General features: G+C 63.1%; 48 protein-coding genes and 1 pseudogene (1 of these 49 running past the window's edge). 27 read left to right on the plus strand and 22 right to left on the minus strand.

The window, feature by feature from the left end:
- From J6524_RS17205 to J6524_RS17215, 3 genes and pseudogenes are all read right to left on the minus strand, one after another.
- Positions 1 to 131 (minus strand): annotated as a pseudogene (locus J6524_RS17205) (IS110 family transposase); the annotation flags it as partial.
- A gap of 170 nt (positions 132 to 301) precedes the next feature.
- Positions 302 to 1,636, minus strand: a complete 1,335-nt coding sequence (locus J6524_RS17210) for an amidohydrolase (protein ID WP_225672601.1) — start codon at positions 1,634 to 1,636, stop codon at positions 302 to 304.
- A 208-nt stretch (positions 1,637 to 1,844) separates the two neighbouring features.
- Positions 1,845 to 2,225, minus strand: a complete 381-nt coding sequence (locus tag J6524_RS17215; RefSeq protein ID WP_225672603.1) for a VOC family protein — start codon at positions 2,223 to 2,225, stop codon at positions 1,845 to 1,847.
- A gap of 321 nt (positions 2,226 to 2,546) precedes the next feature.
- Between J6524_RS17215 and htpX the strand changes: the two genes are divergently transcribed.
- A complete protein-coding gene (gene htpX / locus J6524_RS17220) occupies positions 2,547 to 3,485 on the plus strand; it encodes a zinc metalloprotease HtpX (protein WP_225672605.1) in 939 nt (312 codons plus the stop codon).
- An 87-nt stretch (positions 3,486 to 3,572) separates the two neighbouring features.
- Positions 3,573 to 4,466: a LysR family transcriptional regulator gene (locus tag J6524_RS17225; protein WP_225672607.1), complete on the plus strand. Its 894-nt coding sequence runs from the start codon at positions 3,573 to 3,575 to the stop codon at positions 4,464 to 4,466.
- Positions 4,467 to 4,688: 222 nt separating this feature from the next.
- On the opposite strand, the gene J6524_RS17230 is transcribed toward J6524_RS17225, so the two are convergent.
- Positions 4,689 to 6,095, minus strand: a complete 1,407-nt coding sequence (locus tag J6524_RS17230; protein ID WP_225672609.1) for an FAD-binding protein — start codon at positions 6,093 to 6,095, stop codon at positions 4,689 to 4,691.
- 928 nt (positions 6,096 to 7,023) lie between these two features.
- Positions 7,024 to 7,803: an SDR family NAD(P)-dependent oxidoreductase gene (locus J6524_RS17235; RefSeq protein ID WP_225672611.1), complete on the minus strand. Its 780-nt coding sequence runs from the start codon at positions 7,801 to 7,803 to the stop codon at positions 7,024 to 7,026.
- A 161-nt stretch (positions 7,804 to 7,964) separates the two neighbouring features.
- Here J6524_RS17235 and J6524_RS17240 point away from each other — a divergent pair, with 161 nt between their 5' ends.
- Genes J6524_RS17240 through J6524_RS17250 form a run of 3 tightly spaced genes read left to right on the plus strand, consistent with a single transcriptional unit; the run spans position 7,965 to position 10,124 of the window.
- Positions 7,965 to 8,756 carry an enoyl-CoA hydratase/isomerase gene (locus J6524_RS17240; RefSeq protein WP_225672613.1) on the plus strand — a complete coding sequence of 264 codons (792 nt, stop codon included), beginning with the start codon at positions 7,965 to 7,967 and terminating at the stop codon, positions 8,754 to 8,756.
- Entirely contained in the window at positions 8,753 to 9,739 is a 987-nt protein-coding gene (locus J6524_RS17245) for a phosphotransferase family protein (protein ID WP_225672615.1), read from the plus strand. The genes J6524_RS17240 and J6524_RS17245 overlap by 4 nt, the downstream gene beginning before the upstream one ends.
- A gap of 1 nt (position 9,740) precedes the next feature.
- Positions 9,741 to 10,124 carry a DUF6285 domain-containing protein gene (locus J6524_RS17250; RefSeq protein WP_225672617.1) on the plus strand — a complete coding sequence of 128 codons (384 nt, stop codon included), beginning with the start codon at positions 9,741 to 9,743 and terminating at the stop codon, positions 10,122 to 10,124.
- 236 nt (positions 10,125 to 10,360) lie between these two features.
- On the opposite strand, the gene J6524_RS17255 is transcribed toward J6524_RS17250, so the two are convergent.
- Positions 10,361 to 11,140, minus strand: a complete 780-nt coding sequence (locus tag J6524_RS17255; RefSeq protein ID WP_225672619.1) for an enoyl-CoA hydratase-related protein — start codon at positions 11,138 to 11,140, stop codon at positions 10,361 to 10,363.
- Between the two features lie 222 nt (positions 11,141 to 11,362).
- On the opposite strand from J6524_RS17255, the gene J6524_RS17260 reads away from it, so the two are divergent.
- Complete coding sequence (locus tag J6524_RS17260) at positions 11,363 to 12,637, plus strand: acyl-CoA dehydrogenase family protein (RefSeq protein WP_225672621.1); 1,275 nt, start codon at positions 11,363 to 11,365, stop codon at positions 12,635 to 12,637.
- A 9-nt stretch (positions 12,638 to 12,646) separates the two neighbouring features.
- Positions 12,647 to 13,117, plus strand: coding sequence for a GFA family protein (locus J6524_RS17265; protein WP_225672623.1), 471 nt, complete (start codon positions 12,647 to 12,649; stop codon positions 13,115 to 13,117).
- A gap of 172 nt (positions 13,118 to 13,289) precedes the next feature.
- Here the strand turns inward: J6524_RS17265 and J6524_RS17270 are convergent, their stop codons facing one another.
- On the minus strand, positions 13,290 to 14,870 hold the full coding sequence (locus J6524_RS17270; protein ID WP_225672625.1) for a fatty acid--CoA ligase: 1,581 nt from the start codon (positions 14,868 to 14,870) through the stop codon (positions 13,290 to 13,292).
- Between the two features lie 208 nt (positions 14,871 to 15,078).
- Positions 15,079 to 15,951, minus strand: coding sequence for an SDR family oxidoreductase (locus J6524_RS17275; protein ID WP_225672627.1), 873 nt, complete (start codon positions 15,949 to 15,951; stop codon positions 15,079 to 15,081).
- 99 nt (positions 15,952 to 16,050) lie between these two features.
- Between J6524_RS17275 and J6524_RS17280 the strand changes: the two genes are divergently transcribed.
- The 4 genes from J6524_RS17280 (at position 16,051) to J6524_RS17295 (ending at position 20,638) form a co-directional block, all read left to right on the plus strand.
- The gene (locus tag J6524_RS17280) at positions 16,051 to 16,863 is read left to right on the plus strand and encodes a crotonase/enoyl-CoA hydratase family protein (RefSeq protein ID WP_225672629.1); all 813 of its coding nucleotides are present in this window, start codon (positions 16,051 to 16,053) and stop codon (positions 16,861 to 16,863) included.
- A gap of 134 nt (positions 16,864 to 16,997) precedes the next feature.
- On the plus strand, positions 16,998 to 18,542 hold the full coding sequence (locus J6524_RS17285) for an acyl-CoA synthetase (RefSeq protein ID WP_225672631.1): 1,545 nt from the start codon (positions 16,998 to 17,000) through the stop codon (positions 18,540 to 18,542).
- 191 nt (positions 18,543 to 18,733) lie between these two features.
- Complete coding sequence (locus J6524_RS17290; protein ID WP_225672633.1) at positions 18,734 to 19,546, plus strand: UDP-2,3-diacylglucosamine diphosphatase; 813 nt, start codon at positions 18,734 to 18,736, stop codon at positions 19,544 to 19,546.
- Positions 19,547 to 19,648: 102 nt separating this feature from the next.
- The gene (locus tag J6524_RS17295) at positions 19,649 to 20,638 is read left to right on the plus strand and encodes a threonine ammonia-lyase (RefSeq protein WP_225672635.1); all 990 of its coding nucleotides are present in this window, start codon (positions 19,649 to 19,651) and stop codon (positions 20,636 to 20,638) included.
- Between the two features lie 66 nt (positions 20,639 to 20,704).
- Here the strand turns inward: J6524_RS17295 and J6524_RS17300 are convergent, their stop codons facing one another.
- Entirely contained in the window at positions 20,705 to 22,405 is a 1,701-nt protein-coding gene (locus tag J6524_RS17300; RefSeq protein WP_225672637.1) for a caspase family protein, read from the minus strand.
- A gap of 187 nt (positions 22,406 to 22,592) precedes the next feature.
- Here J6524_RS17300 and J6524_RS17305 point away from each other — a divergent pair, with 187 nt between their 5' ends.
- Complete coding sequence (locus J6524_RS17305; protein WP_225673206.1) at positions 22,593 to 23,603, plus strand: AI-2E family transporter; 1,011 nt, start codon at positions 22,593 to 22,595, stop codon at positions 23,601 to 23,603.
- Here J6524_RS17305 and J6524_RS17310 read toward each other — a convergent pair.
- Both J6524_RS17310 and J6524_RS17315 read right to left on the minus strand, forming a co-directional pair.
- Positions 23,600 to 25,330: a metallophosphoesterase family protein gene (locus J6524_RS17310; protein ID WP_225672639.1), complete on the minus strand. Its 1,731-nt coding sequence runs from the start codon at positions 25,328 to 25,330 to the stop codon at positions 23,600 to 23,602. The two genes, J6524_RS17305 and J6524_RS17310, sit on opposite strands and share 4 nt — an antisense overlap.
- 35 nt (positions 25,331 to 25,365) lie before the next feature.
- The gene (locus tag J6524_RS17315) at positions 25,366 to 25,887 is read right to left on the minus strand and encodes a DUF1269 domain-containing protein (RefSeq protein ID WP_225672641.1); all 522 of its coding nucleotides are present in this window, start codon (positions 25,885 to 25,887) and stop codon (positions 25,366 to 25,368) included.
- A gap of 532 nt (positions 25,888 to 26,419) precedes the next feature.
- Between J6524_RS17315 and glsA the strand changes: the two genes are divergently transcribed.
- A complete protein-coding gene (gene glsA, locus J6524_RS17320; protein WP_225672643.1) occupies positions 26,420 to 27,418 on the plus strand; it encodes a glutaminase A in 999 nt (332 codons plus the stop codon).
- 73 nt (positions 27,419 to 27,491) lie between these two features.
- The gene (locus J6524_RS17325; protein ID WP_225672645.1) at positions 27,492 to 29,141 is read left to right on the plus strand and encodes an MFS transporter; all 1,650 of its coding nucleotides are present in this window, start codon (positions 27,492 to 27,494) and stop codon (positions 29,139 to 29,141) included.
- A gap of 194 nt (positions 29,142 to 29,335) precedes the next feature.
- On the opposite strand, the gene J6524_RS17330 is transcribed toward J6524_RS17325, so the two are convergent.
- Positions 29,336 to 29,710: a hypothetical protein gene (locus J6524_RS17330; RefSeq protein ID WP_225673261.1), complete on the minus strand. Its 375-nt coding sequence runs from the start codon at positions 29,708 to 29,710 to the stop codon at positions 29,336 to 29,338.
- Between J6524_RS17330 and J6524_RS17335 the strand changes: the two genes are divergently transcribed.
- Complete coding sequence (locus tag J6524_RS17335) at positions 29,679 to 30,125, plus strand: HdeD family acid-resistance protein (RefSeq protein WP_376712036.1); 447 nt, start codon at positions 29,679 to 29,681, stop codon at positions 30,123 to 30,125. The genes J6524_RS17330 and J6524_RS17335 overlap by 32 nt on opposite strands.
- A 159-nt stretch (positions 30,126 to 30,284) precedes the next feature.
- A complete protein-coding gene (locus J6524_RS17340) occupies positions 30,285 to 31,598 on the plus strand; it encodes a metal-dependent hydrolase family protein (protein WP_225672647.1) in 1,314 nt (437 codons plus the stop codon).
- 124 nt (positions 31,599 to 31,722) lie between these two features.
- Here J6524_RS17340 and J6524_RS17345 read toward each other — a convergent pair whose 3' ends face one another.
- The 3 genes from J6524_RS17345 to J6524_RS17355 all read right to left on the minus strand — a co-directional run bounded on the left by J6524_RS17345 (position 31,723) and on the right by J6524_RS17355 (position 35,232).
- Positions 31,723 to 32,484 carry a hypothetical protein gene (locus J6524_RS17345; RefSeq protein ID WP_225672649.1) on the minus strand — a complete coding sequence of 254 codons (762 nt, stop codon included), beginning with the start codon at positions 32,482 to 32,484 and terminating at the stop codon, positions 31,723 to 31,725.
- A 323-nt stretch (positions 32,485 to 32,807) separates the two neighbouring features.
- On the minus strand, positions 32,808 to 33,749 hold the full coding sequence (locus J6524_RS17350) for a diacylglycerol/lipid kinase family protein (RefSeq protein ID WP_225672651.1): 942 nt from the start codon (positions 33,747 to 33,749) through the stop codon (positions 32,808 to 32,810).
- Between the two features lie 130 nt (positions 33,750 to 33,879).
- Positions 33,880 to 35,232, minus strand: coding sequence for a hypothetical protein (locus J6524_RS17355; protein ID WP_225672653.1), 1,353 nt, complete (start codon positions 35,230 to 35,232; stop codon positions 33,880 to 33,882).
- On the opposite strand from J6524_RS17355, the gene J6524_RS37710 reads away from it, so the two are divergent.
- Positions 35,186 to 36,046 (plus strand): MFS transporter, encoded by an 861-nt coding sequence (locus J6524_RS37710; RefSeq protein WP_312002407.1) that lies wholly within the window; start codon positions 35,186 to 35,188, stop codon positions 36,044 to 36,046. The two genes, J6524_RS17355 and J6524_RS37710, sit on opposite strands and share 47 nt — an antisense overlap.
- Entirely contained in the window at positions 35,967 to 36,509 is a 543-nt protein-coding gene (locus J6524_RS37715) for an MFS transporter (RefSeq protein ID WP_312002408.1), read from the plus strand. The genes J6524_RS37710 and J6524_RS37715 overlap by 80 nt, the downstream gene beginning before the upstream one ends.
- Here the strand turns inward: J6524_RS37715 and dgcA are convergent.
- On the minus strand, positions 36,479 to 37,474 hold the full coding sequence (dgcA, locus tag J6524_RS17365; protein ID WP_225672655.1) for an N-acetyl-D-Glu racemase DgcA: 996 nt from the start codon (positions 37,472 to 37,474) through the stop codon (positions 36,479 to 36,481). The two genes, J6524_RS37715 and dgcA, sit on opposite strands and share 31 nt — an antisense overlap.
- A gap of 135 nt (positions 37,475 to 37,609) precedes the next feature.
- Between dgcA and J6524_RS17370 the strand changes: the two genes are divergently transcribed.
- From J6524_RS17370 to J6524_RS17380, 3 genes are all read left to right on the plus strand, one after another.
- Complete coding sequence (locus tag J6524_RS17370) at positions 37,610 to 38,743, plus strand: MlaE family ABC transporter permease (RefSeq protein WP_225672657.1); 1,134 nt, start codon at positions 37,610 to 37,612, stop codon at positions 38,741 to 38,743.
- Between the two features lie 2 nt (positions 38,744 to 38,745).
- Positions 38,746 to 39,516, plus strand: a complete 771-nt coding sequence (locus J6524_RS17375) for an ABC transporter ATP-binding protein (RefSeq protein WP_225672659.1) — start codon at positions 38,746 to 38,748, stop codon at positions 39,514 to 39,516.
- Between the two features lie 116 nt (positions 39,517 to 39,632).
- Entirely contained in the window at positions 39,633 to 40,535 is a 903-nt protein-coding gene (locus J6524_RS17380; RefSeq protein ID WP_225672661.1) for an MlaD family protein, read from the plus strand.
- Between the two features lie 178 nt (positions 40,536 to 40,713).
- Here J6524_RS17380 and J6524_RS17390 read toward each other — a convergent pair whose 3' ends face one another.
- Both J6524_RS17390 and J6524_RS17395 read right to left on the minus strand, forming a co-directional pair.
- The gene (locus J6524_RS17390) at positions 40,714 to 40,953 is read right to left on the minus strand and encodes a hypothetical protein (RefSeq protein WP_225672663.1); all 240 of its coding nucleotides are present in this window, start codon (positions 40,951 to 40,953) and stop codon (positions 40,714 to 40,716) included.
- 271 nt (positions 40,954 to 41,224) lie between these two features.
- Positions 41,225 to 46,585: an apolipoprotein A-IV repeat region-like domain-containing protein gene (locus J6524_RS17395; protein ID WP_225672665.1), complete on the minus strand. Its 5,361-nt coding sequence runs from the start codon at positions 46,583 to 46,585 to the stop codon at positions 41,225 to 41,227.
- 386 nt (positions 46,586 to 46,971) lie between these two features.
- Here J6524_RS17395 and J6524_RS17400 point away from each other — a divergent pair, with 386 nt between their 5' ends.
- A complete protein-coding gene (locus J6524_RS17400) occupies positions 46,972 to 47,349 on the plus strand; it encodes an Hpt domain-containing protein (RefSeq protein ID WP_225672667.1) in 378 nt (125 codons plus the stop codon).
- A 134-nt stretch (positions 47,350 to 47,483) separates the two neighbouring features.
- Complete coding sequence (locus tag J6524_RS17405; protein WP_225672669.1) at positions 47,484 to 47,804, plus strand: 2Fe-2S iron-sulfur cluster-binding protein; 321 nt, start codon at positions 47,484 to 47,486, stop codon at positions 47,802 to 47,804.
- A gap of 543 nt (positions 47,805 to 48,347) precedes the next feature.
- On the opposite strand, the gene J6524_RS17410 is transcribed toward J6524_RS17405, so the two are convergent.
- On the minus strand, positions 48,348 to 48,803 hold the full coding sequence (locus J6524_RS17410) for an acyl-CoA thioesterase (RefSeq protein ID WP_225672671.1): 456 nt from the start codon (positions 48,801 to 48,803) through the stop codon (positions 48,348 to 48,350).
- A gap of 157 nt (positions 48,804 to 48,960) precedes the next feature.
- On the opposite strand from J6524_RS17410, the gene J6524_RS17415 reads away from it, so the two are divergent.
- A complete protein-coding gene (locus J6524_RS17415; protein ID WP_225672673.1) occupies positions 48,961 to 49,989 on the plus strand; it encodes an NAD(P)/FAD-dependent oxidoreductase in 1,029 nt (342 codons plus the stop codon).
- Between the two features lie 124 nt (positions 49,990 to 50,113).
- Entirely contained in the window at positions 50,114 to 50,740 is a 627-nt protein-coding gene (locus J6524_RS17420) for a DUF2147 domain-containing protein (RefSeq protein ID WP_225672675.1), read from the plus strand.
- On the opposite strand, the gene J6524_RS17425 is transcribed toward J6524_RS17420, so the two are convergent.
- Together J6524_RS17425 and J6524_RS17430 are read right to left on the minus strand one after the other, a co-directional pair.
- Positions 50,737 to 52,731 carry an SGNH/GDSL hydrolase family protein gene (locus J6524_RS17425; protein WP_225672677.1) on the minus strand — a complete coding sequence of 665 codons (1,995 nt, stop codon included), beginning with the start codon at positions 52,729 to 52,731 and terminating at the stop codon, positions 50,737 to 50,739. The two genes, J6524_RS17420 and J6524_RS17425, sit on opposite strands and share 4 nt — an antisense overlap.
- A gap of 97 nt (positions 52,732 to 52,828) precedes the next feature.
- The gene (locus J6524_RS17430; protein WP_225672679.1) at positions 52,829 to 53,884 is read right to left on the minus strand and encodes a lysylphosphatidylglycerol synthase transmembrane domain-containing protein; all 1,056 of its coding nucleotides are present in this window, start codon (positions 53,882 to 53,884) and stop codon (positions 52,829 to 52,831) included.
- Between the two features lie 384 nt (positions 53,885 to 54,268).
- On the opposite strand from J6524_RS17430, the gene J6524_RS17435 reads away from it, so the two are divergent.
- Together J6524_RS17435 and J6524_RS17440 are read left to right on the plus strand one after the other, a co-directional pair.
- Entirely contained in the window at positions 54,269 to 54,775 is a 507-nt protein-coding gene (locus tag J6524_RS17435; protein ID WP_225673211.1) for a YciE/YciF ferroxidase family protein, read from the plus strand.
- 222 nt (positions 54,776 to 54,997) lie between these two features.
- Complete coding sequence (locus J6524_RS17440) at positions 54,998 to 57,400, plus strand: EAL domain-containing protein (protein WP_225672681.1); 2,403 nt, start codon at positions 54,998 to 55,000, stop codon at positions 57,398 to 57,400.
- 10 nt (positions 57,401 to 57,410) lie between these two features.
- On the opposite strand, the gene J6524_RS17445 is transcribed toward J6524_RS17440, so the two are convergent.
- Positions 57,411 to 57,671, minus strand: the 3' portion of a protein-coding gene (locus J6524_RS17445; RefSeq protein WP_225672683.1) for a hypothetical protein. The gene runs 174 nt beyond the window's last position; 261 of the gene's 435 nt are visible here — the last part of the coding sequence; its start codon lies beyond the right edge, outside the window — the gene reads right to left on this strand; the stop codon is at positions 57,411 to 57,413.

Here is a 57,671-nt window from a genome sequence, read left to right on the forward strand (position 1 = left end):
CCGCGGAACCAGGCGATCAGCGCCTCCGGCTCGCTCGCCACCTTGGCCTCGCGCAAAATCTTGCCGTTGGCATCAACAACACACACGCTCGAGCATTCCAATGACACGTCGATTCCGGCATAGTGGTTCATGGTCGTCTCTCCTCGATGCTTGGAGCGAGGTCCGTCCTCGACTCCGTTTACACCATCAGTGTGAGGGACGACCGCCTCCCAAGCCAGCCGCGCGACGCGCGCTACCACATTGCGCCGTAGCTAGCGCGGCTGGCTTGGGAGGCCTCGGGGCCCGTTACCCCATCTACAATTCACTTCCGCCGGGCCTTGTGGAACGCGCTGAGCACCGCGAGCGTCATCGCGGTGACGCCGGTCTCGATGGTCGGCTTCGGCACCGGCGCGAACAGCGGTGAATGATTTGACGGTACTGGCGGGCCGGCGCCGTTGCGTGCTGCGTCGATACGTTCCTGGTCATAGACGCCGATGTTGAACATCATCGACGGCACGCCTGCGCCGGCGAATTCGGAGAAATCCTCGCTGGCGGTCCCTGGCGGCGAAACTCTGAACTTGTCGCCAAATGCCACCTTCAACACTTCGGCCGCGGCGGCGACCACATCGGGATCGTTCATGACGGACTTGGTGCCCTCGACGATCCTGATATCCGGCGCAGGTGCGCCTGACATGGCGGCAGCGGCTTTTGCCGTCCGTTCGATCCCGGCATGCAGTTTGGTGCGAACTTCGGGTTTGAAGGAGCGAATGGTGCCGGATAGCTGCACGGAGTCGGGGATGATGTTTGGAGCGGTGCCGCCGTGAATGGCTCCGATGCTCACGACGCCGAATTCGTTCGGGTCTTTTTCACGGCTGATCACGCTTTGCACTTCGACAATGAAGCGTGCCGCAATGACCACGGGATCGACGGTCGTGTGCGGCGCCGAGCCGTGACCGCCGCGGCCGTGGAATGTCACGTCGAGACTATCGGCGGCGGACGAGCCGACCCCGGTACGATAGAAGCCCGTGCCATGAGAGAACGGACCGGCGTGCAGGGCAAACGCGATGTCGGGCTTGGGAAAGCGCGTGAACAGGCCATCCCGAATCATGGCACGCGCCCCAGCCACAATCTCTTCCGCCGGCTGGGCGATGAACATCAGCGTGCCGCGCCACTGGTCCTTCAGGCCAAGCAGCGTCTTCGCCGTTCCGACCCAGCTCGCCATGTGAATGTCGTGGCCGCAGCTATGGGCGACGAACACCTCCCGCCCATTCCAGTTAGCCTTGTCGCGGCTCGCATACTCGAGGCCGGTCTTCTCCTCCATCGGCAAGCCATCGAGCTCCGTGCGCACCATGATGGTGGGCCCGTCGCCGTTTCTGTAGATCGCGACCAGCCCGGTCTTGCCGACATTCTCGGTGACCTCGAACCCAAGCGCGCGCATCTCGGCGGCAAGCTTCGCGGCGGTTTTCACTTCCTGAAACGCTAGCTCGGGATGGGCGTGGATTTCCTTGTAGAGCACGTCGAGCTTTGGATAATCGCTTGCGAGCGAAGTCTCGATTGCCTTCTTCAGGCCGGGGACATCGAGCTCGGCGCGGGCAGGCAGCGAGGTCGTCGCGAATAGCGCGGCGGCTGCGGCTAACCAACTGACAAATCGCTTCATGGCTTGGCGTTCCTTCCGATTGGGTCGCAACGTGTTTAACAACCCGCTCAGCATGTCTGGCCTTGCCGCCTCAGCCAGCGCTTCGGCGTACCAGGACGGACAAGCCACGGGGAAGCTTTGGCGTAGCCGGGTGCCGGGCATCCACGTCCTTCTTCCAACCAAGACGTGGATGACCGGGACAAGCCCGGTCATCGCGGAGGTAGGGAAGCTACGACGGCATCCGGTGCATCGCGCAGATCTTGTTGCCGTCGAGATCGCGCAAATATGCGAGATAGAGTTTGCCGCCGACCCCCTCGCGAATGCCCGGCGGGTTTTCGCAAGTGGTGCCGCCATTGGCGATGCCGGCCGCATGCCATGCGTCAGCCTGCTCGGGTGAATCAGCCGCAAAGCCGATGGTGCCGCCGTTTGCCGGCGTTGCCGGCTGGCCGTTGATCGGCTTGGTCACCGAGAACACGCCGGTCTTGGTAAAATAGAAGATCCGGTGGCCGTCGACCTTGGCCGGCCGGACGCCAAGTGTGCCGAGCAGGGCATCATAAAACGCCTTGGCCTTTTCGAGGTCGTTGGTGCCGATCATCACATGCGAAAACATTGGTTCAATTCCTCCCAGTTTTGACGAGCAACCGCGATTACCTGGCTATCGCGAGGTGCGCGGAACAACCCCACGCGATGCTCGTTGCGGCAATGTAGACGGCGCTATTGGCGTTGTACAAGCAGGCGGGCGACAATCGGCGGGGTACGAGGTAGCCTGAGCCGCCAGATTACGTTTCGGTAACCCGGTCCCGGAAATTGGTTTCCACGGTAAAACGCGGCGCCTCGACGCACCATCGGCATCTTGCGGCGCCGCAGGGGCAGTTCCTACCTTTGGGATGCCAGCCGCGGCGTATCTGTCGCAGGCGGCAAGGAGACGACAATGAGCTACTTCAAGACTGCCATTCTGCTGGCCGGTCTTACCGGCCTCTTCATGGGCGTCGGCTATCTGATCGGCGGCGCCAGCGGCGCCGTGATCGCGCTCGTGATCGCCGCCGCGACCAACATCTTCGCCTACTGGAATTCGGACCGCATGGTGCTGTCGATGTACGGCGCCCATGAGGTCGACCAGCGCACCGCGCCCGATCTCTTCAATCTGGTAGCCGAGCTGGCCGGCCGCGCCGGCCTGCCGATGCCGCGCGTGTTCGTGATGGACGAGGCGCAGCCCAATGCGTTCGCCACCGGCCGCAATCCGCAGAACGCGGCGGTCGCCGTGACCACGGGCCTAGTGCAATCGCTCAGCCGCGAGGAGCTCGCCGGCGTGATCGCGCACGAGCTCGCGCATATCAGGAACCATGACACGCTGCTGATGACCATCACCGCGACCATCGCCGGCGCGATTTCGATGCTGGCGCAGTTCGGCATGTTCTTCGGCGGCAACCGCGACAACCACGGGCCCGGCATCATCGGCTCGATTGCCATGATGATCCTGGCGCCGCTCGGCGCCATGCTGGTGCAGATGGCGATCAGCCGTACCCGCGAATATGCCGCCGACGATATGGGCGCGCGCATCTGCGGCCAGCCGATGTGGCTTGCATCCGCCTTGAGCAAAATCGCGAGTGCCGCGCATGTGGTGCCCAACCCGGAAGCCGAGCGCAATCCGGCCACGGCGCACATGTTCATCATCAACCCGCTGTCGGGCCAGGGCATGGACAATCTGTTCACGACGCACCCGTCGACGGAGAACCGCATCGCCGCTCTTCAGCAGCTCGCGGCGGAGATGGGCGCGCATGGCGGAACGCTTTCCATGGGTACCCGCGGCAACTATCCGCGCCGCGGCCCGTGGGGCCGCCCCTCGGCCTCGCGCGGACCGTGGGGATAAGCTAAATAGAAGCGGAAATCGAGAAAGGCCCGTCACTGCGACGGGCCTTTCTTCAATGATACAGTATCCCGCAAAAGGGATCTTGGCGTGGAACGGTTGGACGACCTCGAAGCCTTCGTGGCGGTTGTCGAGAAGGGCAGCCAGGCGGCCGCCTCGCGCCACCTGCGGCGTCCGTTGCAATCGCTGAACCGGTCGCTGATCGCGCTGGAGCGTGCCGTCGGCGTGGAATTGGTGAAGCGGACGACACGGCGGTCGGAACCTACCGAAGCAGGAAAACTGTTCTACGAACGCATCAAGCCGGCGGTTGCCGAAATCATCGAGGCGCGGAACGAAGCCGCCAGCATTCGCGCCGAAGTGTCGGGGCCGCTGAAGATCGGCGCACCGGTGCTGTTCGCGTCAACCTATGTCGCCCCGATTATCGGCCGCTTTCTAAAACTCTATCCGAAGGTCGAGATCGAGCTGAAAGCGTCCGACGACCAGGTGGACCTCATTGCCGAAGGGCTCGACATGGCCGTTCGGATCGGCGAGTCCGTCGATGAACAGCTGACGGCGCGCCGGCTGCAGGCGCTACGTGTCGTGACATGCGGCGCGCCATCGTACTTCGCCCAGCATGGCATCCCGAAACATCCCAGCGAGCTCGAACATCATCAGTGCGTGTTGCGATCGGGGACGGGTCCGTCAGATAAATGGCCGTTTCGCATCGGCGGCAAGCTACAGAAGGTCAAGGTGTCAGGCCGCTTTCACTCGAACACCGCCGCGGCGATCCGTGCGGTCGCCGGGGAAGGCATCGGCCTTGCGCAACTGCCGCTCTGGCAGATCAGAGAGCTCGTCGAGCAGGGTGCACTGGCCATCGTCCTGCCGGAGTTCGAAACCGAGGGCATGCCGATCCAGCTGGTTTGGCCGCCGACCAAAGCGCCGCTGGAGCGCATGCGGCGCTTCACCGACTTCCTGGCGAACGGCCTCAAGGCCGAGCTGCTCTAAAGCGTGATGAAATTGGGATTGATTGCGCCCACGAAGAGGGTGAGCTCCCTCTCCCGCTTGCGGGGGAGGGCTGGGGTGGGGGTGTCTCCGCGGGCAACACTGCCCGGGTGGAGAGAGCCTCCACCCGGCGCTTCGCGCCGACCTCCCCCGCAAGCGGGAGAGGTGAAGTGCGTCTGCGGCCAAATCGATCTAATCAAAAATCACCATGCTCTAGTGCGCAGATCAGAATATCGCGTAGCCGGGGGTGAGCAGATCGGCCGGATCAAGGCGCCGCTTGATTTCGGCAAATCGCGCCCAGCTTGATCCAAAATGATCTTTCCAGTCGTCTTGCGACATCGGAAAGGCGCTGACCGGATAGTGCATTGCGCCGGCGCGCCGGAGCCGATCGTAGAGTGCGCGGTTCTGTGCGACCATGCGCTCGATCGCGGCGCGATCGTCGGAAGGTGGCACGCGGATGACGTTGAACGGAAAGACGACGCTCTCAGCGGGCAGGCGAACCAGCGGCGTGCGGCACGCGTTTGTCATCATGGGATAGCAGGTGATCCGCCCGAACGGTCCGATATCCGCTGGCGTCAATTCGTCAAGGATTTCGCGCGCGAGCTGCTCTGCATTGCTGCCGGGCAGGAACGCCAGCAGCCAGGGTTTTGGGGTAGTCCACTGGCCCTTCGATCGAAGCAGGGCTTCGAATTTTGCGAAGGCCGCGGCGTCTTCGCCGTAGGTAAGGTCGGTAATCACGGCGGCGCTGCGCGTATCTGACAATGCCTTGAGCAGGGCGCTGTCATCGGGAAGCCGGTTACCATTGTAAAAGACGGCTCCCTCGAGCTGATAGCGCCAGCCGCCGGCACCGTCGGGGAGGATCGCGCCCTGCAACTGGTCGAAGCGTTCTTCCGCCAGGGCGCGCCGCTGGTCGGCGATCAGTTCACTCAAGCCAGGATAAAACAGTTGAAAGCGGCGGACGCGCTCCGGCGCGCGCACCAGGCGCAAGGTCGCGCGCGTGATGATGCCGCATTGGCCGAGCCCGGCCCGGACTGCGTCAAAAGCGTTCGGATTCGATCCCACCGAACAGGTCAGTTCATGTCCATCGCCGGTCACGACATCCAGTTCGAGAACGTTGTCGGTCTGCATGCCGTATCGGGATGACGAGCCGCCAATGCCGCCGACAGCGATCGTGCCGCCTACCGACAGGCCGAGATAATTGGTCAGCACCGGCGGCGTCAGGCCTTGCGGCAGAGTGGCATCGAGCACGCTCTTCCACGTCGCGCCGGCATCGACCACGACGCGGTCCGGCCGGAGATCGCGGATCGAATTGAGCCTGCCCATATCGATCACGATGCCGTTTTCGCTCAGCGAGCGGCCATAGATCGAATGGCCCTGGCCGCGCGCTGCAACTTTCAGTCTCTCGGCTCTCGCAAGGCGCAATAGGCTGGCGACCTCCGCGCTTGATATCGGCTGCGCTACCGCGCGCGGCTCCCTATGAATCAGCCGCCCGAAATCCGTGCTTGCTTCGGCGCGATTGCCCTCGCGCGATGGCATTTCGGCCGCGCCGGCTGTGAAGTCCCAACTCTGCGATGTCGCGGCCGCGGCGACGCCAAGGCCAGCGCCCAGAAAGGTGCGTCTGTCGGATGTCATGAACGATCCTCCATCGCGGTGAGACGTTCCCAGCCGGATTACTTGGACGAAGCTGGCGCCGATGATTTCACGAAACAATCATCGCCTGGCGCGATGGACATTCCCGCAAACCGGGACAATCGAACGCAAATTGTAGGGTGGGTTAGCGAAGCGTAACCCACCATTCATCCGCGTAACGGCGGCGGATTACGCTTCGCTAATCCGCCCTACGGACTGCCGACTGATTTGCTCTCTCTCGCAAGGACATTTTCATGCGTCCGTCCGCGACAAACTGGCACGAGACCAAATCACTTCTGATTTTCAGAAATCATCAAGTCCCGGAATCAAAAATATTCCGCTTCCGTTTTTGCCCAAATCAGTCGCATAACTCCGCCCGTCTCACCGCAAGATGAGGGGCGGCGGCCACGTCACGAACGCGCGGTGAGATGCGATGGATGCAGATGGCGCGAGAGACGTTGCGCGCCGGATGCGTACGGCGAAGTCGTGTGGTTCGGGCGCCGCGGTGCTGGCGTTAAGTTCCCAAGAGCAGCGAAAGCCTCTCGGGGGCGATGGTGGCAATAAAGCCGTTCACCAGGAAGAGCACGAAGTAAGCCGTAAAGCCATTGCGCAGGGAAGGCCGGAGTGTTTCCGCTGTACCTGTATGCTCGTGTGCGTTTTCTTTATGCGCAACGGCACACGAGACCGCGGGTGCAGCCAGCACCCGGTCTTCCCTGCGCCCTCTGATCTTGATGAGGGGCAAAGACGATGCAAACCTCGGGCAGTTCATGTCGCGAGATCGCGAACGCATATTCAGTCGTCGTCACCCGCGAAGGCGGGTGATCCAGTATTCCAGAGGCAGCAGTGATAGAACCGATAAGCCGCGGCGTACTGGATGCCCCGCTTTCGCGGGGCATGACACGTGTTGGTGTGGCCGCGATGCCGCCACAAACTAAAACGCCGTATACCCGCCATCGATCACAAAACAGTCCGCCGTATGATACGACGACGCCTTGCTCATGATGTACACAGCGATGCCGCCGAAATCCTCGGGCTCGCCGAAGCGGCGGACCGGAATGCGCGGCATCACGTTGGCGACGAACTTGTCGTTCGCCATGATGCCGGCGGTCATGTCGCTCTTGATCCAGCCGGGGAGGATCGCGTTCGCAGTGACGCCGTGGCGCGCGAGCTCGACCGCGAGCGCGCGGCACAGCGCGTTCAGCGCCGCCTTCGTGCCGGCATAATGCTCGTTGCGCGCGGTGCCGAACAGCGATGCGAGGCTCGAGGTCGCAACCAGCCGGCCGAACTTGTCGCCAGCTTCGGCGCGTTCGGTCATGTGGCGGGCCGCGACCTGAAAGACATGGAAGACGCCGTCGAGATTGGTCGCGAACATGCGCCGCCATTCCTCCTCGGTGCGGTCGATGAAAGCGCGCCGCCCGCCGCCGCCGATACCGGCATTGGCAAAGCAGCCGTCGACGCGGCCGAAGGTATCGAGGGTCGCCTTCATCGCGGTTTTCACCGAAGCCGAATCCGAGACGTCGCAGACTTGGGTATGCACCTTGCCCGGCCCGGCCGACATGGTCGCTGCCGCCACCTTGTTCTTCTCCGCATTGCGCCCCCAGATCGAAACGTTGCAACCTTGCGCGTTCAGCGCCTGCGCGATGCCGAGGCCGATGCCGCCATTGCCGCCGGTGATCACGGCCGTGCGGCCGGTGAGGTCAAAGATGCTCATGAGACGTTTCCATTTGTTGGGTAAGCAGACCTGCGCCCGATGGCGGGCAGATGTTCTGGCGCAAGCATGGACAACGCCGTCAGGAAAATCAAATATGGGCGCGACATCATCAGGTCTTCCGCGCAGCGAAATAGCGCGTAAACACAAGTCATGAGGAAGCAATGCAGTTCAAGCACGTCACGCTCGATTTCGACGGCCCGGTCGCCGTTCTCAAGCTCGACCACCAGGAGGTCATGAACGCGGTCTCGATGGACATGCTGGGCGGTCTCGGCGACGCGCTCGACGCGATCGACGACAAGCGCGACGAGGTCCGCTGCCTGGTGCTGACGGGAGCGGGGCGGGCGTTCTGCACCGGCGCCAATCTGCAGGGCCGCAACAACCAGACATCAGGCAAGAGCAATGCCGGGCAATCGCTGGAAATCGGCTTCCATCCGTTCCTGCGGCGGCTGCGCCGCCTGCACTGCCCGATCGTCACGGCGGTCAACGGTCCGGCCGCCGGCGCCGGGATGAGCTTTGCATTGATGGGCGACATGATCCTGTGCGCGCGCTCGTCCTATTTCCTGCAGGCGTTCCGCCGCATCGGCCTGGTGCCGGATTGCGGCTCGACCTGGCTGTTGCCGCGGCTAGTCGGCAAGGCACGCTCGGTTGAATTGTCCCTGATGGGCGAGCGGCTACCGGCGGAGAAGGCGCTGGAATGGGGCCTCGTCAATCGCGTCTATGACGATAGCGTGCTGATGGAGGAGGCGATGAAGCTTGCGCATGAGCTCGCCAATGGTCCGACGGTCGCGCTGTCGCTGATCCGAAAACTCTATTGGGACACTTCGGAAAACTCGTTCGAGGAGCAGCTCAACCTCGAATATGAATCGCAACGCATCGCGGGCTCGACGGAAGATTTCAGGGAAGGCGTCACCGCGTTCCTTGAAAAGCGCCCCGCCAAGTTCAGGGGCAAATGATCGAGGACCAACTCGGACGCTGCGTCGCCTCCTGGTATCCGGGGGCGACTGGCGTCACCGGCGCCGCAAAGCTTTCCGGCGGCGCCAGCCAGGAAACCTGGACGTTCGACATCGTTCACCCGGACGGCAATGTCGGCGCAATCCTGCGCCGCGCGCCTCCGGGCTATGGCGCTTCGCCCGGGAGAGCGGCAGGTCTCGATGCCGAAGCTATCCTGATGCAGCTGGCGCACGACGCCGGCCTGCCGTCGCCGCGCGTGATGCATGTGCTGACGCCCGAGGATGAGCTCGGTCGTGGCTTCATCATGCAGCGGATCGAGGGCGAGACCATCGCGCGCAAGATTCTGCGTGACGAGCAGTTTGCCAAGGCGCGGCCGATTCTGGCGCGGCAGCTTGGCCGCGTCATCGCCGGTATTCACGGCCTGCCGAAGGCAAAACTGCCGAAGATGCGCGAGATGAGCGCGACCAAGGAGATCGCCGACCTCGAGCGGGAATACCGCAGCTTCAACTGGCCGCGTCCGGTGTTCGAGCTGGCGCTGCGCTGGCTGCGCGAGCGCGATCCCGGGCCATCGAAGGAGGTGACGCTGGTGCATGGCGATTTCCGCCACGGCAACCTCATCATCGGCCCCGACGGCGTCCGCGCGGTGCTGGACTGGGAGCTCGCGCATTTCGGCGATCCAATGGAAGATCTCGGCTGGATCTGCGTCAACTCCTGGCGCTTCGGCGAGATCGACAAGCCAGTCGGCGGCTTCGGCACGCGCGAAGAGCTGTTCGCGGGCTATGAGGAAACCGGGCGCAAGGTAGACCCCGCGCGCGTGATGTTCTGGGAAGTGATGGGCACGCTGCGCTGGGGCATCATGTGCTGCGGCATGATGCAGCGCTTCCGGCAAGGGCCCGATCATTCGATGGAGCGCGCCATGATCGGCCGCCGCTCGTCGGAGACGGAGATCGATCTATTGAGATTGCTTGCTCCGAGAGGAGGGTGAGATGCAGGACGAACCGACACCCACCGAACTGATCAAGGCCGTCGCGGATTTTCTCCGCAACGAGATCGCGCCAGAGATCAAGGGCCACAACGCCTTCAAGCTCCGCGTCGGTATCAACGCGCTGGACTTGGTCACGCGGCAATTGGCGCTGGAGCAGGGGAGTGATGCGGCCGAGTTGGCTCGGCTGAAGCGGTTGCTCGGCCTGGATGGGTCGCTGATCGAGCTCAACCGCGCGCTTTGCGAGAAGATCGCCAGCGGCGAGGTCGATCTGAACACGCCGGGCCTCGCCGAGCACCTCTGGCAGACCACGATGGACAAGCTCGCCGTCGATCAGCCGAATTATGCGTCGTACAAGAGGGAGTTGGGGAAATTGTTGGATGGGTAGAGCGAAGCGAAACCCATCAAGAGCATCGATGACGCGCCCAATGATGGGTTTCGCTGCGCTCCACCCATCCTACAGGAGTAGCGCTAACTCTCCGCCGTCATTGCGAGGAGCAAAGCGACGAAGCAATCCATCTCACCGCAAGCGGAAAAATGGATTGCTTCGCGGAGCCTGTCATCCGGCGGCGCTTTCGCGCCGACCGGGTGGCTCGCAATGACGTCGATAGAACGTCGCGATCCCTACCGCCCCAACCACTTCGGCGGCCGCTTCTCGGCAAACGCCTTCGGCCCCTCGATGTAGTCCTGCGACGCCGCCATCGCCTTCACCGCCGGATATTCCCGCTGCTCGGCGATCGCCTGCTCCAGCGATACCTCGAGGCCGCGCTGGATCGCCTGCTTGGAGGCGCGGATCGACATCGGCGAGTTCTTGCAGATCGTCTCTGCCCAGCGCTCCGCCGCGGCAAGCGCTTCGCCCTGCGGGACCACCTCATTGACGAAGCCGAGCTCGAGTCCCTCCTTGGCGGAGACGTGGCGCGCGGTGAGGATCATGCCCATGGCGCGCTTCAGTCCGATCTGGCGCGGCAGGCGATGCACGCCGCCGGCGAGCGCGGCGAGGCCGACGCGCGGCTCGGGGAGGGCAAACGTCGCGTTCTCCGCGGCGATGATGAGGTCGCAGGCCAGTGCGATCTCGAAACCGCCGCCCATCGCGACGCCGTTGACGGCGGCAATGATCGGCTTGTCGCAGTCGAAGCGCGAGGTGAGGCCGCCAAAGCCGCCCTTGTCCCAGCCGCGCTTGCCGCCCGCGGCCTGCCATTTTAAATCGTTGCCGGCGCAGAACGCCTTGTCGCCCGCGCCGGTGACGATCGCGACCCATTGCTCAGGATCGGCGGAAAAATCGTCGAACACCTTGTTGAGTTCGAAATGCGCATCGATATGCAACGCATTGTACACTTCGGGCCGGGACAGCGTGACGATGGTGATCGGCCCCTTGCGCGTCACCTTAGAGAATTTCAGGTCCATGTTGGCTCCCGTATTGATTTTCTGCCGAGAAGAATATTGGCCGCGATCATAGCGCGAGGCGAGCATCTGAAACCATCCAATTACGCAAGGCGCCCGCGCGTGCCAGGGACTGATCCGTTGCTTGACTTGGGCTTGGTCTTCTCAGCTAAATCAATCAGAGCAGGAGCGCTCCGTAGCGCCTAAACGCAAAAGCAATAAACGACATTTCCGGGAGAGACCGCCTTGGATTTCAACCTGCCTGCCGACCTCGTTGCTTATCTCGAGGAACTCGATCGCTTCATCGCGCGCGAAATCAAGCCGCTGGAAGAGGCCGACGACAACATCCGCTTCTTCGATCACCGCCGCGAATGGGCGCGCACCGATTTCGAGAAGGGTGGGTTGCCGCGGCAGGAATGGGAAGCGCTCTTGCGCAAGGCGAAGAATCTTGCCGACGCTGCCGGTCATCTGCGCTTCGCCATCCCGAAGCGTTACGGCGGCAAGGATGGTTCCAACCTTTGGATGGCTGTCATCCGCGAGCATTTTGCCTCGAAGGGACTTGGCCTGCACAATGATCTGCAGAACGAACATTCGATCGTCGGCAACCTGCCGATTGTCACCATGCTCGACCGCTACGGCTCAGATGCACAGAAGGCAATGATCGACGGCTCGATCACGGGCAAGTATCGCATCACCTTCGGCCTGACGGAGCCCAATCATGGTTCGGACGCGACCCATATGGAGACGAAGGCCGTTGAGGCGACCCGCGACAACGTCAAGGGCTGGATCATCAACGGCGAGAAGATGTGGACGACAGGCATGCATGTCGCCACCCATTGCGCGCTGTTTGCCCGTACCTCGGGCAATGACGGCGACGCGCGCGGCATCACCTGCTTCCTGGTGCCGGCGAAAAGCGAAGGCGTGAAGGTCGAGGAATATATGTGGACCTTCAACATGCCGACCGACCATCCGCGCGTCAGCTTCACCGACGTGTTCGTGCCTGAGGATGCGCTGTTCGGCGAAGTCGGCCGCGGCCTGTCGCTGGCGCAGTGCTTTGTGCACGAGAACCGGATCCGGCAGGCGGCGAGCTCGCTTGGGGCGGCGGTCTACTGCATCAACGAAAGCGTCAAATATGCGCGCGAGCGAAAGCCGTTCGGCAAGGCGCTGGCGGAGAACCAGGCGATCCAGTGGCCGCTGGTGGAACTGGCTACGCAGGCGGAGATGCTCAGGCTATTGATCCGCAAGACCGCGTGGGAGATGGACCAACTCACCCAGGCCCAGGTTGAGCATACGCTGTCCGATCGGGTCTCGATGTGCAACTACTGGGCAAACCGGCTGTGCTGCGAGGCTGCCGATCGCGCCATGCAGGTGCATGGCGGCATGGGTTATTCCAGGCACAAGCCGTTCGAACACATCTACCGCCACCACCGCCGCTACCGCATCACCGAAGGCAGCGAGGAAATCCAGAAGCGGAAGGTCGCGGGATTCCTGTTCGGCTACATGGGAGCGGGGAAACACTAGGAGGCGTCGATGGAAGGTGGATGCACATGCGGAAATATCCGCTACCGCCTGAGCGGCAAGCCAATTATCGTCCATGCCTGCCATTGCACCTGGTGCCAGCGGGAGACCGGCACCGTGCACGCGCTCAATGCGCTCTATGAGGCGGACAGGGTCGAGCACCTGAAGGCCGAGCCTGAGATCATCGATACACCGTCAGCCAGCGGTAAGGGCCAGAAGATCGCACGCTGCCCGGTCTGCAAGGTTTCGGTCTGGAGCAATTATCCGGGCTCCGGGCCCGCGGTGCGCTTCGTCCGCGTCGGCACCATGGATGATCCGACCCAGTGCCCGCCGGATGTTCACATCTTCACTTCCACCAAGCAGCCCTGGGTAACGCTGCCGCCGGGCGCCAAGGCGTTTGCCGAATTCTACAATCCGGCAGAGGTCTGGTCGGATGAAGCCAAAGCGCGCCACCGCGCGGCGCGCGAGCGGGCGAAGAAGTAAGCGTTGCTGTTCCCACCGTCATTGCGAGCCAACGGGTCGCGCGAATGCGCGCCCGATGACAGGCTCCGCGAAGCAATCCATCTCTCCGCGCGCGCAGAGGCATGGATTGCTTCGTCGCTTACGCTCCCTTGCGCAAACGCTACGCGTTTGTCGCAGGCATGACGGTGGCAACCTAATTCACCTGCCGGTCCTTGCCCGCCCAATACGGCTCGCGCAGATTCCGCCGCAAGATCTTCCCCGACGGATTGCGCGGCAACGCTTCCATGAAGTCGACCGACTTCGGCGTCTTGTAGCCGGCGATGCGTTCGCGGGTGAAATTGATGATGTCGGTGGCGCTCGCCTGCTTGCCGGGCTTCATCACCACGATCGCCTTGACAGCTTCGCCCCATTTGTCGTCGGGGATGCCGATCACCGCGGCCTCGGCAACGTCAGGATGATCGCAGATCGCGCTTTCAACCTCGGCCGGATAAATGTTCTCGCCGCCGGAGATGATCATGTCCTTGATGCGGTCGTGGATGTAGAGATAGCCATCCTCGTCCATGTAGCCGGCATCACCGGTACGCAGCCAGCCGTCGCTGCCGAGTGTCCTGGCGGTCGCCTCCGGCAGATTCCAGTAGCCCACCATGTTGGAGCCGGAGCGGGTGGCGATCTCGCCGACCTGGCGCGGCGGCAGGCGGTTGCCGTCGGGATCGAGGATCGCAAGCTCGATGCCCGGCAGCGCCTTGCCGGCGGAGCGCATGCGCTCCAGTCCCTCGACATGATCTTCGGGCGGCAGGGCAACGATGGTGCCGGTCGTCTCGGTCATCCCGTAGAGCTGCACGAAGCCGCACTTGAACACCTCGATGCACTCCTTCAGGAGGGCCGCCGGAATAGGCGAGGCGCCGTAGAGCATGTATTTCAAGCGGGAGAAATCGACCTGCCGCGCCCGCGGCTGACGCACCACGAATTGCATCGCCGCCGGCACCATGAAAAGTTTGGTAATTCCGGACTGCTCGAAGAAATCCAAAACCTTGGTCGGATCGAACTCGCGCGCGATCACGCCCTTGGCGCCATGATAGAGGCCCATCACGCCCCAGCCGGAGCCGCCGATGTGGAAGATCGGCATCGCGACCAGCGAGACGTCGTCCGCCGTCCACTTGTTCCATTCTGGCTTCTCGGCCTCGCTGCCCGCGTGCACCAGATTGAGGAAGTTGGCGTGCGACAGCATCGCGCCCTTGGGCTTGCCCGTGGTGCCCGACGTATAGAGCTGGATGGCGACATCCTTCGGACTGATCGGCACCTCCGGGTCGCCGGCGCTGGCCGCATCGCGCCAGGCCGTGAAATCCCGCCATTCCGGCGCGCCGCCTTCGGTCGTGATAACCGTGCGCACATCAGGCAGTTGCGACTTGATGTTGCGGGCCTGCGTAACGAATTCGGGTCCCACGAACAGCACCGGCGCCCTGCAGTCGCCGACGATGAAGGCGATCTCGGGACCGGCGAGGCGCCAGTTGACGGGAGCCATCACCACCTTGGCCTTCATCGCGCCCATCAACAGCTCGAAATAGATGTCGCTGTTCTTGCCGAGATAAGCGATCCGCTCGCCCGGCTTGACACCCATTGCAATCAGCGCGTTCGCAACGCGGTTGGTGTTGCTGTCGAACTCGGCGAACGTGGTTTGGCGTCCCTCGAATTCATAAGCGATCGCGTCGCCGCGGGTCTTGGCGCGTTCGCGTACCATGTCGGCAAGGTTCGTCAGTTGCTCAGGAGCGGACATGTCTCTCCCGTATCGTATTGTTGTCGTTGCGCGGAGTTTGGCGATATAGCGCGCGAAAAACAATACGGCAGGAGCTGGCGTTCCCCGGACGCAGCGCAACGCCTCGGCCGTGCGCTGCAGAGCCGGGGGTCTATCTTGCTTGTGGCTGGCAATGGGTCCCGGCTCAGCGGCGCAGCGTTACACGCTGCACCGCGTCCGGGACACGAGATCACCCGCGCGCGGCGCGGTCCTTCTCATTCTGCGCCTTGATCGACTCGCGCGCCTTGTTCCAGTCGTCATCGCTCCAGTCGCGCAACTGGTAGAAATTGCCGCCCATCGCGAGTGCCTGGCCGCCGTCCATGGCGATGGTCTCTCCGTTGATCCAGTCACAGCCGCCGGAGATCAGGAACACGGCGAGGTTCTGCAATTCCTCCATGGTGCCGACCCGGCCCATCGGGTTCTGCGCCCTGGTGCGCGCGCCGGCCTCATCGCCGGGCTTGATGCGCTTGCTCATGCCCTCGGTCGGGATTTCGCCCGGCGCAATGGTGTTGAGGCGGATGCCGTGTTTGCCCCATTCGACCGCAAGCGACATCGTCATGGCATGGATCGCCGATTTGCTCATCGCGGACGGCACCACGTAAGGCGAGCCGTTGCGCACCCAGGTTACGGTGATGGATACCACGTTGCCGCGCTGCTTGGCCGCGATCCAGCGCCGCCCCACTGCATGGGTCACGTAGAAGGTGCCGTGCATGACGATGTTGGCGACGGCATCAAAACCGCGCGGGGAGAGATCTTCCGAACGCGAAATGAAATTGCCGGCCGCGTTATTGATGAGATCGGTGAGGGGACCCGAGGCCCATATCTGTTCGATCATTTCGTCGACCGCCATCGCATTGCGGATGTCGATGCCGTGGCTGACGACACGCCCGCCATGCAGGTCCATCAGTTCGGTCGCGGTCTCGTCGCACACAATTTTGCGGCGGCCGCAGATGTGGACTTCGGCTCCCAGTTGCAGAAACCGCGCCGCCATGGACTTGCCGAGGCCGGTGCCGCCTCCGGTTACGAGGATGCGTCGCCCGGCGAGAAGCTGATCGTTGAACATCGTTTCCACCCACGGGATTGTCTGTTAATTGGTCGATTGACTAAAACCGGACAACGGCCTTTCTGTAAAGCGCCAAGAAGGAAGTGTGGAGGATTTATCATGGAGCAACGCGTCTCGATCTCGATTTCGGACGGCATTGCCGATGTCCGGCTGGTGCGGGCCGACAAGATGAATGCGCTTGATGCGGCGATGTTTGAGGCGCTGGTGGCCGCGACCGAGCGGCTGGCGAACGAAAAGGGTGTGCGGGCGGTAGTATTGTCCGGGGAAGGGCGGGCGTTCTGCGCCGGTCTCGACATGGGACGCTTCCAGGCCATGAAAGAACATGGCGGAAATGGGATCGCCGGTGGCGAGAAGCGCGATCTCACTGCACGCACGCATGGCATTGCGAACTTCCCGCAGCAGGCCGTGTGGGGCTGGCGTCAGCTTCCGGTGCCTGTGATTGCCGCAATCCAGGGCGTCGCGTTCGGCGGCGGCTTCCAGCTCGCGCTCGGGGCCGACATGCGCTTCCTTACACCCGACGCGCGGATGTCGATCATGGAGATCAAATGGGGGTTGGTGCCCGACATGGCCGGCACCCCGATCCTCGCAAGCCTTGTGCGCGACGATATCCTGCGGGAGCTGACCTATACGGGCCGCATCTTCTCGGCGCAGGAAGCCATGAGCTACGGTCTCGCGACACGGATCTGCGATGATCCGCGCGCGGCGGCGCTCGAGGTTGCGCGCGAAATCGCCGGCAAGAGTCCCGATGCAATCCGTGCGGCCAAGCGCATGCTGAACAAGCTGTCAGTGGATCCGGCGCCGGCGCTGCTGGCCGAATCCGTCGAGCAGCAGAAGCTGCTCGGCAGTCCCAACCAGACCGAGGCGGTGCGCGCCAATATGGAAAAGCGCGCGCCGCGGTTTGTGGATGCCTAACTTCGACCTCATCCCGAGGAGCCGCGCAAGCGGCGTCTCGAGGGATGGCCACGGGCCCCATGGTTCGAGACGCGCGAAGACGCGCTCCTCACCATGAGGGTCACTTGAACCCGACAACAGATCGGAAAGCGACAATGACAGCCTCCCAACTCTTCCTCGGCATCATCAGTGGTGCGCGCCGACGCAGCCACGAGGAAGTCGCCGAACGCGCCGACCGGATCGCCAGCGGCCTGCAGCAGCTTGGCGTCAAGCAGGGCGACAGCGTCGCCATGCTGATGCGCAACGACATCACCTTCATCGAGGCGGCCTATGCGGCGATGCGGCTTGGCGCTTATGGCGTGCCAGTGAACTGGCACTTCAAGCCGGAAGAGATCAACTATGTGCTGAAGGATTGCGGGACCTCGGTGCTGATCGCGCATGCCGACATGCTGCATCAATTGCGCGAAGCGATCCCGGAAGGGATCACGGCGCTCAGCGTGCCGACGCCGCCGGAAATTCTCGCCAACTACAAGATCAATCCGGATCATCTCGTGACGCCGGAGTTCGCGATCGACTTCGAATCCTGGCTGAAGCAGCACCCGCGCTATGACGGCCCGGCGGTGCCGCAGCCGCAGAACATGATCTACACCTCGGGCACCACGGGCCATCCCAAGGGCGTGCGCCGCTTTGCGCCGACGCCGGAGCAGAGCGCCAATGCCGAGCGCATGCGCGCGCTGATATACGGCCTTAAGCCGGGCGCCCGGGCGCTGCTGCCGGGGCCGCTCTATCATTCCGCCCCGAACGCGTTCGGCCTGCGCGCCGGCCGCCTCGGCGGTGCGCTGGTGATCATGCCGCGCTTCGATGCCGAAGAATTCCTGCGCGTGATCGAAGCCGAGAAGATCGATACCATCTTCATGGTGCCGACCATGTTCATCCGCCTGATGAAGCTGCCGGAGGAGGTGCGCAAGAAGTACGACATGTCGTCGCTTCGCCACATCATCCACGCGGCCGCGCCATGTCCCGCCGACGTCAAACGCGCGATGATCGAATGGTGGGGGCCGGTCATCTACGAATTCTACGGTTCGACAGAATCGGGCGCGGTTACCTTTGCAACCTCTGAGGACGCGCTGAAGAAGCCCGGCACGGTCGGCAAGATTTCACCCGGTGCGGAGCTGCGCTTCATTGGCGATAACGGCAGGGAACTGCCGCAGGGCGAGATCGGCGAAATCTATTCGCGCATCGCAGGCAATCCGGATTTCACCTACCACAACCAGTCGGAAAAGCGCGCCGAGATCGATCGCGAGGGATTCATCACCTCGGGCGACGTCGGTTACATCGACGCGGACGGCTATGTCTTCATCTGCGACCGCAAGCGCGACATGGTGATCTCAGGCGGCGTCAACATCTATCCCGCCGAGATCGAGTCTGCGCTGCATGCAATCCCCGGCGTGCACGACTGCGCGGTGTTCGGCATTCCCGATGCCGAATTCGGCGAGGCGCTGATGGCCGTTGTGGAGCCGCAGCCTGCGGCAACGCTCGATATCGGCTCCATCCGCGCGCAGCTCAAGGTCTCACTGGCAGACTACAAGGTTCCAAAACACATCGAGATCCAGTCCAACCTGCCACGGGAAGATTCCGGCAAGATCTTCAAGCGCCGCCTGCGCGATCCCTATTGGGAGCGGGCAGGGCGGAGGATCTAGTCTCATGGCCACCCTGCGAGAGCGGGGCAGCCGTTAACCACGCCCAGCCTTCGCAAGAACACCACCATGTCGCTTCCCTGTCGTATCGCGCTGCTATCCGCTGACGCAGGGGTGCGGCATTGATTCTCGTGGGGCTATGGGCCGCGTGAATCAGTCATCGCCCTGTCACAGAAATCTGTCAGGGGACGGGTATGGGTAGTGACTCCTTGAGCGACGAAAGCCCGGAACGGCGCTTTCGGACCTTGTTTATCTCCGACGTCCATCTCGGAGCCCGCGGCTCGCAAGCCGACCGTTTGCTGGACTTCCTCAAGAGCCATGATGCCGACACCATCTATCTCGTCGGCGATATCGTTGATGGCTGGGCGCTGAAGTCGAGCTGGTACTGGCCGCAATCACACAACGACTTCGTGCAGAAGATGCTGCGCAAGGCGCGCAAGGGCGCCAAGGTCATTTATGTGCCAGGCAATCACGACGAGTTCCTGCGCAACTATTACGGCACGCATTTCGGCGGCATCGATGTGGTGGAAAACATCATCCACGAGGGTGTCGACGGCAAGCGTTACCTGATCATCCATGGCGACATTTTCGACCTCGTGGTGCAGAACGCGCGCTGGCTCGCCCATCTCGGCGACAAGGCGTATGACTTCGCCATTCAGATGAATCGCCTGGTCAATTTTTTCCGACGGATGTTCGGCGTGCCGTACTGGTCGCTGTCGCAATGGGCGAAGCTGAAGGTCAAGAACGCCGTCAATTATATCGGCGCGTTCGAGAAAACGCTCGCCGGCGAGGCGCGGCGACACGGCGCCGACGGTGTGATCTGCGGGCACATCCACTATGCCACCATCCGCGACGAACACGGCATCCGCTACATGAACTGCGGCGACTGGGTGGAAAGCTGCACTGCGCTCGTCGAGCACGACGATGGCCGGTTCGAGATCATCACCTGGGCTGATCCGGTGCGGCGGCCGGCGCCGGTTCCCCGCGTCGCGGCGCGTGCGGCATGATGGGGGCGAGCGGGCCGAATTCATAGCGAAATGCCCGCATTTCGCCTGAGATCACGCCAAATCGTCTTGCCCGCCTGTCGGTAGCCGCGATACAAATTGCGGATGCCAGAACCTGTCCAGACCCCTCCCATTGGCGCGGCCGAGATCGAGGCCGCCGCCAGGGTCGTTGCGCCGTTTGCAGTGCGCACGCCGCTATTGTCATTCCCTGTGCTCAACGAGCGCGTCGGGACCAAGGTCTTCCTGAAGCCCGAAATGCTGCAGCGGACCGGATCATTCAAGTTCCGCGGCGCCTTCAACAAGCTGGCCTCAATCCCGCAGGGCAAGCGCGGCGGCGGCGTCGTGGCGTTCTCCTCCGGCAACCACGCCCAGGGCGTGGCGGCGGCGGCGCAGATCCTCAACATGCAGGCGACCATCGTGATGCCTGCGGACTCCCCCATTACCAAGCGCGAGCGCACCAAGGGCTACGGCGCCGAGGTCGTGCTCTACGATCGCGACAAGGAAGACCGTGAAGCCATCGCCAACGGCATTGCGGCCAAGCGCGGCGCGACGCTGGTGCGCCCCTATGACGATCCGTTCGTGATCGCAGGGCAGGGCACTGCAGGCCGCGAGATCGCTGAGGACATGACGGCGCTCGGGCTCAGCCCCGATATCGTGGTGGCGCCGGCCTCGGGCGGCGGGCTGATCGCGGGTGTTGCAACGGCGGTGAAGTCGAAATTCCCGGAGGCGCAGGTAATCGTCGCCGAGCCCAAGGACTATGACGATCACGGCCTGTCGCTGCGCGCGGGCCATCGCGAGGCCCATCACGCTGCCGGCCGCACCATCTGCGATGCGCTGATGGCGGCGATGCCCGGCGAACTCACCTTCTCGATCAACAGCAAGCTGCTGGCAAATGGCGTAACCGCCTCCGACGAGGAAGTCGGCGCTGCGGTCGCCTATGCCTATCGCGAATTGAAGCTGGTGGTGGAGCCGGGCGGCGCCGTCGGCCTCGCTGCGCTACTGGCCGGCAGGATCGACGCCAAGGGCAAGAATGTCGTCATCGTGCTCTCCGGCGGCAATGTCGACGCCGACCTGTTCGCCAAGCTGGTCGCCTGATCATCTCATCTCAAATGGAAGCGGGCAGAGCGTGTGCTCTGCCCGCTTTTGCGTTGTGCGAAACTCTCAGCGCCTGAAACCGCCGCCGAACGATCCGCCGCCGAATGAGCCGCGGGACGGGCTTGAGGCGAAGCGCTGGCCAAAACCTCCGCCGCCCATGCCGCCGCTGAAATGACGCGGCGCGGTGCTCATCATGGGCCTGGTCATCACGGGTCTAGTCATCACGGGTCTAGTCATCACGGGCTTGGTCGTGATGGGTTTGGGGACCCGTATCGGATTGTTCTGAATCCTGGGAGGCAACGTCGTGACTTTGCCGACTTTGCCGATGTTGTTGCCGGCGTTGACAGGGATCGGATTGATCTTGCCGGGCAGATTCGTGACCTTCCCATTGCCATTGGGGTTGAGCTTGCCAGGCAGGGTGGTGACTTTGCCGTTGTTAATGCCGCCATTGATCGGGTTATTGGTCATCATGCCCTTGGCGGGCAGCGTGACGATCTTGGATGGCGTCGGCATGTGAGCCTGAGCGCCAAGATTGTGCTTGGAGATGCCGAGGATGGGTGAATTGCCGCCGTTCATCGGCTTGAAATTCGGCGACTGTTTCGCCAGATGCGTGAACTGCATCAGCGGAACGGCCTTCGGAGCGGCCTGCAGCTTCAAGGCTGATTTGGCGTAGGGGCTGTTGGAGAAGGTGTCGGAGAACGTCTTGTACGCAAACGGCGAGTTCGCGAGCACCGCCTTGTGCCAGGCCTTTGCCAGCTGGATGTTGCCGAGCAGCATGCGAACGTGGTCACACAGCGGGTCATGCGGGTATAGGCGGATGAACTCTTCATAGTATTCCGGTGAGCCTTCCGACAGCACGTAATCGTAGGCCTGCCGCACCGAGCGCGAGGGCAGGTTGGACGCCATCTGCATGATCGGCCGGCGATCCGGCGCACGGCCCGCGGCCATCACTGTATCGCCGAAGAAATAGAAGTCGGAGGTGAGCGACGAGCTTTCCCAGGGTGTCTGGCGGCCGTTAGTCGCGCTGTTCACCTCAAGCCGGACGCGCTTGAACAGTTGCTCGATCGGCAGGTTCGGCTCGCGCGCGATATTAAGGAATGCGGAGGTGTACGGGCTGTGATTGCCGTCGCCGTCCTGCGCTTCCATTCCTGGCGCGGTCGAGTAGCCGACAATAGAGCCGCTCGGCGCATCGACGATGGCAAGTCCGCGTCCGGCGTCGTTGATCTCGGGGAACGGATTGTTGCGGCAGGCGTCGAGCACGACGATGCGCATCCTGCTCGGGATGGATTCCAACGTGCCCATCACATCGACCAGCCGCAGCGAATTGCCGTCGAGATCCGACGGCGAGGAGATCTTCGCATCGACAGGCAGCAGGTAATTTTCGCCCGCCACCTGCACGCCATGGCCGGCATAATAGATCATCGCGACAGTGCGGGGACCGCGTTCGGCCACCCTGGCGGAGAAATCCTGCACGACCTTGACCATGTCGCCGCGCGTCAGGTCGGTCGCCTGGGTCACCTCGAAGCCCGCCGAGTTCAGAAGCTGCGCGATCGATTGCGCGTCATTGCCGGGATTGGCGAGCCTTGGCGCGGCCTGGTAATTCGAATTCCCAATCACCAGCGCGACGCGCTGTTCCGGCGGTAGCGTCTGCATGCCGGCGCGGATGTCGGCATTCGGGGCTTCGGCGAAAGCCGCGCCGGCGGTAGCGAAGCCCAATAGGCCTGCCAGCAGGCCAGCGCGTAACAGCGATGACTTAAAATAGGACATGACAGCCTCCTGAGGCGGATCGCGTGAGCAGCGAGTTGCTGCGGAACGCTAGGCCGACTCAGCGCTGTGGTACGTGACGCCGATCACGTTGCACCGCTCTTGCAGCAGTTCGGTGCAGCTGACAATCTCGGGTTGCCCTACGGTTGAAGGAGCCCATCATGGGGTAAGCTTCGGGCTAAAGGCTGCCATCGGAATCATCGCGGCGGTGCTGGCTGCCGCGGCGCTGGCTCAGGCGAGCCAGGTATTCGCGCCGCTGGCGGCCGCCATTTTCATCATTGCCGTGGTGTGGCCAATTCAAGAGCGGCTGCAGTGGTGGATGCCGAAGCTTGCCGCACTCGCCATCACCATCATCGTTACCGTGGCGATCTGCTTCGCGCTCGCCTCGCTTGCGGTGTGGGGATTTGGCCGCGTGGGCCATTCGCTGATCACTGACCTCGCGCGGTATCAGGCGCTCTACGATGCAACCGTCGCGTGGCTGGACGGCCATGGAGTCTCGGTTGCGGCATTGTGGGCCGAGCATTTCAACGTCACCTGGGTGTTGCGCGCGACGCAGTATGTCACCGGGCGCGTCAATACCACGTTGAGCTTCTGGGTGATTGCGCTGGTCTATGTTATGCTCGGGCTTCTCGAGGTCGAAAACGTCAAGCGCAGGATCGAGCGGCTGGAAAACCGTACCGCCGCAGCCGTGCTGCTCGAAGGCGGCGCCGCAACGGCGGCGAAGCTTCGAAGGTTCCTCGTGGTGCGAACGCTGATGAGTGCCGTCACCGGCCTATTGGTCGGCGCTTTCGCCTGGATCGCGGGACTGCCGTTCGCGCTGGAGTGGGGCGTGATCGCCTTCGTACTTAACTATATCCCGTTCATCGGTCCGTTCATCGCGACGCTGTTTCCGACCTTGCTGGCGATGACTCAGTTCGAGAGCTGGCCTGCGGTATTCGGTATCTTCATCTGCCTGAACATCATCCAGTTCGTGGTCGGCAGCTACATCGAGCCGCGGGTTGCCGGCAACATGCTGTCGATCTCGCCGGTGCTCGTGCTGTTTGCAATCTTCTTCTGGACCTATCTGTGGGGCCTGTTCGGAACCTTCATCGGCGTGCCGATCACGCTTGCCATGCTCACCTTCTGCGCCGCGCATCCGTCAAGCCGCTGGATCGCCGATCTGCTCGGTGGCCCGGATCAGGTCAAGCCGGGCAAGCTCTAGGACATTTTCTCGCCGGCAATCTCCACGCGCTCCGGCGGCAGCAGCACCAACTGCCCGTCCGGCCCAGCCGCCAGCGTGTGAATATAGAAATGCGTGGCCGCATCGTCGGTCGCATTCATCACCGGCGAAGGCGCAGAGATGATCTTCAACGAACCGCAAGCGCCGATCCAGTCGATATGACGGTGGCCGTGCATCACCACGGCGCGACCGGCCAACGCTTTCAGCCGGCGCACGAACCAACTGCCGTTGATCAATGCCGTCCCGATGCGTTCCGAGAATGCTTTCACCTGCATGGGATATTCCACCACATGGTGGTGCAATGCGACAATCCAGCGCGCTTCCGGATAATGGCGGATCGCCGCCTCGAGGCGATGCGTTTGTTCGACGGATACCAGCCCGAGCGCGTTGGTAAAGGAAAAATGAGTCTCCGCATTGGAGTTGAGGATCGCTATTCCGAGGCCGCCTGCGGCCTCCGGCGGGACGATCATCGGAAACTGGCTGTCGAACAGGTCGCGCAACGCTGCCGCACGGCGCAGGCCGCCATGCTCGGCAAGGGCCACAATTGCATCGCGGTGCGGTGCGAGCGCTTCCTGCAGTGTAGCGGCTGGTTTTCCCTTGGCATCGACCACGTGCACGCGATCGCCTTGCACGGCCGCCATCGCGGACAAGGTACGAATTTGCCGTAACCGCATGTTCGGGCTGAACGGCAGGTCGAGCCGGGCCGGGTTGGCGCGGTCGACGATGTTGATGTCGTGATTGCCCGGCAGCATGACCGTGCGAGCTGCAAGTTCCGGATGACGCGCCATCGCGTCGAGGAATGCGGCCCATTCGCTGGCGCGGCCGGCATCTGTCATATCGCCGCTGATGAGAATGTGGTCGAGCGGATCGGTCGCATGGATGGTGGCGAGATGCGCCAGGATGCGCTCGAGCCGGCCATTGCCGCGCGGGCCCGCCCGTCCGCTTTCGATGCGGAAGCCATATTGTTCGGCAATCACGTGAAGGTCCGATAGATGCGCAACGCGCCAGCGTCGTCCTCGGGGCAAGACGGTATCGAACACGGCGAGGTCGACGGGTTGGGGCATGCTGGCGTCTGCAAATCCCCACACCAACGATGCGGCCGCCAGATATCCCGACACCAGCAGAACGGCATTTGCCAGCGTCGGCACGGCTAGGTGATGCAGCAACATTAGGTCGTTCCAGCCGCCCGTCCAACGCGAGGCGGGCCAGGCCAGTATTGCAATCAGCACCGCGCAGGCGGACAGCACGATGCCGGCGGCAACCGAATTGGCGCTGCGTAACCTCGCTCGGCCGTCGGCGGTCAGCTTCCTGCTCCACATCCGTTCCGTCAGGTGACGCAGCGCTTCGCGGGTGAACGCGTAGCCGGGCTGCACGGCGAGCGCGTTAAGCGACCAGAAATTGTTCTCAGCGATCCGCAACAGCGGTCGCCATCCGATCCATCCCACCGCGGCAATCGCGAGCAAGGCGAGGGCCGTGCCGATCCCGGTCAGTGTGGCAAGCTTTTCCGACAGGGTTGAGAACCAGGCGGAGACCAGCAACGGAGCCAGACCCAGAAGCACTGCCGGCAACAGCAGCAGCACCGTCCAGGCAAACAGCAGCTTGGGTAAACTGATTTCGACCAACAGGCTGCCGGCGATGGCGAGCAGGGACCGCTGCCCGGGACTGGCGGCATCGTCCTCGATATCGCCGTGGCGCGGATCGATCAGCATGCTGTCCCGGGTGCTGGCGGCTTCAGTTGTCCCGTTCAGGCGGCGTTTGTTTTGGGCGCGGCCGGTTCGGTGCCCGCCTTTGCCAGTGCGTCGCGAAGTTTCTGCTCCTTGCTGTCGTCCAGCGATGTCTTGAGCACGGTGCCGCCGGCGTCCTGAATCTCCCGCAGCACCTTGTCCGGGGTCATGTTCTTAATGAGGACGAACAGCGCGGCGTTGCCCGGTTGAAGCGTGTCCGAAAGTTTCTTCATGAAAGCATCGTCGATGCCGTAGTCCGATAGCGCACCTCCGAGGGCGCCGGATGCCGCACCCAGGGCAACGCCGAGCAGGGGATTGAGAAAGATCACACCGATCAGAAGTCCCCAGAAGCTGCCCGATACGGCACCGATCGCCGTCGTGTTCACGAGCTGGTTCAGCTTGACGGGACCGGCTTCCGTCTTCACGGCGATCACTGCATCGCTGAGCGAAATCAGATATTCCTTCTGCAGCTTGAACAGACGCTGCCGCACCTCTTCGGCCTTCGCTTCGGACGGATAGATGATCGCGATGAGATCTGACATCTCTGTATCCTCCTGCTCGACATAATGGGCTTGATGTCGGCCGCAACGGGCGCCTTTGACGGGTCAACACTCCTTTCGCCGCGCAATTGGCGGCTTGCTGAGGCGAGTCCGTCGGTGACAAGAAAAGCGATCCGGCAGAGCCGTCGATGTGTCGGCGGAGAGCGGCCGGGTCGCATGATGGCCGTGCGGCTCGACGCCTACGGTATCACAACCTGCGGGCGATCAGATCACGCTTCGCTGATCGCGCTCATCAAACCGTGACGGCGCTCGGTCGAATTGGCTTCTAATTCGCCACGCTTTGCATCCTCATCGCGACGGCAATTTGTCACGAAGTTTTGTAGGGGGACTCACTTGGCGCAAACCAACTTTTAGGTTGTGTGATTGACACCATACACTTTGCGGGGTTACGTTCTTTAGCAAGCAGAACAAAGCTGAGCGATCGACGGAGATCGTTTCTCAGCGCGTGACTAGTGTTGCCCGAGCGGCTCGATCCTTCTCGAACGGGATTGTTGAAGCCGGATGGAGGAGTCCAATGGACTTTCCTTCGATCGCGGAACAAGCAGAGCGGCCTTACATCTCGACCGGGCATCTGCCTGAGCCGGAAATGGTTCAGAAGCTGGTGTCTGACGCCCATAGGCGTTTCCAGTCGAACGGCGACGGACACAATTCGCAAGTCTATCCCGCTCTTGCCAGGGTCCCGCGAGAACTGTTCGGCGTTTGCGTCGTTGGCACCAGCGGGCGCGTCTACGAGGCTGGAGATACCGAATACAAATTCTCGATCATGAGCGTGTCGAAACCGTTCGTGTTCGCGCTGGTCTGCGAAACGATCGGTCCGGAGGAGGCGCGCGCAAGGCTGGGGGCGAACGCCACAGGCTTGCCATTCAACTCGCTTGCCGCCATCGAGCAGGGCGCCGGCCGCACCAATCCAATGGTGAACGCAGGCGCGATCGCGACGACGAGCCTCGTGCCGGGGCTTACGATGGAAGGTCAATGGCAATTCATTCACGACGGACTGTCGCGCTTTGCGGGCCGCAAGCTTGCGCTCAACGAGGAGGTCTACGCTTCGGCGTCGCAGACGAACTATCGCAACCGGAGTATCGCGCGGCTGCTGCAAAGCTACGATCGCATCTATTGTGACCCCAAGCAGGCCACCGACCTCTACACCAGGCAATGCTCGCTGAACGTCAGCGCCAGGGATCTGGCGGTGATGGGCGCGACGCTGGCGGATGGCGGCGTGAATCCGGTAACCAAGCAACGCGTCGTCGATGCGGCCGTTTGCCATTATGTGCTGACGGTGATGATTACCGCGGGACTCTATGAGACGTCGGGCGACTGGCTCTACGACATTGGCCTGCCGGGCAAAAGCGGAATCGGCGGCGGCATCGTCGCGGTATCACCGGGCAAGGGCGGCTTCGGGACTTTCGCGCCACCGCTTGATGCGGCGGGCAACAGTGTGAAGGGGCAACTGGCGGCGAAATTCCTGTCGCAGCGGCTCGGAATGGACCTGTTCGTCTCGCAACCGGAAGATTGAAGCAGATGCGGAGTGGATTGCTTAGGGCCATTGCGGCCGAGCAATCCGAAACCGAGTAGATCGGGAGGACACCATGGCAACGCACTCGATACCGATCGGAGCGATCCGGGAACGAGCGCGCGAGTCATGGGTGCCGATGATCGCGATAGCGCTCGGCCAGATGATCATGTCCTTCAACGTCGCCTCGCTTCCGGTCGCGCTCGGCGGCATGGTCAAAAGTTTTGGTGTCCCGCCGACCACGGTCGCCACCGGCATCGTGGCCTATTCGATGCTGGTGGCCGGTTTCGTGATGCTCGGCGCCAAGCTCGCACAACGGTTCGGTGCCTTGCAGGTGTTCCGCTTCGCCGTCGTCCTGTTCTGCGCATCGCAGATCCTGATGACGTTCAGCCCGACGGCGGCGCTGATGATCACGGCGCAGGCGCTTTGCGGCGCGGCGGGGGCGGTCATCGTGCCGTCTCTGGTGGCGCTGATCGCCGAGAACTATACGGGGCGGCAGCAGGCGACGGCGGTCGGCGCGCTCGGCTCGGCGCGAGCGGCTGCCGGCGTTCTTGCATTCGTTATCGGTGGCGTGCTCGGCACCTATATCGGCTGGCGCCCGGCGTTCGGAATCCTGATCGCCGTTTCCGCCATTGTCTTTCTGCTGAGCTTCCGCCTCAAGCGCGACTACGGGCGGCCCGAGGTGCAGATCGACCTGACGGGCGTCGTGCTGGCAGCGGCGGCGATCGTTCTGATCAGTTTCGGCTTCAACAATCTGAACGGATGGGGCCTCGTGCTGGCGACCGCCAATGCGCCGTTCAATCTGCTCGGCCTTTCGCCGGCGCCTGTCATGATCGTTCTCGGCGTCATGCTTGGGCAGGCCTTCCTGATGTGGACGCACCGCCGCCAGGCGGCCGGACGGACGCCGCTATTGGCGCTTGAGGTGATCGATTCTCCGGAGGAGCGCTGCGCGGTATACGCGCTGTTTGCGGTGGTCGCGCTGGAAGCCGCGCTGAATTTCTCGGTGCCGCTCTACATCCAGATCGTCCAGGGCCGCACGCCGATGGCGACTGCGATTGCGATGATGCCGTTCAACCTGACGGTGCTCTTCACCGCAATGCTGGTCGTCAATCTCTATGACCGGCTGACGCCGCGGCAGATCGGCCGTTATGGTTTCATGCTCTGTACCGTCGGTCTGGTGTGGCTTGCCTTCGTCGTGCGCAACGACTGGAGCGAGGTTCCCGTGCTGGTCGGGCTCATTCTGTTCGGCATCGGTCAGGGGGCGCTGGTGACCCTGCTGTTCAACGTGCTGGTCACGGCTTCGCCCAAGGAATTGGCAGGTGACGTCGGTTCACTCAGGGGCACTACGCAAAATCTGGCCAGCGCAGTCGGAACGGCGGTGGCCGGCGCGCTGCTGGTCGGTCTGTTGAGCACGATCGTGCTGGGCCAGATTGCGGCGAATCCCGTACTGCCAAAGGAGATTCAGAGCCAGGTCGATCTCGACAACATCAACTTCGTCGGCAACGACCGGCTGCGTAGCGTGATGGAGGGCACGACCGCCACGCCGCAGCAGGTCGAGGAAGCCGTGCGTGTGAATACCGAGGCGCGGCTGCGCGCCTTGAGGATCGGACTTCTGATCATGGCCGGGCTTGCGCTGCTGGCGATCATCCCGGCGGGCCGGCTGCCCAACTACTTGCCTGGCGAGATCCCGAGTGATGCGCCCGGCAGCCGATTGAGATCGGGCTGATCAGTACGAGCATGCGAGGGGGAGGGGCGCCCCGAGAAGGAGAACAACAATGGATGCAATCGACCGTCGCATGGCGCTCCGGACTCTGGTGTGCGGTGCCGTTGCTGCCGGCTTGGGCGCAAGCCTGCTAGCTGATGTGGCCGAGGCGATGCCGCTCGCGATGCAGAAGGATCCCGGAAGGGATGCTGGAGAATTCAAGCTGGAAGCTCAAGGCCCTGGCACGCGGCCGCCTGGATCACCGCCTGGACGGCCGCCTGGACGGCCGCCCGCGCGGCCGTCGCGTCCTCCCCCTCACTGGAATCGCCGTCGGCGTCGCCGTTGGGTCTGCTGGTGGCACCGCGGCCGTCGCCGCTGCGGCTGGCGATGGAGATAACGGAGCTCAAGGTCGGTGCGACCTGAAGCGAGGACAATGACATGACGACATATGACAGCAGTTCGCGAACGGGCGTCGGCAGTCTGCCGACGCCGCCGCTATGGATCTGTATTCTGCTGGGGCTGGTCTTGGTCGCGTCGGGAATCCTGGTTCTCGGCGACATCATGCTGGTCACGCTGATCAGCACCGTCTTCATCGGCTGGGTAGCGATCATCGCAGGCGCGTTTGAGATCGTCCACGCCTTTTGGACCAAGGGATGGGGAGGGTTTGTCTGGCAGGTGCTGCTCGGCATACTGTACATCGCTTTTGGCATTGTGCTGGTGGGCCAGCCGATCGCCAGCGCGCTGATTCTCACCTATGTCCTCGGCTTGGTGCTCGCCATCTCCGGCTTCGTTCGCATCCTGCTCGGTGTCACCCATTGGCGGGAAGCTGGCTGGATCATGCTGCTGTCAGGCATATTCGGACTGCTGGCCGGCTTCGTCATCCTGACGGGATTTCCAATGACGGGCTTGTGGGTCATTGGATTTCTGCTCGGCGTCGACCTGATATCCCATGGGCTTGGGTGGCTGGCGTATGCGTGGAAGCCCGCCGTGGCAGTTAGCAGCACATAGTGGTATTGTGCCGACCCGGGTCCGACGCGGTCAACCGCGGAGGCGGTGGCTGTTGTTATTCCTCGCGGGCCGGCGCGCTACGCGGAGGGCAGCTCTATGTGCCAAAGACATTGGCGTCGGGCCGTCAAAATCCTGGCGATGGCCATCGCCTTGAGCCTCATGACGGCTCTACTCCCTGCGCAAGCGCAGCAAGGTGCGGCTGTACTGTTTCAGAACGTCCGCATCTTCGATGGAAGGAGCGATGCGCTTTCGGGCGCGTCTAATGTCCTGGTCAGGGGCAACAAGATCGAGAAGATCTCCCCTGTAGCGACGCCAATCGATGCTGGGCAAACAGTCGCGATAGACGGGACAGGACGCGTGCTGATGCCCGGCCTGATCGACGTGCATTGGCACGCGATGTTGATCCGCCCCACGCCCGCGGACGCCATAGCGGGCGATGTCGGCTACAACAATCTTCTTGCGGCTGCGGAAGCGACGGACACGCTGATGCGGGGCTTCACCACCGTTCGCGACGTGGGCGGGCCGGCCTTTGGACTCAAGCAAGCCATAGATGAGGGCGTCGTCCCCGGTCCTCGCATCTACCCGTCCGGTGCCATGATCACGGTCACCAGCGGCCATGGCGACTTCCGGCAGCATTCCGACCTACCGCGAACGATCGGCGGCATGCTCACCCGCATGGAGCAGATCGGCGGCAGTATGGTCGCCGATAGTCCCGATGAGGTGCGGGTGCGCGTGCGCGAGCAACTCATGCAGGGGGCGTCACAGATCAAGTTGACGGCGGGCGGCGGGGTATCATCGCCTTTCAGTCCGATCGACGCCGTCACCTTCACCGAACCCGAATTGCGAGCGGCGGTCGAAGCGGCCGAGAATTGGGGCACATACGTCGTCGCGCATGCCTTTACGCCGGCTGCGATCCAACGGTCTATTGCCGCTGGCGTGAAGTGTATCGAGCACGGGTTTCTGATGGACGATGCAACCGCCAAGCTGATCGCCGAGAAGGGCGTTTGGCTGAGCTTGCAGCCGCTCCCCGAGGAGATGAGGCAAGGCCTTCCCGAGGGTTCAGTTCAGCGAGCCAAGGCGGATGAGGTCTGGCCGGGCATAAGCAGGGCATACGAGTTTGCGAAGAAGTACAAGCTCAAGACGGCGTGGGGTACCGATGTTCTGTTCTCCCGCGCGCTGGCCCAGCGCCAGGGGGCAATTCTGGCCTCGCTTGTCCGTTGGTACACGCCCGCCGAGGCACTCGCAATGGCGACAGGGACGAACGGCGAATTGCTGACGCTATCCGGTAAGCGCAACCCCTATCCGGGCAAGCTCGGCGTAGTCGAGGAGGGCGCGCTGGCCGACCTGCTGCTGGTGGACGGCAATCCGATCGAGAACATCAAGCTGATAGAGGATCCGTCCAAGAATTTCCTGGTGATCATGAAGGACGGGAAGGTTCACAAGAATCTCATTGCCAGCGGCAAGCGAAACTAGGGCACGCACTCATTCACCGACATTCGTGAGCGCGGCTTGATCGATGTCCGCTATCCGGCGCTTTGCGGACTCAAACCAGACGTCGCCTGAAATCTGCAATGGGTTATGAGTGGCCCACTGATAGTCACCTCTGATGCTGGGCAATGATCCGGCCGGATAGCCAGAATGAACCGGATATCACGCCACCTACCGCAGGCACGCCGGGGAGTAGATTTGAGTCAATCACCACGTCATAAGCGCCGCCGAGTGTTTCGACCAGAGCCCAATAAAACGCGCGGCCCGTCAGCACATTGATCTTCTCGTCCGCAGCAAGCACGTGACCAGCGAAAATCGCCCGCGCCTGCGGCCGAACGGTGGAATCACCAGCCGGTGTGAACAGGCCAGAGGGGATGAACGACTGCGACGCATACTTGAGATCGCCCGTCTGGCCTGTCTCGTAGGCGGCTACTGTTTCGAACGCGGCGATCTCGTGAGCGAACGCCGCAATCTGAACCTCCTTTCGCGCTGGCAGCGACAGCCCTTCGTGCAGTCGGTAGTCCGGCGCATCGAAAACGAACGGGTAACACCCGCTGTCGGACGCGTCGCCCGCGGGGTCGGCCCAGCCGTGGAAGGAGCCGTCCAGTTCGCTTGGCCCGGTCGAAGGGAGCCGAGCAGTCAGCCCGACCAGGACGGCTGATCGGCCAGCGTAGTGGGGGTTTATGCCGATGAGTTCGTTGTCCGCGTTTACCTGAAGCCAAATTTCCGCTCCGCTCGGGTCCGACCAACGATAGTACACGCCACTCGGAGCGGCCGACCGTTCCGCAAGGGGGCCGACGCGATCCACCAACGCATTCATGTCCTCCGCGGACGCGACAGGCAGGCCTATCGTCGAAAAATTGGACGCCATGGAATCCCCTTACTCAATCCTAGCTGCGACTGACGACCGTCAATGAGCTTCGCGAGCGGCCGTTCCCGGAGGCATATCACGGTCGGAGCGACATGCGAGTCTAAGCTTTGCCAAATGGGGCAATCTCGATTGATGATCTCATCGAAATGGATGGATTGCCGCGCCGAATAACTGCTCCGGGTTCATTGGCGTCGGTCTAGTCTTCGAAGGTATGCCTGCTATCCGGCGACCTCTCACCGGTTCGACTTAGCCACCTTCCTGGCTGACGTTCCAGAACGGCGTCGCGGTGGTGCAGCGAAGCCAGGTGCGACAGGAACGGCATCCTACGACCGATTGACCGCCGCCACCTTCAGATGAAACGGCAGCATCGTGACAGACATCGGCAATTGGCCGATGCTTTCGCCATCGACGTCGGCGCGGACCATGGTGTCGCTGTCGATGCTGATCCGGCTCGCGTGGCGGCGCGTGACCTTCGGATGCGCCAGATAGCTGCCATCGCCAAGGTTGGGGACGATCTTGGTCAGGGTCTCCCAATGTCCGATGTCGCCGACCATGATCAGGTCGAGCTTGCGGTCGCCGGGGTCGGCGCCTGGCGCGAGCATCAGGCCTTCGCCCGCACCATCGAAGCTGCACAGCATCAAGGACCACATCGCCAGCCTCTGCTCGGCCTCGTCGTCGATCCGGACGCGATAGAAGCGCGGGCTGTAAGTCAGTGACGTGAACGCTGTCATCAGGACGTAGCTGAGCGGGCCGAGCCGCTTTAAGAGCGGCACCCGTTGCGCGCGCCAGGAAATCGTGGCGGCCGCGCCGACGATCGCGAGCACGAAGCCGTAGCGCGTCACTTGATCGCCTGCGTAGCCCCTGACATCGGCGCGAAACACATCGACGTCTCGCGTGTGCCCCATGGCGATCGCCTTGCAGGCCTCGCCGAGCGAGAGCTGGCCGAACGAGCGGCACAGTTCGTTCGATGTGCCGCCGGGCAGCTGCGCCAGCACGATGTCGGGGGCGATCGGCCGGTCGTCCGAGATCACACCGTTCATCATCTCGCTGAACGTGCCGTCACCGCCGACGGAGATCAGGCGCTGGTAACCGCCAACGACGGCTTCCTGCGCCAGCGCTGTCGCATGATTGGGCGCGCGGGTCACGGCAACGTCAGCACTTTTGAGCGGGCCAAGATGCTTTTCGAGTTCGGCCAGCATCTGCGGCCAGCGTTTGCCGCAATTGCCCTTGTTCGCCATCGGATTGACGATGATCTTGGTTTTCACGGTTATCTCCGCTTGCGAAGACAATCGTGCCAGCTTGATCTTGGCGCGGCCGCGAATCAACCGCAAAGCGAAGGTTCGCAAGTGCAACAAATGCTGCGGCGCGTTCTATCGAATCGCAGCGCGGCGTCCCTTACGAGAAGAACGCGATCTTCTCGGCCTGGCTCATGCGCCGGATGGGCGCCAGCGGGTCGTTCGCCGCCGTGACCGGCTTGCGCAACACGCCGCTCGCGATGAGGCTCGAGCCGAGCGACACTTCCATCGCCGGCGCAGGTGCGGCCGGCGGGGGCGGCTGAATCACCTGTTGAACTGGCGCCGGCGCCGTTGGCGCGGCCGGTTCGGCCGCAACTGCAACGATCTTCGGGACGGTCGGCGCAGGCTCCGATGAACGGGCCTGTTCGGCTGCCGCTTCGGCGATCTCCTCGTCGTTGATCGGATCCGGCGCGCCCATTTCCATCGCGATCATATCGAGGACCGCTTCGTCCTGCGCGTCGGCGTTCTGGGCAACGTTGTCCTGGACGGTGTCTTGGACCGAAGTGTCTTGGACCGAAGCGTCTTGAGCCGCAGTGTCTTGAGCCACGACGTCCTGAACTGAGGTGTTTTGGGCGGCTTGCTGGGCAGCGGCTTCTTGAGGCGCAGCTTCCTGGGCAGCGGCGGTTTCAGTAGAAAGTTCGGGAGCGGGCGGCGCTTCCGATTCCGTCAGCACGGCTTCCGCCGCGGCAAACGCGGCTTCGGCGGGCGCAGCAATCGGGGCGGACGGCGCCTCGGCAGCTTCCGGCATCCAGGCTGTTTCGGTGGTCTCCGCCTCCAGTTCTTCCATAGCCGGGAAGGGCGCCGCGTCAGGGTCGAGTACCGGCGCCAGCGCAGTGTCATCGCCGAATTCCACAAGCCGGCCCTGGAGGGCGGCAAAGGCCGCGCGGAGGGCCAGGCGCGCTTCTTCGGAGGAAAACTGCTCGGTGCCTCTTTCGATCACGGTGACCTGCGAATCGATCAGGTCACAGATCCGCCCGTCATTGCCGATTTCCCGCAACCGCCAGGCGATTTCCCGCAGCACGCGCGCGCCCTTGCGGACCGGCGCCAGCCGCTGCTCCAACGCGAGGCTGTCGATCGCTTCGACCGCCGATTCTTCGGCCGCGTCGACCGCGCCGCGGATGGCGGCAAGCGCCTCGGTCAGCCGCTCCTGCGCTGCCGCGGCCTTGGCGACGGCCTCCGCAGCCTGTTGCGCCGAAAGGCCTTCCTCCCGCTGGAGCGCGGCTTCCCGCTGCAGGGTCTCTTCGCGCTGGGCGGAAAGGCTTTCCTCGATCCGCGCCACCGCATCCAGCACCATCCTTGTGTCGGCATTGCGGTTGCGCTTGGCGTATTCGGTCAGGAACCAACGGCCCCGCGAAGTCTCCATGAAGGCTTCGGCGATTGCAGCATAGTCTTCCTCGCTCGGCAGCGTGGCACGTGCTGAGATCGGCGAAAGGGCGAATGCTTCGTCGGCCATGTCAAACTCTTCGCGCAAATCAGCGCGCCTTGCGATAACGAAACAACACGATATTGCCCGAATCGCAATTGAATTGATGCCGAGCGAATCACAAATCCCCACAGCTTCTCAAGACGCATCCCGTCGTTTCGCGACCGGTGTGGCGCTGTTTTACGCCACGCTGTTCGGCATGACCGGCACCCATTTGCCGTTCTTCACGGTATGGTTGAAAGCGGTCGGGATCGATGCGTTCTGGATAGGGCTGATCACGGCCGTTCCGCCGGTGACCCGGTTCACGGCGCTGCCGCTGGTAACGGGCCTTGCGGAACGGCGTCAGGCGTTACGCCGGGCAATCATCGTGACCTCCTTCGCCACTGCCGTCGGCTTTTGCGTGCTGGGCACCCAGCATCTGCCGGTGCTGGTGTTCCTGATCTATGCCCTGACCTGCTGCCTGTGGACGCCAATGGTGCCGCTCACCGACGCCTACGCCCTGCGGGGAGTGAAACGCTATGGCCTCAATTACGATCCCCTGCGGCTATGGGGCTCGGCCGCCTTCATCCTCGGCGCGCTGGTCTGCGGGATGCTGCTCGACTTCATCGCCGCCCAAAATCTGATCTGGATCATTGCCGGCTCGGCTGCGATCGGGGCGGTCGCCAGTCTTGCTTTGCAGCCGCTGGACGATGCCGGGACCGCCCGCCCGGTCACCGGGGGGCGCCAATGCGTTGCTGCGCGATGGCGGCTTCATCGCAATTATCGTGGGATCTGCGCTGATCCAAGGAAGCCACGCTGCCTATTACATTTTTGCGTCGATTGCCTGGCAGCAAGCGGGATTTGACGGGCTGACGATCGCGGTCCTGTGGGCGCTGGGCGTGATTGCCGAGATCGTGCTGTTCGCCCTGTCGCCCCGGTTCAGCTTGCAGCCATCTACGCTGGTGGTGATCGCGGCCCTGAGCGCAGCCGCGCGCTGGGTGATGATGGCTCAGGACTTGCCGCTGGCCATCCTCGCGATTGTTCAGCTCGCGCATGCGCTGAGCTTCGGGCTGACCCAGGTCGGCGTCATGGGCTTGATGCTGCATCACGTGCCCGGCCATGTGATGGCGCGCGGGCAGGGCTATCTGACCGCCTGCGGTGGCATCGTCGCCGGTCTCGCGTCGATTGCCTCAGGCTTGATCTATGAAAGCTGGGGAGCGGGCATCTATTACGTGATGGCTGTGATGGCCGCGTTCGGCGGGCTGATCATCTGGCTGGCGCGGGAGCGGCTCTCGCATCAGCCCCACAAGGCGGCTTCCGGCGGATAGACCAGGCTGCCGTCGTAGCGCAGGCCGCCGTCGCGGTCGCGGGCCAGCAATAGGGGACCGTCGAGATCGACGAATCTGGCCTGTTGCGCGAGCAGCATGGCCGGCGCCATCGCGAGCGAGGTGGCGACCATGCAGCCGATCATGATTTCGAAGCCGAGCGCTTGCGCGGCGTCCGTCATGGCGAGCGCCTCTGTCAGCCCGCCGGTCTTGTCGAGCTTGATGTTGACGGCATCGTAGCGCGCGCGCAGGCCTTCGAGAGAGGCGCAATCATGCACGCTTTCGTCGGCGCAAACCGCGATCGGCCGTTTGATGCGCGCCAGCGCCTCATCCCGGCCGGCCGGCAGCGGTTGCTCGACTAATGTAACTCCGGCGTTGGCGCAGGCTGCGAGGTTGTATTCGAGATTGTCAGGTGTCCAGGCCTCGTTGGCATCCACGATCAGTTCGGATTCCGGGGCGGACTTTCGTACTGCCGCGATCCGCTCGTCATCACCGTCGCCGCCGAGCTTGACCTTCAGGAGCGGCCGGTGCGCGGCCTTGGCGGTTGCGGCCGCCATTGCCTCGGGCGTGCCCAGTGAAATGGTGAAGGCTGTCGTGCAGGGGCGAGGCGCCGGCCGGCCGAGCAGGCTCCAGATCCGTCGGCCGGAGCTCTTGGCCTCGAGATCAAGGAGTGCGCAGTCCAGCGCATTGCGGGCGGCGCCTGCGGGCATCGCGGCCTGCAGCGCCGCACGGTCCAGCCCATGGGCGATCGGTTCCTGCATTGTCTTTAGAGCGTCGAACGTCGCTTCCGGGGTTTCGCCGTAACGCGGGTAGGGCACGCACTCGCCGTGCCCTGTATGGTCGCCCTGGCTGATGGTGGCCACAACGGTGACCGCCTCGGTTTTCGCGCCGCGGCTGATGGTGAAAGCACCCGCAATGGGCCAGCGTTCGATGCTGACGGCTAACTTTCGAGATAGCGTGGAAGTCATTTTAAAATCTGGCGAATTTTCTGAACCTAAGCTTGCCCGCTGCTACCAACTATGGCTGGTTAGGGGCAGATTCGACAAGGCGGTAGGGCCGCGGAACCTAAGCGAACGCGGGCATACCGGCCCGGGGGTGGGATTGTGAACGGCGACCCGACATTGGAGCGGATAGCCAGGGGCAACGCGCTGGCGCTGTGCGCCGCCGGCCCGTGGACGGCCCGCTTTGCGCCAATGCTGGAACGAATGGTGGCCGATGCCGAGAGGCTCAGCGGCACCAGGCCCAACATCTTCATCGACGTCTCGCAGGTGTCGAAGCTCGACACGTTTGGCGCCTGGCTGATCGAGCGACTGCGCCGCAGCCTGACCACGGGCGGTGTCGAAACCCAAATCGCCGGGCTCTCGGACAACTATTCGAGCCTGGTCGACGAGGTGCGCCGGGTGAAGGCCGAGCCGATCGCCCAAACCGATCGGGTAACGATCACGGGGATGCTGGAGCAGATCGGTCGCGCCGTCGCCGGTATCGGCGGCACTTTGATCGGGCTGATCGACATGCTGGGCGCGGTGCTTGCCGCGACTGCCCACATACTCATCCGCCCGCGCCGCTTCCGATTGACCTCGACCATTCACCACCTGGAGCAGGTGTGCTGGCGCGCGGTGCCCATCGTGGTGCTGATCACCTTCCTGATCGGCTGCATCATCTCGCAACAGGGCATCTTCCATTTCCGAAAATTCGGCGCCGACATTTTCGTGGTCGACATGCTGGGCGTGCTGGTGCTGCGCGAGATCGGCGTGCTCTTGGTCGCGATCATGGTGGCGGGACGTTCGGGCTCGGCCTATACGGCCGAACTCGGCTCGATGAAGATGCGCGAGGAGATCGACGCGTTGCGTACCATGGGCTTCGATCCGATCGAGGTTTTGATTCTGCCGCGGATGCTGGCGCTGGTGCTGGCGTTGCCGATCCTAGCGTTCCTCGGTGCGATGGCCGCGCTATACGGCGGCGGGCTGGTGGCCTGGCTGTATGGCGGCGTCGAGCCCGAAGCCTTCCTGCTCCGGCTGCGCGACGCCATCTCGATCGATCATTTCGTGGTCGGCCTGATCAAGGCACCTGTGATGGCCGCGGTGATCGGCATCGTCGCCTGCGTCGAGGGGCTGGCGGTGCAGGGTAGTGCGGAGTCGCTCGGGCAACACACCACGTCCTCGGTGGTGAAGGGAATCTTCTTCGTGATCGTGATGGACGGCGTGTTCGCGATCTTCTTTGCATCGATCGGAATGTGAGCATGGCGACCGAGATTTCCGACGCCATCATCCGTGTCCGCGACATCACCGTGCAGTTCGGCAAGACGCGGGTGCTCGACGGGCTCAACCTCGACGTCAAGCGCGGCGAGATTCTCGGCTTTGTCGGCCCGTCCGGCGCCGGAAAGTCGGTACTGACGCGCACCATCATCGGTCTCGTGCCCAAGCTCAGCGGACGCATCGAGGTATTCGGTGTCGATCTCGATGCGGCAAGTGCCTCAGAGCGCCGCGGCGTCGAACGCCGCTGGGGCATCCTGTTTCAGCAGGGCGCGCTGTTCTCCTCGCTCACGGTGCGGCAGAACATCCAGTTTCCGGTGCGCGAATATCTCAACGTCTCGCAGCGGCTGCTCGACGAAATCATGGTGGCCAAGCTTGGCATGGTGGGCCTGCGGCCCGAAGTCGCGGACCGTTATCCGTCCGAACTCTCGGGTGGCATGATCAAGCGCGTCGCGCTGGCACGCGCACTCGCCCTTGATCCCGAACTGGTATTTCTGGACGAGCCGACGTCGGGGCTGGATCCGATCGGCGCGGGGGATTTCGACGAGCTGGTGCGCACCCTGCAGCGCACTTTGGGCCTGACGGTTTTCATGGTAACCCACGATCTCGACAGCCTTTACACGGCCTGCGACCGCATCGCGGTTTTAGGGAACGGTAAGATCATTGCAGCAGGATCGATTGCCGACATGCAGGCCTCGCAGCATCCCTGGCTGAGAGAATATTTTCACGGCAAGCGCGCCCGCGCTGTGATGGGCTAGAGCATGACCCCCCAAAAGTGTGATCGGTTTTCGGATCGGATCGTGCTCAAACATGAGATAAATAACCGGTCTAGCGGCGACGCCGGCTAGACCCTGGTTTCGGAGCACTTTGAGTTATGGAAACGCGGGCGAATTACGTCCTGATCGGGGCCTTCACGCTGGCGGTGATTGCGGCGGCGTTCGGCTTTGTGCTGTGGTTTCAGAGCTTGCATACCACCAAGCTGCGCAGCCCGATTCGCATCGTATTCGAAGGGCCGGCATCCGGGCTTCGCAACGGCGGCAGCGTCAACTTTAACGGTATCAGGATAGGTGAAGTTGTATCAGTGAAGCTCGACAACCCGCGGCGTGTGGTCGCATTGGCGATGGTCGAGAATAACGCCCCGATCCGTAAGGACACGCTTGTCGGCCTCGAATTCCAGGGGCTGACCGGCGTCGCGGCGATCTCGCTGAAGGGTGGCGAGGAATCCGCGCCCCCCGTGCCGCTCGACGAGGATGGCGTGCCGATGCTGACCGCCGACCCGAGCGCGCTGCAGGATGTGACGGAGTCGATCCGCGCCACGCTGCAGAACGTCAACCGGTTGGTCGCCGACAATCAGGAATCGGTGAAGAATTCGCTGCGAAACCTTGAGACCTTCACCGCCGCGCTCGCGCGCAATTCCGAGAAAATCGACAACGTCATGCTCAGGGTCGATGGCGTGATGAGTAAGGCTGACAATCTCATGCTCGGACTGAACACGATCGCAGGCGGCACTGCCGGCGGCGAGTTGAACCTGATGGTGAAGGCGATCCGCGAGCTGGCCGAGGATTTCGACAAGCGCTCGGGTGCGCTGATGGCCGACGGCCGTCGCACGCTTTCCGATATCAGCCGCGCCGTGAACAACTTTGACCGCAACCCGACCCGGGTGATTTTCGGCGGCGGCAGCAGCAGCAACAGTCAGGCGGCAGCACCGCCACCGCCACCGCCGCCGGCGCCGGCAGCTGCAGCTCCGAGAGCGCCGAACGGGCAGAAGCGGCAGTAGGCTTCAGAAAGCGCTGCCCAAGTTCAACCTCGTCTTCTTGTGCGGCGGCCGTCGTTATCGCGCCCTGTGGGCTCGAAGCGGATTGAAGAACTTCAACCCGGCAAAATCCCTCTCATTGTCGGTCGCAACGACGCACCCGTTCGCCTCGGCTGTCGCGGCGACGATCATGTCGAGCGCGCTACATGGCCGGCCTTTGGCCGGTTTCGCGCGAACGTGCGAGATTGAGATCGGCGCCGACCAGTGGAGACCGGCGCAATGCGGCGAGGATACCGCCTTTCCCCGGCGGTTCGCTCAGGACAGTCTGCCTCACTGCCGCTCGAATCCGCGCTGCATCGGGATCACCCTCTGCCAAGCGCCTGGCGAGGGAGCGGATCAGGTCGCGGTCAGCATCCAGACCTAGAACCTCGAATCGAGCCATGCCGCGCTTGCTCAGCCGGGACCGATAGTTCCGGGTTGCTCTCTTCTGGGCAGTATCGGCCAAAATAGGCTCCTGTTCTTCCCGATATGTCCGGTAATATCCAGAGCTGCAACACGCCACAAGATGTTGCGGCCTCGCGAATGCGCTGATGCTCGGCGGCAGTTTGTGCTGCCCGTGTCAAACCGTGGATGTGGCGCTTCTCGCAGGCCGGAAAGAAAAACGGAGGCGTTGCTGCCTCCGTTTTCATTCGCTGCGATTCGCTGTTCGCTGCTTACCCTAGCCGACCCGCCGCGTGCGCAAGCAGGGTATAGACAAGCCCGGTTTCCGAGGTGAGATGACCGCGCAGCGCTTGCGGTCCGCGATCCTCGCGCGCGACTTCGTCGAGCAGCCGCTCGAACTCGGCGATATAGCGGTCGACCGTCTGCTTGAAGCTGCGGTCGGCACGGTACTTGCGCGAGACTTCGTCGAATGCCTTCTGGCCGGCCGGGGTGTAGAGGCGCTTGGTGAATGCCTTGCTCTCGCCGCGCTGATAGCGATCCCACATTTCGGCGGCGAGGTTGCGATCCATCAGCCGGCCGATGTCGAGCGACAGCGACTCCAGCGGATTGGCAGCATTCTGCGGCGGCCGGCCACGGGACACCTGTCCCGCGCTTGCATCGGTGCGGTGGAGCAGGTCGGACAGCCATCCGTCGCGTCCGGCGTCCTGGCTTACCGGGCTGACCGGCGGCGCTTCGGCGCGCCGCGGCGCCGGCATTCCGAGATCCGGCGGCGGCAGGGTCGATGCGCTGCCGGCGTCGCGCATGCGCACCTCGTTGCGGCCGGCGGCGGCAGCTGCCATCACGGGCTCGTCCTGACGCTGCACATTAGCGCGGCCGGAGGTTACGACATCGAGCCCGCGGCCGTGGTGGGCGACGATCCGGTTGAGCTCGGCGAGGGCCTCGATCTGGTCGACGATCACCTTGCGCATCTGCGCGGTGTTGTCGGCGGCCTCCTGCGGCATTTCGAGCACGCCGCGGCGCAGTTCGTTGCGCGTCGCCTCGAGCTCTTGATGCATCTCGGCCGCCATCTGCTTCATGGACTGTACCATCGCAGCGAACTTCTCGGTCGACTGCTTGAACATCGCATCCGTTTCCTGGGTGCTCTGCTGATACAGGTCGTTCATCGCATCGAGGGTCTGCTGTCGCTCGTTCTCGGCGGCAGCGCGCACCGCTTCGAACTGGCGGCTGATCGCAGCCGATCCGGCGCCTGCGGTTTCCGCGACGACGCGTGCGATATCGCGGGCGCGCTCTTCGGCCGCTGCGAGCGATTCGTCGAGTAGGCCGGTGAAGCGTGACAGGCGCTGGTCGAGGTCGGTGGTACGCAGGTCGATGGTGGTCATCAGCGATTCGAGCTGCGACTTGCGCTCGCTGACCGATGTCGAGGTGGAACGGTTAGCCTGTTCGACCACGCCGGCCGCTTCAACCAGCGCCTTGCCGTGCTTCTCGAACTCGCTCGACAGTGAGCCGAGATCTTCCAGCGCCTTCGAGGTCTTGGTGTTGAAGACGGTGAGCTGGTCTTCGAGGGTCTGCGTCGCAACGCCATTGCGGGCGGTGACGTCGTTCATGGCGGAGACGAAGTCAGCCACGCGGGTCACCAGCGCGCGTTCCAGCGAGTTGAGATTGTCGTGGGCCCCGGTCAGCACTTCCTGCAGCAGGATGTTGCCTTCGCGCAGCCGCTCGAACAGCGCCACCGTGTCGGTGCGCAGGATCTTGCTGGTCTCCTGCATCTCGGTGACGGCGGCGATCGATACCTGGCGCGACTGATCGATGGCCGAGCGCGACGCCTGTTCGAGGTCCTTCAGCGACTTGGCCACTGCGCCGGTAGCGACGTCGCCGGCGGACGTGATCGTGCGCGCGACTTCCGAGCCGTGCGTCGACATCGACTGCGAGAAGGCCTGCCCGCGGCTCTCGATCGATTTCAGCGCGTCGGCGGTAACGCGGTCGATGTCGGTCGTCAGTTGGCTGGCCTTGGTGCTGAGCGCTTCGACCAGCGAACCGCGGCGGCTGTCCACGATCTGCGCCAACCGGTCCGTCTGCTGCTGAACGTAGGTGACGATTTCGTCGGTCTTGCCGGTCATGGTCGAGCCGAAATTGCTGCTGGCAGCGAGCACCGAACGCTCGATCTCGGTGGATGTGGACTTGAACTTCGAGCTGACCTCGTTCGTTGCCGCAATCAGTGCGCTCTGCGCATTCTGCGCGGTAGTTTGGATGGTCTCGGTCGTGCTGGCAGTTACGACGCCGAGCGAACGCTCCAAATCGGTGGCGATTGCCTTGATCTGGTTTGCAGCTTCGGCCGAGGTCGCGGCGAACGATGCCTGGGCCTCGCGCGCGCTGCCAAGGATCGAACTGGCAGTGGCTGTGCCAACCGCGGTCAGCGTGCGTTCGACGTCGATCGCCAGCGACTTGACGTGGTTGGCCGCTTCGCTGGACGCCGTAATAAGCGTGGTCTGCGCTTCGCGCGCGCCCGTCGTGATCGACTCGGCGGTTGCATTGCCGGCCATCGAGAGCGACCGCTCCACGTCGGCAGTGAGCGACTTGACCTGGTTCGATGCGTCGGTGGACGCGTTTATGAGAGTGTTCTGGGCCTCGCGCGCGCCTGCCGTGATCGCCTCGGCAGTCGCCGTCCCGACGAGCGAGAGCGACCGCTGCACGTCCGCCGCGAGAGACTTGACCTGTTCGGCAGCCTCCGTGGAGGCGGCGACCAGCGTGCTCTGCGCAGCGCGGGCGCCCGCCGTGACCGCCTCGGCAGTCGCCGTGCCGGCGAGCGACAGCGAACGTTCCACATCGGAGGCGAGCGACTTGACCTGATTGGCGGCGTCGGCGGACGCCGTCACCAGCGTGTTCTGCGCTTCGCGCGCGCCGGCCAGTACCGAGGCGGCGGTGGCGTCGCCGGCAGCGGAGAGGGTGCGCTCGACGTCGGCCGCGAGCGACTTGATCTGCGCGGCAGCCTCGGAGGAAGCGGACACCAGCGTGGTCTGGGCGTCCCGGCTGCTGGTCAGGACCGCAGTGGCTGCGGTGGTTCCGACCGCGACAAGAGCGGCTTCGACCTCGGCTGAGGTCAGTTTCAATTGCGCGCCGACGTCGGAGGAAACTGTCAGCAGCGACTGCTGAGCCGTGCGCGCGCCGGTCTGTATGGTCTCGGAGGTGTTGACAACGAGGTTGGTCAGCGAACGTTCGGCATCCTCGACATGCGACCTGATGGTGGAGGACAGCATTTCGGCGCGCGACATCATGTCTTCGCTGGCCTGGCGGCCGCTGCTCTCGATCCGGCCAGCCACGGCTTCGATGCGCGAACCGAGCAGATCCTCGAACTGCGCCACGCGGGTATCGATATCAGTCGCGATAGCGCCGACACGGGTTTCAATGCCGTTGGCGAGGTCGCCGACCCGGGTCTCGATGCCGCTGGTGAGATTGCCGACCCGGGTCTCGAGCCCGCTCGCGAGATCACCGACCCGCGTCTCGATGCCGCTGGCGATGTCGCCGACCCGCGTCTCAATTCCCTGATGGATCTCCTGGAACCGCGCCTGGATGGTATCGGTCAGGTAAGCGGTGCGTCCGTCGATGGTTTCGGTGACGTTGGCAATACGATGGTCGACAGCTGCAATCGCCTGCGCGGTGCCTTCGGTCAGCGAAGAGGTGAGGAGGGTGAGCCGCTGGTCGATCGACTGGATCGCCTGCGCTGCGCCGTCCGTCAGCGAGCCTGCCAGCGTGCTGAGGCGGCTGTCGATGGTTTCAGTCACGGACGTGGCGCGGGTATCGAGCGTCGTCTCCAGCGATTGCAGGCGACTGCCGATGGTTTCGTCGAACGACCTGATCTTGCTGTCCAGCGAGGCGTCGAGATGCTCGACACGGTTGCCGAGCGTGGTTTCGAACTGCAGCAGACGCTGATCGAGGGAAGCGGTGATCTCGCCGCTGTTCGAGGTCAGACGGGTATCGAAGGTGTCGACGTAGTTCTTCAGGCTGTCGGCGATCTCCTGGGTCCGCGCGCCCATGCGCTCGACAATATCGCCGCCGAAGGTTTTGACGGTGCGGTCGAACTCGGAGATGTGGCGCGTGATCAGCGCGCCGAGCGTGCCGCTGTCGCGGGCGAACTTTTCCGCAAGTTCCGCGCCCTGGTTCTTCACCAGCTCGTCGAACGCGCTCATCTGCAGCGCCAGGCTGTCATGCGCGTTCTCCGTCTGGCTGATCACCCTGGCGACCAGCGTGTTGACGGTCGCGTCGAGGGCATCGCTGGCCTTGTCGCCGGAGCTGAGGATGCGGCTTGCGAGACGGTTGCCGGCATCGTCGATCTTGCTGACGAGATCGCCCGAGCGTAGCTCGAGTTCGAGCAGCAGCGAGTCGGAGGAATTCTTCAGGGAATCGTGGACCTGCTCGGTGCGGTCGGAGATGCCGTCGACGATGGTCGAGGAGCGCTGCTCGAACTCGCTCGTGATGCGATCGATGCGTTCGTTCAGCATTTCGTGGACGCGGTCGGCGAGATCGACGAACTCGTCGTGGACGTGGCCGGTCTTGAAGTTGAGGCTGGTGGTCAGCCGCTCGGAAGCGTCGAGAACGGCGCGCGTGGTCTCGGCACTGGCTTCTTCGAGGCGGTCGAGCAGGTCGCCGCCGCGCTCTCCGAGCGCAAGAATCATGTTGTCGCCGGCGTGGCTCAGCGCGCTCGTGATGTGCTGGCCGCGCTCTTCCAGCGCACCGGTGATGCTTTTTGCGACTTCGTCCACGCGTGAGGCGATCGCGTCCGAGATCAGCGCGATGTCGTGGCGTAGGTCGATCTGGACGCCGGAAATGGCGCTGCGAACCTGCTCGGCCTGGCCGACCAGATTGTCGCGCTGATGTGCGATGTCCTGCAGCAGCGCGCGAATGCGCACTTCGTTGTCGGTATAAGCGCGCTCGAGGGCCGCGACTTCATTGGCGACGAGGGTTTCCAGCTCGCCCGCGCGCGCGATCGCGCGCTCGACGCCGTCGCCCATCGCGGCGACTTCGCGGCGGATTGCCTGACCGACGGTGACCATGGAATCGGCGGCCGCGCCTTCAGGTTCGGAAAAGCGGATCGCGACCTGCGCCATCGATTGCGCGATCATCCGCATTTCCTGGCCACGCCAGGCGAGGCTGGCCAGGAAATAGAAAAGCAGCACCGGCGCAAAGAACATCGACGCAAGGCCGGCCAGCACCAGCACGCCGCCGCTTTGGCCGATCGCGGCCTGCAGCGAGGGCAGGAAGGCGGCAGTTAACAGCGCGCAGCCGGCGACCCAGACGCCGCCGAAGATGGTGGCGAGCGTGTAAACGCTGCGGGCAGGGTGATTCTTCTGCAGCGCCTGCAGAATCTGTCCGATGGTTTCGCGGTCGTCATTGGCGGCGCGACGGGGGCTGCGCGGCTCCTCGATCGAATCGAACACGGGACGCTCTACGCTCGGACGCGCGTCGAACGGCGTTTCGGGAAAGACAGGCGCGGCGGAGGGCATGCTCGGCGGGGCAATTTCGCCCGAGATCGAATTTCGGCTGCTGTCGGCGGTCGTATCGCTGATGTTCAGCGCCTCCTGAATGGCAGACAGCGCGACTTCAGTCGGATCTTTGACCTTCTTCGGATTGTTCGCCATGTAAGCCGAGCCCTTTTAACTTTGTACGCGCCCAGCCGTTCTCGCAAAAACCCGCAAGCTCGAAGCTGGATTCGTAACCCCCCGCGGACGCAAGCCTACCCGCCGGCCGCTTGTCCGCACACGTCCGCGAACATCCTATTGGTTGAGCGATGCGAATGAAATGGCCGCGATTAAGACATTCTTAATCATCGTTAACAGCTCTGTTTCATAAGTTCTTAGAGATACACAGATTTCTGGAACTGAATCGCAGATCCAGGCCGATTGCCGGCTAAAATCAGGCAAAATTGCGTCACATTCCGAGAACGTTCCGTTAACCGCTGTCGTGATTGGCTGGCGGAAAATGCCCTTCCGTAGAATCACTGTGGCGGGCGATCCGGACCTCAGCCATGCCGCTTCATCTCGAACAGGTTGAATGGATGCCATCACCACCGCTGGCGCCCGGCGGCGGGCCGATCGATTTCGAACACCTCCAACGCATGACGCTCGGCGATGCCGGGATCGAGCAGGAAGTGTTGACGATGTTCTCGGCCCAATCGGCAAGGCTCGTTCAGGCGCTGATGACAATGCCGTCTGATGCAGGCGAACTGGCGCACACGCTCAAGGGTTCGGCCCGCGCGATCGGCGCCTTTGCCGTCGCCGATGCCGCGGCAGGGCTGGAAGCGGCGACCGCGGCTGGATCCGATCCGTCCGAAGCGCTCGCCCAGCTCGGCGAGGCGGTTGCGGAGGCGCGGGAAGCGATCGAGGCGGTTCTGCGACGTTCCTGAGCAGGAAGCGGCCCCGGATCGGCCAAAATCCCGGTAAAATGCTGCCTCACCTTTTCGTCCCGACCGCTGGCGCTGGGTGGATCGACCCGTTATAGGACTGCCGGGACCTTCATATTCCGGCAGCACGAGCGATCATGGCCAAAATCCACTTTGTCGACCACACGGGCGAAAAACGAACCATTGAAGTCGAGAACGGCGCGACCGTGATGGAAGCCGCGATTCGCAACGCGATTCCTGGCATCGAAGCCGAGTGTGGTGGCGCCTGTGCCTGCGCGACCTGCCACGTCTATGTCGATGACGCCTGGCGCGAGAAGGTCGGCTCTCCGACGCCGATGGAAGAAGACATGCTGGATTTCGGTTTCGACGTGCGGCCAAACTCGCGCCTGTCTTGTCAGATCAAAGTGAGCGACGATCTCGATGGTCTCGTAGTGTCGACGCCCGAACGGCAGGCCTGAACTTCCACAAAGATGATTTCAGCGCGATCCGGCGTTAGCGGTGTCGGCCAGATGGTCGTCGACCGCATATAGTGCGCAATCCGGCGCGTATTCCGCGCAAGCGGCGAGGGTGGCCTCTGCCGCTTCGTGCGCCGACCGCCGTCCACCGCGATATGCGAAGGATCCCTGGGCGAGACGGCAAAGGCCCGGTGCGGCTCGCGGAAAGATAATCGGCAAATCCTGCGCGTCCCTTGTCGCGCAGTTGCGGCGGTGGCGGTATCGGCGATGGCGGCGGCATCGTGGCGATGTCGCGCGCTCCCAGACTTTGATCGCGCAGGAAATCATCTACCACCGGCGTCCAGAGCGGTATCCACGCGAAAACAGAGAGTGGCCATCATCGCCATGCGGCGGAAAGTCGATAAACTTGGCCTGGCCACCGGCGTCAGTGAACGCCGCGTGCATTCGGCGCGCGAGTTCTGGCCCGAAGAACTTGTCGTTCTTGCTCGGCCGTCGCAGGCTGTATCGCGATGCCGACGATCAGGGCCGCCAACATCGCTGCGCGCTTCATATCGGCTTGGCTCCGCGGCGAATCCAGCGCTGAAAATTCGCGAGGATCTCCGGCGTCAATGGCGTCGGCTTGCGCGTGGCTTCGTCGAGCAGCACTGATACCGATTGCGCCGATGCAACGCATTTGCCTTCGGAGAACACTACCTGATCGAAGGTGACGGAGGTGCGGCCGAATTTGATGACGCCGAGACCCAATTCGATCGTGCCGGGCCAGCGCAATTCGGCGCGGAAATGGATGTCGAGGCGAACCATGATCCAGGCGAAGCCATCCGGCATCAGCCCGTAGCTGCGATCCTTCATCAGCGTGACGCGGCCGGTTTCGAAATAGGTCGCGTAGACGGCGTTGTTGACGTGGTGGTTTGGATCGAGGTCGGCAAATCTTACATTGTCCGACAGGCGATAAGGATAATCCTCCAGACGCGGGGTCGCATCGGCACGCAAGGGGGCGTTCACGGGTCATCTCCGAAAATCTCGCTCCCTTACAGCCCAGTTGTCGAGCGGCGGCAAGGGGTTGCCGCCGTCGCGAACGCCATATTATGGCTTTCCTGATGCCGCCGGGTTGGCTAGACAGGTGCGGCCTTCCGCCAGGTTCAACCGAAAAGAAGCTGACATGAGCGAAGCGATCAAAACCGATGTGCTGATTATTGGCGCGGGACCGTGCGGCCTGTTTGCCGTCTTCGAACTGGGCCTGCTCGACATGAAGGCGCATGTGGTCGACATTCTCGACAAGATCGGCGGCCAGTGTGCCGAGCTCTACCCGGAAAAGCCGATCTACGACATTCCCGGCATTCCCCTGGTTACTGGCCAAGGCCTTACCGACGCGCTGCTCGAACAGATCAAGCCGTTTCATGCGACCTTCCATCTCAACGAGATGGTGGAGACGATCGAGAAGATCGGCGATCCGCTGTTTCGCGTGACGACGGATGGCGGCAAGGTATTCGAATGCAAGGTGGTAGTGATTTCCGCGGGCGGCGGTTCGTTCCAGCCGAAGCGGCCGCCGGTGCCGGGCATCGAGGCCTATGAAGGGACCTCAGTATTCTATGCCGTGCGCAAGATGGAGCAGTTCCGCGACAAGAACATCCTGATCGTCGGCGGCGGCGATTCCGCGCTTGACTGGACGCTCAATTTGCATCCGATCGCGAAGCGCGTGACGCTACTGCACCGGCGTGACGAATTCCGCGCCGCGCCCCATAGCGTCGAGCAGATGCGTGCGCTGGTCGCTGCAGGGAAGATGGACTTGAAGATCGGTCAGGTCACCGCGCTCGAAGGCGAGGGTGGTAAGCTCTCCGCGGCAATGATAAAGGGCAACGACAACGCGATCTCGAAGATCGAGTGCGATACGATGCTGCCGTTCTTCGGGCTGACCATGAAGCTTGGCCCGGTGGCGAACTGGGGCGTCGCGCTCGAGAACAATCTGGTGCCGGTCGACACCGCCGCGTTTGAGACCAACATTCCCGGCATCTTCGCGATCGGCGACATCAACACCTATCCCGGCAAGCTCAAGTTGATCCTATCAGGCTTCCACGAGGGCGCGTTGATGGCGCAGAAGGCGCATCGCTACGTCTATCCCGATAAGCGATTGGTGTTCCAGTACACCACCTCGTCGTCGAGCCTGCAGAAAAAGCTCGGGGTCAATTGATCCCGAAAATGAATGGCCGTTCGCGGAACTTTCCCGGAGCGCGCGCGGCGATCGTCACTGGAACCGTCCGCGAAATGGCCTTAGTCTGAGGCCATTCAGTGAGGGGATTGATCAGGTGATGACGATGCGCAAGCTGACCGTATTTCAACTGATACTCCCGATCGTGATCGGGCTGGCGTTTGTCGGGGAACTCGCCGCGCAGCCGGCGCAGCCTTCGGCGGCCGGACTGTGGGAGAAGACCGAGAAGGGCAAGCCGGTTGGATGGTTTTTGGTGGTCGATCGCAACGGCACCTTCGAAGGCGTGTTCGCCAAGCTCTTTATGCAGCCCGGCGATGCTCCCAATCCGATCTGCTCGAAATGCACCGACGATCGAAAGGACGCGCCGTGGCTCGGGCTCTCCTTCATCCGCGACATGAAGCGCGAGGGATTGAAGTACGAGAACGGCAACGTGCTCGATCCGCGCGACGGCAAGATCTACAAGGCCAAGATGACGCTCAGTCCGGACGGGCAGACGCTCACGATGCGCGGCTATCTCGGCATCTCGCTGTTCGGCATGGATGAGGTGTGGACGCGTCTGCCGGACACGGCGCTGGCGCAGGTCGATCCTACCGTCATTGCAAAATATCTGCCGGCGCATGCTGCGGTCACGAAGCAACCCGCGGGTACGGCGAAGGCTCCCGCAGCGCCCAAGAAGACCACCGCTCCTGCGCCGGCTGCGCCCGCGCCTGCTGCCCCAGCACCTGCGCGCTAGTACAATCTGCCGGTTCTGCCCGATGGCCGCGGCGCCTCCGGCGCAGCCGGTATCGGCGGCACCGGCTGCGACGTGACCTCAGGCACCGCCGCATCGAGCTGCAGCACGGCGGCGGCCTCCGGCACGACGGCATCCGCCATCGCGGCGTGGCCCTCGGCGGTCGGATGCACCGCGCCGCCATAGACCGCCGACAACACTCCCCAGGTCGCATCATGAATATCCGACGGCTGCTGCGATGCCGGCAGGCCTTGCGGATAGGTCATCGCGGCGAAGTAGCTGTCATTGGCATCGCGGATCCAGCGCGCGCGCGGCAGATAGGCGCGATACTCGCCGGCGCTGCGGCCGCACAGCATCGGCTGGCTGGCGGCGGTGACGATATCGGAATCGAAGCTGTCGCCGGTGGCCGAGAAGCACTGCCGATCGAATTCGGGATCGCTTTCGGCACGCGCGCAGAAGCCGTGGCTGGCGAAGCTGGCCTGATGGCTGTCGACAAAGGTCATGCGGTCGGCGCGCGGATTGCGGCACAGGATGCCGCCCTCGCACAGCGCCAGCGCCCTCAACTGCGGCAGGAACTCGTTTTCGACAAAACTGGATACGGCGGCGAGCCGCTGCGGTTGCGCATTGAAGGAGGGATGAATGTCGAAGCCAGCGCGTCCGCCGGGACAGGGTGCGCCGCCATTTGACAGCGTCGGATTGGCATAGGCGGTGTAGACGACCCGTGACAGGTCGCCGCCGACAAGGGGTTTGAGGGCCTCGCGCAATTTGGCAAAGCCCTGCGGCAGGTCCCGTGTCATCGCGCTGCGTGCGTCATCCACCGAGGCCATCACGCCGCTGCGCCGAAACAGCGCGCGTTCGGTCGCCGTATCCACGATAACATCGGCGACGAGGCCTGAAAAATAGATGTCGTTGGCGCCGATCGACAGCAGCACCAGGTCGAGCTGGCGATCCGACTGACGGCGTTTGGCCGCAGTAACGGCTTCGCGCAGTTCAGCCAGTTGCCCGTTGACGGTGCCTTGGCACGACGCGCTGCCTGATTTCGACGGCAGACAATCGCGGGCGCGCTGCGAGCCGAGCAGGCCGTCGGCAATCGTGGCGCCGGTGCAGGCCAGCGGCAGATAGGTCACAGCGATGTGCGGGTATCGGATGGCAAGCGCCAGCGCGGTACGAGTCTGATAGCTGTAGAGCGACCGATGACAGGCCGGGTTGAACCAGAGCGCGCTGTGCCGTTGCCAGACAGCGAGGGAATCGGGTGCCTCGCAGGCTCGTCCGCCTTTATAGCCGGCGCGGCTCGGTCGGTAATATTGCGCCGCCGCCGTTCCGAGATAGGAGCGGAAGCAAAAACCTTCATCGGCGAGCGCAATCGGGCGGTCCGGATTTCCCTCGCCGGATGCGATGCTGTCGCCGAGGCCCGCGATGAAGATGTCGCGTACCGCGACCTCGGTGAAGACACGCTGACTTCCTTCCGAGCTGGACACATCGGCGGTCACCACTGTGGTGCGGCCGTAGCGGACCCTGAGGTTGACCGGTTCGGCGCAGTCGAAGGTAGACGTTTGTGGGCCGTCGCCGTCGTCGACGGTCCACGCACAGGTCGCGCCGACCGGCACGGGCCCGGTCAGGCGAAGCACGACCGGATGATCAATCGGCGTCAGGTAGCTTTCCTTGACGTTGTCGCGCGTACAGGGCTCGCTGACGCGGCCGGCGAGATCGATACAGAGCCGGTTGACCGTATTGCGCGCCCAGCCGCGGCCATCGCTCTGGATCGCCAATAGCTGCTCGGAAGCCAGCACGCTGCGTCCGCGTCCGGTCTCGGCGTGCAGCAGGAAATCCCGCTCCTCGCGGAACAGGCGGAAGCGATTGCGTACCTCCCAGGAAATCTGCAGTGGCCCGTAGCCGCGGGCCGTCTGGGCTTCCGCAGCGGATGTGAACATGCCGAGCAGCGCGCCGGCAATCAGCGCGGCCGGCATCGTCGAACGTAGGAGAATTCCAGCCATGGCGCCGTTTGACGTTAGCGGTAAGGCAGAAATAAGAGAATGAGGCAGCTTCGGTTCAAAAGGCCAGTCGGCGCAGATAACGACGGCGTTACCGGCCTCAGGGTTGCCGGCCCTTGATTGGTTGCCGCACCCTGGCTTTGGCCGTGCAGGCCTGGCTGAGGCGTCGGCGTTCCTGCCACGGTTGTATCACGCTGAGCCAGACTTCGCGCGTTCCCATGATGGAAATCGAGATGCCGAAGGGGATCAGGAAGTACAGGATGCGGAATACCACCAGCGTCGCCAGCAGCTGTTCCTTGCCGAACTGCGGCAGTGCTACCAGCATCGCGGCGTCGAACACGCCGATACTGCCGGGCGCATGACTGGCGAAGCCGAGCAGTGTTGCAAGGATGAAGACGACCGCCAGCGAAATAAAATCGATGTGCGGCGTCATCGGCATCAACAGGTACATCGCCAGCGCGCAGAAGCCGAGATCGACCACGCCGATCAGAACCTGCAGCAGCGTCAATCGCGCGGAGGGCAACACGACCTTCCAGCCGTTCTGCCCAAGCTCGCGGCGGCCCTCGCCCGTGAGCAGCCAGATGAAATAGATGCCGATGCCGGCAAGGCAGCCAAGCGCAATCAAGCGATTCATGGCGGGCGGCAACAGGTCCATCGCTGACGCAGCTTCGGGATGCCAGGCCATGCCGAGGCCGAGTACGAACAGATTGCCGAGCCAGAAGGTAAGGCCCGATAGAAAACAGATCTTGGCGACATCGATTGCCGTCAGGCCGTAGTCGGAATAGATCCGGAACCGGATCGCGCCGCCGGTAAAGACGGTGGCGCCAATGTTGTGACCGATCGTGTAGCTGGTGAAACTCGACATCGCGGCGATGCGATAGGGGACGTGCGCCTTGCCGATGGTCCGCAAGGCGAAAAAGTCATAGAAGGTCAGCGTGCAAAATGCGCCGACCACACACAGCGCCGCCAGCGCGATACGGTGCGGGGCGATTTCGGTCAGCGCAACGAGAATGATCCCGGTGTCGACCCCTTTGAGGGTGCGAACCAGATGGGTGATCGCTAGAGCTATGATCAGGAGACTCGCTGCAATTCCCAGCCGTTTCCAGCCGATCTTCTCCTTGAAGCCACGCCGGAGCGTGGTCAGCAACCGATGCATTCATCCTCCCGGCGGGACGGCAATACGTAGTGATGGGGCCTGTCACAACAGGTGACAGTCGACGGTCAGAGGCACCGTGCGCGAAACCCATAAGCTAAAACCGGGCCCTTGTGCAGCCCTTGACAAGCATGCCTTTTGGCTTCGTTCGTCGCCTTTGTCATACGCCCTACATATGTCGCCGCGTTAACGATTTTGAGTCGCAAGGAGGTCCGTTCCACGGGCTGTTTTTGCCGCATTTTCCCGCCGTTCCATCGCGGAGTTTCCGAGGCTTTCAGGAACATCCTTTTCGCGAGCCGGTTAGCTCCTATCAACATCGAACATAAAGCGCGCCGCGCCAGGAGGACGCCAGCGCGTTGCGTGTTCCAACTACGAAGGATAACCACGATGGGACTCTTCACCAAGGACATCAAGACGATGAACGACCTGTTCGTTCATCAGCTGCAGGATATCTACTATGCCGAAAAGCAGCTCGTGAAAGCACTGCCGAAGATGGCCGAGAAAGCCACTGACACGCAGCTCAAACAGGGTTTTCTGAGCCATCTCGATGAAACCAAGACGCATGTGCAACGACTCGAAGAGATATTCCGCATGCACGGCGCCGAAGTGAAGGCGGTCGATTGCCCGGCGATCGATGGCATCATCGAGGAAGCCGATGATGTCGCGGGCGAGATCGAGGACAAGGATGTGCTGGACGCTGCGCTGATCAACGCAGCGCAGGCCGCTGAACATTATGAAATCACCCGCTATGGCAGCCTGATCGCATGGGCACGACAGCTTGGTCGCAACGATTGCGCCAGCATCCTGCAGAAGACGCTCGATGAAGAAAAGATCGTCGACAAGAAGCTAACCTCGCTGGCCGAGGGTAAGGTCAACCTGCGCGCCGCAAGCTGAGCTTTTTCAACAGTTGAGGCAAAACGCCGCGCCCACCGCGCGGCGTTTTCCATGCGGGTTCGCGGCTGGTTCCACGCGCGATGCGCAGCTTTAGTTAATTCGGTCCTTACGCGGGCTTGGCGGGCGGCGGTTCAAAATTTGTTCATCATCCGCGCAACTGGGGCGCGGAAGTTACCCCAAATATACGAATGGGATTGCTGTTACAGGCCATGGGGGTCTGTAATGTACCGCGTCCTGACTTGCCTCACCACTGAACATGACTGGCGTTTGGTCGTGTTGGCGGGCACCATCTGCTGGCTCGCCAGTGCCGTCGCCATCAGCCTGTTTCATCGTGCCCGGGCCTCGCGCGGTCGAACACGCGCGATCTGGATCAGCCTCGACGCGGCTGTCGGGGGCTGCGGAATCTGGGCCACTCATTTCGTCGCGATGCTGGCTTACGCTCCGGGCGCGGGCGCCGGATACAGCATACCCGTCACCTTGCTGTCGTTGGTCTTTGCGATAGTCATTGTCGCCGCAGGCCTTAGCATTGCGCTATCCAGCGCGCGCCGGACCGTGGTCGCCCTCGGCGGCGCGGTCATCGGCGGCGGTGTCGCCGCGATGCACTATACCGGCATGGCGGCACTCGAGCTGCCGGCATTCATTCTGTGGTCGACGGGCATCGTTGTTGCCTCGATCATATTCGGCAGCCTGTTCGCGGCCATCGCGCTACTTGTCGCCGCGCGCCGCGACAATCCCGTTCATACTTTGGTTGCCACCGGGCTGCTGACGGTCGCCATCGTCTCGCATCATTTCACGGCGATGGGCGCCGTCACGCTCATTCCCGACCCGACCCTCGGTAGCGACGCGCTGTCGATTTCACCGACCGCGCTTTCGTTCCTGACGGCCGTCGCGGCCTTCGCCATCCTCGGTCTGTCGCTGCTGGCGGCCATGATCGACCGGCGGGCAAAAGGCGAGCTCCATAGCCAGAAGGTTCTGCTCGATACCGCGCTCGACAATATGTCGCAGGGACTTTGCATGTTCGATGCGGATGGGCGGATCCTGCTGAACAACGAACGTTATGCCGAAATGATGGGACGGACCGGCATGGCGCTGCAGGGCCGTTTGCTGCTCGACGTGCTCCGGCAGCAAAAGGCGCTCGATCGATGGGATGGCGATCCCGATCAGTTCGTCGCCAGCGTGATCGCTGCAGCCAAAGCCGGCGACAGCGTGACGAGAACGCTGAGCCGCAACGGACGTTCGATCCGCGTCGTCGATCAGCCCATGAAGGGCGGCGGATGGGTCGCGACTTTCGAGGACATCACCGAGTGGCAACAGGCCCAGGAACAGATCTCGCATATGGCGCGCCATGACGCGCTAACCAATCTGCCGAACCGGACGCTGTTCCGCGAGCAGCTCGAAAAAGCGCTGCGGCTCGCCAAACGTAGCGACCAGCTCGCGGTGCTTTGCCTCGACCTCGACCACTTCAAGGACATCAACGATTCGCTCGGTCATCCGGTAGGCGACGCGCTCTTGAAAGAGGTCGCCCGCCGTCTCGGCGAATGCATCACCGAGCACGACACGGTGGCGCGGCTTGGTGGGGACGAATTCGCGATCGTACAGTTCTGTAGCGATTGCGATCCATCCGCGGTCGCCTTGCTCGCCAGCCACGTGGTCGAGCAGGTTTCCGCTCCTTACGAGATCTCCGGTCATCAGCTCATCATCGGCGTCAGCATCGGCATTTCGCTGGCGCCGGAGGACGGCAAGAACCCCGACGAACTTCTCAAGAAGGCCGATCTGGCGCTCTATCGCGCCAAGGAGGACGGCCGCGGAACCTACCGCTTCTTCGAGACCGGGATGGACGCCCGGGCGCAGGCCCGGCGGCTTTTGGAACTCGACTTGCGCGCTGCGCTTCAGCGCGCAGAGTTCGAGGTCTATTACCAGCCGATCCGCGACATCGCCAAAGACGTCGTCGTCGGCTTCGAAGCGCTGGTGCGGTGGAAACATTCGTTGCGCGGCATGATCTCGCCGGCCAATTTCATTCCGCTGGCCGAAGAAACCGGCCTGATCGTGCCGATCGGTGAGTGGGTGTTGCGCCAGGCCTGTATGGACGCGGCCTGCTGGTCGCAAGACGTCGGCGTTGCAGTCAACCTCTCGCCGGTGCAGTTCAAGAATCCTAATCTGGTGCCGACAGTGAAAGAGGCGCTGAGAACCTCAGGTCTGCCGGCGCACCGGCTCGAGCTCGAGATCACCGAATCGGTATTGCTGCAGAATAGCGAGGCGACACTGTCAGTACTGCACGAGCTTCGCGCCTCGGGCGTGCGGATTTCACTCGATGATTTCGGAACCGGCTATTCGTCGCTGAGCTATCTGCGCAGCTTCCCGTTCGACAAGATCAAGATCGACCGCTCATTCGTCACCGAACTGGCGACGCGTGAGGATTCGATGGCGATCGTGCGCGCCGTGACCGGCCTCGGCAAGAGTTTGGGCATCGTCACCACGGCCGAAGGGGTCGAGACCGACGCGCAGTTTGATCTCTTGCGTCGGGAAGGCTGCACGCAGGCGCAAGGTTATCTGTTCAGCCCGCCGCGCCCCGCCGCCGAAGTGGAAGCGATGCTCACGAAAGCACGTGCGCAGGTCGTCGCCTAGGGATTTTGCTTCAAGCCTTGCGCAGCGCGAAATGCGCACCGCAGAACGCCATCACGGCGCCGAGACACAGGGCCGCAAGGCCGGCGAGCACGCCCGATACGGTCGGAACCGGGCTCGGCGCCGACGCGGCCTGTCCGGCGCCGGCCAGGATCAGCACGCCGACCGCGATCAGGAACTGCCGCATCCGCTGCGGAATCTGGCCGGACACCGCGCTATGCATCAGATTGGCGGTGAAATAGCCGCCGGAAAAGCCGACGGTCGCGATCAGCCA

Source organism: Bradyrhizobium hereditatis (assembly GCF_020329435.1).
GTDB lineage: Bacteria > Pseudomonadota > Alphaproteobacteria > Rhizobiales > Xanthobacteraceae > Bradyrhizobium > Bradyrhizobium hereditatis.

Bases quoted from the DNA above. Each gene is read 5' to 3' on its own strand.
- J6524_RS17435 (WP_225673211.1), top strand. From the start codon at position 54,269: ATGGGACTCTTCACCAAGGACATCAAGACGATGAACGACCTGTTCGTT.
- J6524_RS17395 (WP_225672665.1), bottom strand. From the start codon at position 46,585: ATGGCGAACAATCCGAAGAAGGTCAAAGATCCGACTGAAGTCGCGCTG.
- J6524_RS17290 (WP_225672633.1), top strand. From the start codon at position 18,734: ATGGGTAGTGACTCCTTGAGCGACGAAAGCCCGGAACGGCGCTTTCGG.
- J6524_RS17285 (WP_225672631.1), top strand. From the start codon at position 16,998: ATGACAGCCTCCCAACTCTTCCTCGGCATCATCAGTGGTGCGCGCCGA.
- J6524_RS17430 (WP_225672679.1), bottom strand. From the start codon at position 53,884: ATGCATCGGTTGCTGACCACGCTCCGGCGTGGCTTCAAGGAGAAGATC.
- J6524_RS17235 (WP_225672611.1), bottom strand. From the start codon at position 7,803: ATGAGCATCTTTGACCTCACCGGCCGCACGGCCGTGATCACCGGCGGC.
- J6524_RS17245 (WP_225672615.1), top strand. From the start codon at position 8,753: ATGATCGAGGACCAACTCGGACGCTGCGTCGCCTCCTGGTATCCGGGG.
- J6524_RS17420 (WP_225672675.1), top strand. From the start codon at position 50,114: ATGCGCAAGCTGACCGTATTTCAACTGATACTCCCGATCGTGATCGGG.
- J6524_RS17230 (WP_225672609.1), bottom strand. From the start codon at position 6,095: ATGACATCCGACAGACGCACCTTTCTGGGCGCTGGCCTTGGCGTCGCC.
- J6524_RS17325 (WP_225672645.1), top strand. From the start codon at position 27,492: ATGGCAACGCACTCGATACCGATCGGAGCGATCCGGGAACGAGCGCGC.
- glsA (WP_225672643.1), top strand. From the start codon at position 26,420: ATGGACTTTCCTTCGATCGCGGAACAAGCAGAGCGGCCTTACATCTCG.
- J6524_RS17335 (WP_376712036.1), top strand. From the start codon at position 29,679: ATGCTGGTCACGCTGATCAGCACCGTCTTCATCGGCTGGGTAGCGATC.
- J6524_RS17400 (WP_225672667.1), top strand. From the start codon at position 46,972: ATGCCGCTTCATCTCGAACAGGTTGAATGGATGCCATCACCACCGCTG.
- J6524_RS17280 (WP_225672629.1), top strand. From the start codon at position 16,051: ATGGAGCAACGCGTCTCGATCTCGATTTCGGACGGCATTGCCGATGTC.
- J6524_RS17240 (WP_225672613.1), top strand. From the start codon at position 7,965: ATGCAGTTCAAGCACGTCACGCTCGATTTCGACGGCCCGGTCGCCGTT.
- J6524_RS17310 (WP_225672639.1), bottom strand. From the start codon at position 25,330: ATGCTGATCGATCCGCGCCACGGCGATATCGAGGACGATGCCGCCAGT.
- J6524_RS17330 (WP_225673261.1), bottom strand. From the start codon at position 29,710: ATGAAGACGGTGCTGATCAGCGTGACCAGCATGATGTCGCCGAGAACC.
- J6524_RS17265 (WP_225672623.1), top strand. From the start codon at position 12,647: ATGGAAGGTGGATGCACATGCGGAAATATCCGCTACCGCCTGAGCGGC.
- J6524_RS17215 (WP_225672603.1), bottom strand. From the start codon at position 2,225: ATGTTTTCGCATGTGATGATCGGCACCAACGACCTCGAAAAGGCCAAG.
- J6524_RS17315 (WP_225672641.1), bottom strand. From the start codon at position 25,887: ATGTCAGATCTCATCGCGATCATCTATCCGTCCGAAGCGAAGGCCGAA.
- J6524_RS17270 (WP_225672625.1), bottom strand. From the start codon at position 14,870: ATGTCCGCTCCTGAGCAACTGACGAACCTTGCCGACATGGTACGCGAA.
- J6524_RS17275 (WP_225672627.1), bottom strand. From the start codon at position 15,951: ATGTTCAACGATCAGCTTCTCGCCGGGCGACGCATCCTCGTAACCGGA.
- J6524_RS17380 (WP_225672661.1), top strand. From the start codon at position 39,633: ATGGAAACGCGGGCGAATTACGTCCTGATCGGGGCCTTCACGCTGGCG.
- J6524_RS17255 (WP_225672619.1), bottom strand. From the start codon at position 11,140: ATGGACCTGAAATTCTCTAAGGTGACGCGCAAGGGGCCGATCACCATC.
- J6524_RS17345 (WP_225672649.1), bottom strand. From the start codon at position 32,484: ATGGCGTCCAATTTTTCGACGATAGGCCTGCCTGTCGCGTCCGCGGAG.
- J6524_RS17375 (WP_225672659.1), top strand. From the start codon at position 38,746: ATGGCGACCGAGATTTCCGACGCCATCATCCGTGTCCGCGACATCACC.
- J6524_RS17300 (WP_225672637.1), bottom strand. From the start codon at position 22,405: ATGTCCTATTTTAAGTCATCGCTGTTACGCGCTGGCCTGCTGGCAGGC.
- htpX (WP_225672605.1), top strand. From the start codon at position 2,547: ATGAGCTACTTCAAGACTGCCATTCTGCTGGCCGGTCTTACCGGCCTC.
- J6524_RS17355 (WP_225672653.1), bottom strand. From the start codon at position 35,232: ATGGCCGACGAAGCATTCGCCCTTTCGCCGATCTCAGCACGTGCCACG.
- J6524_RS17295 (WP_225672635.1), top strand. From the start codon at position 19,649: ATGCCAGAACCTGTCCAGACCCCTCCCATTGGCGCGGCCGAGATCGAG.
- J6524_RS17440 (WP_225672681.1), top strand. From the start codon at position 54,998: ATGTACCGCGTCCTGACTTGCCTCACCACTGAACATGACTGGCGTTTG.
- J6524_RS17415 (WP_225672673.1), top strand. From the start codon at position 48,961: ATGAGCGAAGCGATCAAAACCGATGTGCTGATTATTGGCGCGGGACCG.
- J6524_RS17390 (WP_225672663.1), bottom strand. From the start codon at position 40,953: ATGGCTCGATTCGAGGTTCTAGGTCTGGATGCTGACCGCGACCTGATC.
- J6524_RS17425 (WP_225672677.1), bottom strand. From the start codon at position 52,731: ATGGCTGGAATTCTCCTACGTTCGACGATGCCGGCCGCGCTGATTGCC.
- dgcA (WP_225672655.1), bottom strand. From the start codon at position 37,474: ATGACTTCCACGCTATCTCGAAAGTTAGCCGTCAGCATCGAACGCTGG.
- J6524_RS17250 (WP_225672617.1), top strand. From the start codon at position 9,741: ATGCAGGACGAACCGACACCCACCGAACTGATCAAGGCCGTCGCGGAT.
- J6524_RS17405 (WP_225672669.1), top strand. From the start codon at position 47,484: ATGGCCAAAATCCACTTTGTCGACCACACGGGCGAAAAACGAACCATT.
- J6524_RS17340 (WP_225672647.1), top strand. From the start codon at position 30,285: ATGACGGCTCTACTCCCTGCGCAAGCGCAGCAAGGTGCGGCTGTACTG.
- J6524_RS17210 (WP_225672601.1), bottom strand. From the start codon at position 1,636: ATGAAGCGATTTGTCAGTTGGTTAGCCGCAGCCGCCGCGCTATTCGCG.